The 57,671-nt window shown below is 35.0% G+C and carries 53 protein-coding genes and 2 tRNA genes (2 of these 55 only partly in view); 33 read left to right on the forward strand and 22 right to left on the reverse strand.

What is annotated here, in order from left to right:
* The 6 genes from nuoH to uvrC form a co-directional block, all read left to right on the forward strand.
* Positions 1-281: the 3' end of an NADH-quinone oxidoreductase subunit NuoH gene (nuoH, locus tag OOL03_RS04085; protein ID WP_015588803.1), read on the forward strand. 745 nt of this gene lie to the left of the window's left edge; only the last 281 of its 1,026 coding nucleotides appear in the window; its start codon lies beyond the left edge, outside the window; it ends in the stop codon at positions 279-281.
* The gene (hemB, locus tag OOL03_RS04090; RefSeq protein ID WP_250295305.1) at positions 274-1,269 is read left to right on the forward strand and encodes a porphobilinogen synthase; all 996 of its coding nucleotides are present in this window, start codon (positions 274-276) and stop codon (positions 1,267-1,269) included. Before nuoH ends, hemB begins: the two co-directional genes overlap by 8 nt.
* 146 nt (positions 1,270-1,415) lie before the next feature.
* The gene (locus OOL03_RS04095; protein ID WP_182364786.1) at positions 1,416-2,174 is read left to right on the forward strand and encodes a phosphatidylglycerophosphatase; all 759 of its coding nucleotides are present in this window, start codon (positions 1,416-1,418) and stop codon (positions 2,172-2,174) included.
* A 44-nt stretch (positions 2,175-2,218) separates the two neighbouring features.
* Positions 2,219-3,058, forward strand: a complete 840-nt coding sequence (locus OOL03_RS04100) for a glycine--tRNA ligase subunit alpha (protein ID WP_264707059.1) — start codon at positions 2,219-2,221, stop codon at positions 3,056-3,058.
* A 3-nt stretch (positions 3,059-3,061) separates the two neighbouring features.
* Entirely contained in the window at positions 3,062-5,179 is a 2,118-nt protein-coding gene (gene glyS, locus OOL03_RS04105; protein WP_319803569.1) for a glycine--tRNA ligase subunit beta, read from the forward strand.
* The gene (gene uvrC, locus OOL03_RS04110; RefSeq protein WP_264705548.1) at positions 5,163-6,980 is read left to right on the forward strand and encodes an excinuclease ABC subunit UvrC; all 1,818 of its coding nucleotides are present in this window, start codon (positions 5,163-5,165) and stop codon (positions 6,978-6,980) included. Before glyS ends, uvrC begins: the two co-directional genes overlap by 17 nt.
* A 101-nt stretch (positions 6,981-7,081) precedes the next feature.
* On the opposite strand, the gene OOL03_RS04115 is transcribed toward uvrC, so the two are convergent.
* Positions 7,082-7,158, reverse strand: a tRNA-Arg gene (locus OOL03_RS04115).
* Between the two features lie 148 nt (positions 7,159-7,306).
* Between OOL03_RS04115 and OOL03_RS04120 the strand changes: the two genes are divergently transcribed.
* The 6 genes from OOL03_RS04120 (at position 7,307) to OOL03_RS06845 (ending at position 11,738) form a co-directional block, all read left to right on the forward strand.
* Positions 7,307-8,080 (forward strand): ABC transporter ATP-binding protein, encoded by a 774-nt coding sequence (locus OOL03_RS04120; RefSeq protein WP_006280146.1) that lies wholly within the window; start codon positions 7,307-7,309, stop codon positions 8,078-8,080.
* A 128-nt stretch (positions 8,081-8,208) separates the two neighbouring features.
* Entirely contained in the window at positions 8,209-8,376 is a 168-nt protein-coding gene (gene tatA, locus OOL03_RS04125; RefSeq protein ID WP_006013840.1) for a twin-arginine translocase TatA, read from the forward strand.
* Positions 8,377-8,542: 166 nt separating this feature from the next.
* Entirely contained in the window at positions 8,543-9,199 is a 657-nt protein-coding gene (locus OOL03_RS04130; RefSeq protein WP_264707060.1) for an exopolysaccharide biosynthesis protein, read from the forward strand.
* Between the two features lie 90 nt (positions 9,200-9,289).
* Complete coding sequence (locus OOL03_RS04135) at positions 9,290-9,946, forward strand: exopolysaccharide biosynthesis protein (RefSeq protein WP_038249253.1); 657 nt, start codon at positions 9,290-9,292, stop codon at positions 9,944-9,946.
* Positions 9,939-11,312: a cysteine--tRNA ligase gene (gene cysS / locus OOL03_RS04140; protein WP_264707061.1), complete on the forward strand. Its 1,374-nt coding sequence runs from the start codon at positions 9,939-9,941 to the stop codon at positions 11,310-11,312. Before OOL03_RS04135 ends, cysS begins: the two co-directional genes overlap by 8 nt.
* A gap of 6 nt (positions 11,313-11,318) precedes the next feature.
* Positions 11,319-11,738, forward strand: coding sequence for a YqaA family protein (locus OOL03_RS06845; protein ID WP_077188498.1), 420 nt, complete (start codon positions 11,319-11,321; stop codon positions 11,736-11,738).
* Positions 11,739-11,770: 32 nt separating this feature from the next.
* Here the strand turns inward: OOL03_RS06845 and OOL03_RS04145 are convergent, their stop codons facing one another.
* Positions 11,771-15,043 (reverse strand): ankyrin repeat domain-containing protein, encoded by a 3,273-nt coding sequence (locus tag OOL03_RS04145; RefSeq protein ID WP_264707062.1) that lies wholly within the window; start codon positions 15,041-15,043, stop codon positions 11,771-11,773.
* A gap of 132 nt (positions 15,044-15,175) precedes the next feature.
* Positions 15,176-16,600, reverse strand: coding sequence for an Asp-tRNA(Asn)/Glu-tRNA(Gln) amidotransferase subunit GatB (gene gatB / locus OOL03_RS04150; protein WP_264707063.1), 1,425 nt, complete (start codon positions 16,598-16,600; stop codon positions 15,176-15,178).
* Between the two features lie 816 nt (positions 16,601-17,416).
* Here gatB and OOL03_RS04155 point away from each other — a divergent pair.
* A complete protein-coding gene (locus OOL03_RS04155; protein ID WP_264707064.1) occupies positions 17,417-17,575 on the forward strand; it encodes a hypothetical protein in 159 nt (52 codons plus the stop codon).
* Complete coding sequence (locus OOL03_RS04160; protein ID WP_253303014.1) at positions 17,560-18,516, forward strand: IS5 family transposase; 957 nt, start codon at positions 17,560-17,562, stop codon at positions 18,514-18,516. Before OOL03_RS04155 ends, OOL03_RS04160 begins: the two co-directional genes overlap by 16 nt.
* A 165-nt stretch (positions 18,517-18,681) precedes the next feature.
* On the opposite strand, the gene hemJ is transcribed toward OOL03_RS04160, so the two are convergent.
* Complete coding sequence (gene hemJ / locus OOL03_RS04165; RefSeq protein ID WP_010082641.1) at positions 18,682-19,110, reverse strand: protoporphyrinogen oxidase HemJ; 429 nt, start codon at positions 19,108-19,110, stop codon at positions 18,682-18,684.
* A gap of 55 nt (positions 19,111-19,165) precedes the next feature.
* Here hemJ and pdhA point away from each other — a divergent pair, with 55 nt between their 5' ends.
* Both pdhA and OOL03_RS04175 read left to right on the forward strand, forming a co-directional pair.
* Positions 19,166-20,146, forward strand: coding sequence for a pyruvate dehydrogenase (acetyl-transferring) E1 component subunit alpha (pdhA, locus tag OOL03_RS04170; protein WP_264707065.1), 981 nt, complete (start codon positions 19,166-19,168; stop codon positions 20,144-20,146).
* Between the two features lie 408 nt (positions 20,147-20,554).
* Positions 20,555-21,478 carry an RluA family pseudouridine synthase gene (locus tag OOL03_RS04175; RefSeq protein ID WP_006279888.1) on the forward strand — a complete coding sequence of 308 codons (924 nt, stop codon included), beginning with the start codon at positions 20,555-20,557 and terminating at the stop codon, positions 21,476-21,478.
* A gap of 7 nt (positions 21,479-21,485) precedes the next feature.
* Here the strand turns inward: OOL03_RS04175 and OOL03_RS04180 are convergent, their stop codons facing one another.
* Together OOL03_RS04180 and aspS are read right to left on the reverse strand one after the other, a co-directional pair.
* Entirely contained in the window at positions 21,486-22,748 is a 1,263-nt protein-coding gene (locus OOL03_RS04180) for an MFS transporter (RefSeq protein WP_006280528.1), read from the reverse strand.
* A 61-nt stretch (positions 22,749-22,809) separates the two neighbouring features.
* Positions 22,810-24,612, reverse strand: coding sequence for an aspartate--tRNA ligase (aspS, locus tag OOL03_RS04185; RefSeq protein WP_264707067.1), 1,803 nt, complete (start codon positions 24,610-24,612; stop codon positions 22,810-22,812).
* A 195-nt stretch (positions 24,613-24,807) separates the two neighbouring features.
* On the opposite strand from aspS, the gene OOL03_RS04190 reads away from it, so the two are divergent.
* The 3 genes from OOL03_RS04190 (at position 24,808) to OOL03_RS04200 (ending at position 28,032) form a co-directional block, all read left to right on the forward strand.
* Positions 24,808-25,239, forward strand: a complete 432-nt coding sequence (locus OOL03_RS04190) for a hypothetical protein (protein WP_174515653.1) — start codon at positions 24,808-24,810, stop codon at positions 25,237-25,239.
* Between the two features lie 3 nt (positions 25,240-25,242).
* Complete coding sequence (gene ccmA, locus OOL03_RS04195) at positions 25,243-25,866, forward strand: heme ABC exporter ATP-binding protein CcmA (RefSeq protein WP_213862934.1); 624 nt, start codon at positions 25,243-25,245, stop codon at positions 25,864-25,866.
* An 870-nt stretch (positions 25,867-26,736) separates the two neighbouring features.
* Positions 26,737-28,032 (forward strand): Na+/H+ antiporter NhaC family protein, encoded by a 1,296-nt coding sequence (locus OOL03_RS04200; protein WP_264707068.1) that lies wholly within the window; start codon positions 26,737-26,739, stop codon positions 28,030-28,032.
* Between the two features lie 1,001 nt (positions 28,033-29,033).
* Here OOL03_RS04200 and OOL03_RS04205 read toward each other — a convergent pair.
* The 5 genes from OOL03_RS04205 to OOL03_RS04225 form a co-directional block, all read right to left on the reverse strand.
* Positions 29,034-29,336, reverse strand: coding sequence for a type II toxin-antitoxin system RelE family toxin (locus OOL03_RS04205; RefSeq protein ID WP_233395579.1), 303 nt, complete (start codon positions 29,334-29,336; stop codon positions 29,034-29,036).
* Entirely contained in the window at positions 29,314-29,538 is a 225-nt protein-coding gene (locus tag OOL03_RS04210; RefSeq protein ID WP_010962565.1) for a hypothetical protein, read from the reverse strand. Before OOL03_RS04210 ends, OOL03_RS04205 begins: the two co-directional genes overlap by 23 nt.
* Positions 29,539-29,632: 94 nt before the next feature.
* The gene (gene argS, locus OOL03_RS04215; RefSeq protein WP_015589069.1) at positions 29,633-31,339 is read right to left on the reverse strand and encodes an arginine--tRNA ligase; all 1,707 of its coding nucleotides are present in this window, start codon (positions 31,337-31,339) and stop codon (positions 29,633-29,635) included.
* Positions 31,340-31,432: 93 nt separating this feature from the next.
* Positions 31,433-31,651: a hypothetical protein gene (locus OOL03_RS04220; protein WP_010962563.1), complete on the reverse strand. Its 219-nt coding sequence runs from the start codon at positions 31,649-31,651 to the stop codon at positions 31,433-31,435.
* Positions 31,652-31,846: 195 nt separating this feature from the next.
* Positions 31,847-33,562, reverse strand: coding sequence for an ABC transporter ATP-binding protein (locus tag OOL03_RS04225; RefSeq protein ID WP_264707069.1), 1,716 nt, complete (start codon positions 33,560-33,562; stop codon positions 31,847-31,849).
* A gap of 817 nt (positions 33,563-34,379) precedes the next feature.
* On the opposite strand from OOL03_RS04225, the gene OOL03_RS04230 reads away from it, so the two are divergent.
* The gene (locus tag OOL03_RS04230) at positions 34,380-35,243 is read left to right on the forward strand and encodes an Rpn family recombination-promoting nuclease/putative transposase (protein WP_182320143.1); all 864 of its coding nucleotides are present in this window, start codon (positions 34,380-34,382) and stop codon (positions 35,241-35,243) included.
* A gap of 370 nt (positions 35,244-35,613) precedes the next feature.
* On the opposite strand, the gene OOL03_RS04235 is transcribed toward OOL03_RS04230, so the two are convergent.
* From OOL03_RS04235 to rpsD, 8 genes are all read right to left on the reverse strand, one after another.
* The gene (locus OOL03_RS04235; protein WP_264707070.1) at positions 35,614-36,729 is read right to left on the reverse strand and encodes an FtsW/RodA/SpoVE family cell cycle protein; all 1,116 of its coding nucleotides are present in this window, start codon (positions 36,727-36,729) and stop codon (positions 35,614-35,616) included.
* Positions 36,726-37,442, reverse strand: a complete 717-nt coding sequence (gene ubiE / locus OOL03_RS04240) for a bifunctional demethylmenaquinone methyltransferase/2-methoxy-6-polyprenyl-1,4-benzoquinol methylase UbiE (protein ID WP_264707071.1) — start codon at positions 37,440-37,442, stop codon at positions 36,726-36,728. Before ubiE ends, OOL03_RS04235 begins: the two co-directional genes overlap by 4 nt.
* A 60-nt stretch (positions 37,443-37,502) precedes the next feature.
* A complete protein-coding gene (gene lipA / locus OOL03_RS04245) occupies positions 37,503-38,366 on the reverse strand; it encodes a lipoyl synthase (RefSeq protein ID WP_264707072.1) in 864 nt (287 codons plus the stop codon).
* Positions 38,359-38,673, reverse strand: coding sequence for a 50S ribosomal protein L28 (rpmB, locus tag OOL03_RS04250; RefSeq protein ID WP_006279619.1), 315 nt, complete (start codon positions 38,671-38,673; stop codon positions 38,359-38,361). Before rpmB ends, lipA begins: the two co-directional genes overlap by 8 nt.
* Before the next feature lie 37 nt (positions 38,674-38,710).
* On the reverse strand, positions 38,711-39,052 hold the full coding sequence (locus OOL03_RS04255) for a DUF721 domain-containing protein (RefSeq protein ID WP_010082513.1): 342 nt from the start codon (positions 39,050-39,052) through the stop codon (positions 38,711-38,713).
* 455 nt (positions 39,053-39,507) lie between these two features.
* Complete coding sequence (gene iscX / locus OOL03_RS04260; protein WP_007552114.1) at positions 39,508-39,708, reverse strand: Fe-S cluster assembly protein IscX; 201 nt, start codon at positions 39,706-39,708, stop codon at positions 39,508-39,510.
* A gap of 30 nt (positions 39,709-39,738) precedes the next feature.
* Positions 39,739-39,825 (reverse strand) — tRNA-Leu (locus OOL03_RS04265).
* Between the two features lie 9 nt (positions 39,826-39,834).
* On the reverse strand, positions 39,835-40,449 hold the full coding sequence (rpsD, locus tag OOL03_RS04270; RefSeq protein ID WP_010962555.1) for a 30S ribosomal protein S4: 615 nt from the start codon (positions 40,447-40,449) through the stop codon (positions 39,835-39,837).
* 113 nt (positions 40,450-40,562) lie between these two features.
* Here rpsD and tkt point away from each other — a divergent pair, with 113 nt between their 5' ends.
* Entirely contained in the window at positions 40,563-42,608 is a 2,046-nt protein-coding gene (gene tkt, locus OOL03_RS04275; protein ID WP_264707073.1) for a transketolase, read from the forward strand.
* Positions 42,609-43,276: 668 nt separating this feature from the next.
* Here the strand turns inward: tkt and OOL03_RS04280 are convergent.
* Positions 43,277-44,233 (reverse strand): IS5 family transposase, encoded by a 957-nt coding sequence (locus OOL03_RS04280; protein WP_253303014.1) that lies wholly within the window; start codon positions 44,231-44,233, stop codon positions 43,277-43,279.
* Between the two features lie 111 nt (positions 44,234-44,344).
* Here OOL03_RS04280 and OOL03_RS04285 point away from each other — a divergent pair.
* Positions 44,345-45,204 (forward strand): IS630 family transposase gene (locus OOL03_RS04285; RefSeq protein WP_264707019.1). Its coding sequence is split into 2 segments (ribosomal slippage): positions 44,345-44,669 and positions 44,669-45,204, totalling 861 coding nucleotides; the frame shifts between segments, so codons are not numbered across the junction.
* Here OOL03_RS04285 and OOL03_RS04290 read toward each other — a convergent pair.
* Positions 45,117-45,506, reverse strand: a complete 390-nt coding sequence (locus tag OOL03_RS04290) for a hypothetical protein (protein ID WP_264707074.1) — start codon at positions 45,504-45,506, stop codon at positions 45,117-45,119. The genes OOL03_RS04285 and OOL03_RS04290 overlap by 88 nt on opposite strands.
* A 242-nt stretch (positions 45,507-45,748) precedes the next feature.
* Between OOL03_RS04290 and nuoE the strand changes: the two genes are divergently transcribed.
* The 11 genes from nuoE to OOL03_RS04345 all read left to right on the forward strand — a co-directional run bounded on the left by nuoE (position 45,749) and on the right by OOL03_RS04345 (position 57,040).
* Positions 45,749-46,249 (forward strand): NADH-quinone oxidoreductase subunit NuoE, encoded by a 501-nt coding sequence (gene nuoE, locus OOL03_RS04295; RefSeq protein ID WP_182320564.1) that lies wholly within the window; start codon positions 45,749-45,751, stop codon positions 46,247-46,249.
* Positions 46,250-47,464 (forward strand): tRNA guanosine(34) transglycosylase Tgt, encoded by a 1,215-nt coding sequence (gene tgt / locus OOL03_RS04300; protein WP_010082445.1) that lies wholly within the window; start codon positions 46,250-46,252, stop codon positions 47,462-47,464. It abuts the gene before it with no gap.
* A gap of 139 nt (positions 47,465-47,603) precedes the next feature.
* Positions 47,604-48,278 (forward strand): JAB domain-containing protein, encoded by a 675-nt coding sequence (locus tag OOL03_RS04305; RefSeq protein ID WP_264707076.1) that lies wholly within the window; start codon positions 47,604-47,606, stop codon positions 48,276-48,278.
* 142 nt (positions 48,279-48,420) lie between these two features.
* On the forward strand, positions 48,421-49,122 hold the full coding sequence (locus OOL03_RS04310) for a J domain-containing protein (protein ID WP_264707077.1): 702 nt from the start codon (positions 48,421-48,423) through the stop codon (positions 49,120-49,122).
* A gap of 47 nt (positions 49,123-49,169) precedes the next feature.
* Positions 49,170-49,466, forward strand: coding sequence for an ankyrin repeat domain-containing protein (locus OOL03_RS04315; RefSeq protein ID WP_264707078.1), 297 nt, complete (start codon positions 49,170-49,172; stop codon positions 49,464-49,466).
* A 247-nt stretch (positions 49,467-49,713) separates the two neighbouring features.
* Complete coding sequence (locus OOL03_RS04320) at positions 49,714-50,652, forward strand: hypothetical protein (protein ID WP_264707079.1); 939 nt, start codon at positions 49,714-49,716, stop codon at positions 50,650-50,652.
* Between the two features lie 249 nt (positions 50,653-50,901).
* Positions 50,902-51,093 (forward strand): hypothetical protein, encoded by a 192-nt coding sequence (locus OOL03_RS04325; RefSeq protein WP_264707081.1) that lies wholly within the window; start codon positions 50,902-50,904, stop codon positions 51,091-51,093.
* Positions 51,090-51,428 (forward strand): hypothetical protein, encoded by a 339-nt coding sequence (locus tag OOL03_RS04330; RefSeq protein WP_264707082.1) that lies wholly within the window; start codon positions 51,090-51,092, stop codon positions 51,426-51,428. The genes OOL03_RS04325 and OOL03_RS04330 overlap by 4 nt, the downstream gene beginning before the upstream one ends.
* A gap of 238 nt (positions 51,429-51,666) precedes the next feature.
* On the forward strand, positions 51,667-51,834 hold the full coding sequence (locus OOL03_RS04335) for a hypothetical protein (RefSeq protein ID WP_264707083.1): 168 nt from the start codon (positions 51,667-51,669) through the stop codon (positions 51,832-51,834).
* Between the two features lie 572 nt (positions 51,835-52,406).
* Positions 52,407-53,651 carry a hypothetical protein gene (locus OOL03_RS04340; RefSeq protein ID WP_264707084.1) on the forward strand — a complete coding sequence of 415 codons (1,245 nt, stop codon included), beginning with the start codon at positions 52,407-52,409 and terminating at the stop codon, positions 53,649-53,651.
* 86 nt (positions 53,652-53,737) lie between these two features.
* Positions 53,738-57,040, forward strand: a complete 3,303-nt coding sequence (locus OOL03_RS04345) for a hypothetical protein (protein ID WP_264707085.1) — start codon at positions 53,738-53,740, stop codon at positions 57,038-57,040.
* Between the two features lie 68 nt (positions 57,041-57,108).
* On the opposite strand, the gene OOL03_RS04350 is transcribed toward OOL03_RS04345, so the two are convergent.
* Positions 57,109-57,671, reverse strand: partial view of a helix-turn-helix domain-containing protein gene (locus OOL03_RS04350; RefSeq protein WP_264707086.1) — the 3' portion only. It continues 181 nt past the right edge of the window; 563 of the gene's 744 nt are visible here — the last part of the coding sequence; the start codon falls outside the window, past its right edge; the stop codon is at positions 57,109-57,111.

The raw sequence follows: 57,671 nt of genomic DNA on the forward strand, positions 1-57,671 counted from the left end.
TTTTAGCAAGTGCTATGATGACGATATTCTTTCTAGGAGGGTGGTATCCTCCGTTAGAACTTGGTTTGCTTTATAAAATTCCAGGTTTAATTTGGTTCGTTTTGAAGATAATTATACTTTTATTCGTATTTATTTGGATTAGAGCAACAATACCTCGTTATCGATATGATCAGCTAATGCGCCTTGGTTGGAAAGTGTTTCTGCCAATATCGGTGCTTTGGGTGATACTCATTTCAGGGGTGTTGCTCTTTACTGGGAATTTACCTGGATCCAATGTTTAATTTTCCAAATACAAGATTAAGGCGCAGGCGCTCGAGCAAATGGGTTCGCAATTTAACAAGTGAAAATAGTTTATCAGTAAATGATCTGGTTCTTCCTCTGTTTGTTCATAACAGAGAAGAAACAACTGAACCAATTTCTGGCTTACCAGGCGTAAAGTGTTATTCAATAGATGGATTAGTGTCTATAGTTAAGGAAGCTAAAGATTTAGGAATTAATGCTGTTGCAATTTTTCCTGTAGTTGATAGTAAACTAAAATCTGAAAACGCTGAGGGAGCATATAATTCTGACAACTTAATCTGCAAAGCAATCCGTGCTGTAAAATTAAAGGTACCTGAAATTGGTATTATTGCAGACGTTGCACTGGATCCATACACTATTCATGGCCATGACGGCATTTTAAAAGATAATCAGATGGATGTAGAAAACGATGAAACTATATCAGTGCTGTGTAAGCAAGCGTTTGCTTTAGCGAAAGCAGGATGTGATATAGTTGCTCCTTCTGATATGATGGATGGTAGAATAGGAAGAATCAGAAAATCATTAGATGATAACAACTTTCAAGACGTATTAATATTATCTTATGCAGTGAAATACTGCTCTAGCTTCTATGCTCCATTCAGGCAAGTCGTTGGTTCATGTGGGCTATCACATTCTATAGACAAAAGTGGTTATCAAATGGATTATAAAAATGCGCGCGAAGCAATGTGCGAAATTGAAATGGATATAAATGAAGGTGCAGATTTTATTATGGTTAAACCGGGTATGCCATATTTGGATATTATCAAAACAGCAAGTGATAAGTTTAATTTTCCGATTTTTGCTTACCAAGTAAGCGGTGAGTACGCAATGATAAAAGCTGCTGCAAATAATGGCTGGCTAGATTATGACAAGGTGATTTATGAATCTTTGATTGGTTTCAAACGTGCGGGTGCAAGTGCAATATTCACTTACGCTGCACTTGATATTGCAAAAAATTTAAGTGCATAAGCCCTATAAAATTATTAAATTTTTGGCGCACGTTCTTCTACTGTTGCTGCATATTACCTAAAATCTTCCAATACATGTTTTAAGCTATTGATAAGTCTATTACAATACAGTATTATAAATAATATAAACCAAGTGTTACTTAGAACATGGGGATTTTTTTTAAATTTTTGGGGAAGATGCTAGGCAAGGTTTTTCCTGCTAAAACAGTAAGCTCTCTTTTAGGAATAGGATATTTACCAAGTTGGCAGAACTATTGGTCTTCTTTTTTAATATTATTTATTGTCGATGTTATATTAATTCTTACATATGGAGGCGAATACTTACTATATAAAATGCCAGACTCAGGAATAGTTGTAGCTGCTGTTTTTACAAAATTGGCAATAGTTATGTTAGTAATGCAATTAATTGGAATATTTATTTTTCATGCTCAAGACCCTTCAGCAAACAGTGGTGAAGAAATAGTAATACAAATAGCGTCAGGGCAAGTACTGACTGTAGCACTTTCAATGCCAGCAATAATGTCAATTTATTATGCTGTAAGTAAACTCTATGGGAATATATGTAAGCAGATGTTTCAATGCCCATTTTGGTTTAATGATTTTATGCACTTTTTCTTTTTTCTTATGATACCTTACGTATTTTTTAATGTCGTAGAAGTGATAAAACCATGGCCAATAAGTTCAATACAGCTCAGCTATAATAATGCAATGTCAATTACATTTGAGGGGATTTTTCACACATTTTATGCGGTGATTTTACTGTATTTAACAGCATTTATATTCTGCGATTTAACTATGCATGATGCAATTGTCCTAAATAAAAGCATAATTCAGTATGTGAGAGAAAGTTCAGCAGTCTTAGGTGATTATTTACATGATACTGTTAAAAAAATAGGTATTGAATAGTACTTATTTATTTATATATTTAGTATAAAAAGTGTGCAATTTGTGTGAACTTACAAAGTATAATAAAAGAGTTACAAGATTTTTGGGCTAGTGAAGGATGTGTTATACTTCACCCATACACATCTGAAGTTGGTGCTGGCACATTACATCCTGCAACAATTATGTCTGCAATTGATACAAAACCGGCAAAAATTGCATATCTACAACCAGTAATTAGGCCAGCAGATGGGCGCTATAGTGATAATCCTAATCGTTTGTATCAACATCACCAATATCAAGTTATAATAAAGCCATCTGGTAATAATTTACAAGACGTCTATTTAGATAGCTTAAAAGTTCTTGGCATATCTACAGAAAAATATGATATTAAGTTTGTTGAAGATGATTGGGAAAATCCGAGCGTTGGAGCATCAGGACTTGGATGGGAAGTTACATGCAATGGAATGGAAGTAACACAGCTTACTTATATACAGCAAGTTGGAGGGATTGACTGCAAGATGATTCCTGGTGAGGTGGCATATGGGTTGGAACGTTTAGCAATGTGCATACAAGGTGTAGATAATGTTTACGATATAATTTGGAACGATAACGGTGTAACTTACGGAAATATTTTTAAACAAAGAGAATATGAATTTTCTTATCTAGCATTAGATTATTATGATACTAAAGTGGTACAGCAGCAATTCGAAGATACGGAAAAATTGTGCAAGTTTCTTATTGAAAAGGAGCTACCAATGGCAGCTTATGACCAATGTATTAAAACTAGTCACCTACTTAATCTGCTTGATGCAAGAGGTGTGCTTGGTGTGAATGAACGTACAGCTTATATTGGTAGAGTTAGAGAGCTGACAAAAAAATGTTGTGAATTGTACATGAGTAAATAGCGTATGTCGTTGCAGTTGTTATTTGAGTGCCTTTCAGAAGAAATACCACCGAGAATGCAGAATTCAGCTACAGTTCAAGTTAAGAGCTGTATTGCCAATGTTTTTAACAAAAATAATGTAAAATTTACATCAATGGAGGTTTTTATAACGGCACGTCGCATTACCCTATTTGTCGACAACATAAATGCTTTGGAGCTAAAGGATTCCAATAACGAAGTTAAGGGACCAAACATTAACGCACCAAAAAGTGCTATCGAAGGTTTTTTAAGAAAATATCAGAAAAATGAAGAAGATTTGCTCGTTCGAAAAGTAAATAATGAGGATTTTTACTTCATTAAAAGAGAAAGCTGCTCATTTAACATTCAAGAGTTTCTTAAAAATCAACTGGAGGAAATGCTCAAAAACTTTTCTTGGTTGAAGAGCATGAGATGGGGCAAAGGAAAAGAAAGGTGGGTTAGGCCAATTAAAAACATTTTATGCATTTTAAATGATGAAATAATACCTGTATCTTTTGCAGGGATTACAGCATCTAACACAACATATGGCCATCGATTTCTCTCAAGTGGTACGGCGCTTACTGTTAAAACACCTAAAGACTATTTTGAATTGCTAGAAAAAAACAGTGTAATTCTCCAAATGGACAAAAGAAAGCAATTTATACTAGATCAGATTAATAAATTCACAAAAGAGCAGAATTTACAACTTGAGAAAAATGATTATTTACTAAATGAATTGACAGGGCTTATAGAGTGGCCAATCGTACTGTTTGGTGAAGTGAATCAAGAAAAGTCATTTGGATTACCGAAGGAAGTAATACTTAGTATAGTTAATACACAACAAAAATACCTTGCTTTAAGTAATGGAAAGAGAATTTCACACTTTGTCACTGTTGTCAACGTCAACAATGGTGAAGTTGTTAAAGGACACGAAAGAATATTAGAAGCACGTCTTGCTGATGCCCAATTTTTAATATCTCAAGATAAAAAGGAAAATCTAGATTATTATGTCAAAAGATTAGGTTCAATATTATTTCATGCTTCACTTGGCAGCGTGGGGGAAAAGGTGAAGCGTATTACGGCTTTGTCAAAGTATATAGCTATATTTATTCCACATGCTTCGCTGATAAAAGTTGAACGTGCTGCATATTTGGCAAAAGCTGATTTGGCAACATCGATAGTAAGAGAGTTTCCAGAATTACAAGGAGTAATGGGTGGATATTATGCTTCTTATTTTCAAGAAGATAGAGAAATAGTGGAAGCTATAACTGAGCATTATAAGCCAATCGGGCCAGAGCAGGAGTGTCCTAAATCTCCTTCTGCAATTGCTGTGTCAATTGCAGACAAAGTGGATAGCTTAGTTGGTTTAATTGCAGCAGGTGAGAAAATCTCTGGTTCGTATGATCAATTTGGTTTGCGGAGAATGACAATTGGTATAATTAGGACAATACTTGAAAATAATTTGCATGTTCCAATTAGGCTAATGATAGACAAGTCAGTATCTTTATATTCAAGGCTTCTATTTAATAAAAATACAGCGTCAGTTGATAAGCCGAATAGAAAACAAATTTCAGAACTAGTATTTAGATTTTGCTTAGAAAGATTCAAGGTTATTTTAAAAAATAGAGATATAAGGCAAGATGTTGTAGATTCAATACTATATAAAATCGATATTAATGATCTGCTGACAGCAGAAAAGCAAACTGTTATATTGGATCGTTATCTTAGTACTCCAGAAGGTGAACAAATTCTAAGCACTTACAAAAGAGTCAGTAACATGATGAGCAAAGCAAGGAAAAGTGATGGCACTACTTATAGTGCATCTTACGGTAAGAGGTTTTTGATTGAAAGTGAAGAAATTGCGCTATCAAATTGTGCTATAACTGCTTGTAAAAACATAAAACAAGCGATAAAAAATAACCACTTTAATGTAGCACTTGATGAACTTGCTGGTTTTGCTCCGTTTATCAATCAGTTTATGGACAGTATAAAGATTAACTGTGATTCTGATAAGCTGAGAAGAAACAGATTATCTTTGCTTGAAAATGTAGTTTCCATCTTTCATTTAGTAGCAGATTTTAACCTCATACAGGTTAAACAATGGATAAATGCTCAGGCAATATAAAGAACAAATCAAATCATCTCCACAATCCTGTGGCGTGTATAAGATGGTTGGAGATAAGAATAAAGTTTTATATGTTGGAAAAGCAAAAAACTTAAAGTCAAGGTTATCCGACTACCTTCAATTCGAAAACCTTTCTGAACGAATTAGAGTTATGCTCTTACAGGTTATTAAGGTTGAAATATTCATCACTGAGAATGAAATCGAAGCACTGCTTCTTGAAGCACAGCTAATAAAATCATTGAAACCACTTTATAATATTGTGCTCAAGGATGGAAAATTTTATCCTTATATAACAATTTCCAAGCACGATTATCCAAGAATAGCAAAATATAGAGGCAAATTTAAGAAAAATGAGTTTCATTATTATGGTCCCTTTACATCTGCCGCTGCTGTTAAGCAAACTATATTGTCATTGCAAAAAGCTTTTCTCCTAAGAGTATGTTCAGATCAATACTTTTCCTCAACAAAAAGACCATGTATTGAATATCAAATTAAGCGCTGCTCAGCACCATGCATAAACAAAATCACAAAAGACAACTACTGCCAATCAGTAAAACAGGCACGAAATACATTGCTTGGAAGAAATAAGGAAGTGAAAGAACAGTTACTTTTCACAATGAGAAAGTGCAGCAGTGAAGAAAACTATGAGCTTGCTGCTATATATAGAGATCGGGTAAAGTTTCTTGAGCAAATTCAAATACAGCACACGGATTTTTCTTTTGAAAAAGATGCAGATTTCTTCAGTATTGTACGTGAAGAGGATCTAGCATGTATTAGTGTGTTATCGTTCAGAAATAAAGACAACTACGGCAGCACTCCTTACTTTGCCGAGAACTGTGGTGATCACTCAAATGATGAAATTTTATCCACCTTTTTGGTCAATTTTTATAATTCAGCTAACATACCTCCAATACAAATTTACGTTCCAGATTCTATTGTGGATAAGGAAATTATAGAACAAGCACTATATAAGGTTGCTCAAAAGCCAGTAAAAGTTCTGCATGCAAAGAATAAAAAAGAGCGTGATTTATTGAAATTTGTTTATGATAACTCTCAGCATAGCTTAGAGCAGAAGCTTATCGATTATAGAAATAACCTAGAAAAGCTTGAGGAGCTTAGCAAAATCTTCTTGTTACCAAATATTCCAAAGCGTATTGAAGTTTATGACAATAGCCATATATTTGGAAATCAACAAATTGGTGTAATGGTTGTTGCAGGGCAGGAGGGTTTTTTAAAGAGTGAGTACAGAAAATTTACTATAAAGGAAAAATTTTCAGGCGATGACTATAAAATGATGAGGGAAGTGCTAACCAGACGTTTCTCCGGCAATATAAAAGGCATAATACCTGATTTTTTACTGATTGATGGTGGACCAGGACATGTTTCCATAGTACAGAATGTACTGGAAGTATTGAATATAAACGTTCCTTTTGCTTGTATGGCAAAAGGTCCTGATCGTAACGCAGGAAATGAAAGATTTTATATGCTGGGCAGGGAAGAATTCAGTCTGGCAAATGACAGCAAAGTCATGCTTTACTTACAATCGCTGCGTAATGAAGCCCACCGTTTTGCGATAACTTCACATAGAAAAAAACGCGATAAACAGTTTATAGTTTCACAATTAAGCAAAATACCCGGCATTGGCAACAAAAGAAAAAAAGCGTTGATGTCTTATTTTGGTTCAGTGAAAAATATAAGCAAAGCTTCTCTGGCTGAAATTCAAAACGTACCTGGAATTAGTAAAGGTTTAGCAGAAGTCATTCTTAAATACGTGAATTATAAGAGAGGAGTACTGGAATGACACAAAACCCGTTTTATTATTAGGGAATTTATATCTTAAAACCGCAAAAAAAGGTGTGCGTATTTGTGAAAAAAAATCTCCATAAAATTTGTGAAGCAATGTGGTGGGACTAGTGCGATTCGAACGCACGACCTTCGGATTAGGAGTCCAACGCTCTATCCTGCTGAGCTATAGTCCCGTGTTTCCTACCATTTATGTAAAGTTATAGCAAAAAATCCTTCTCTTTTCTAGATTTCTTGCATAACCAATTTATGACGACAAAAAACATTTCTGTACTTCTTGAGTATAATGCTATTATATTTAATAACATGGTTTAAGTAAGATTAATGCTAGTTAACAATATTGGTTATTTCTATAACAATCAAAACGACTTTGCTTTAAGCAATATAAACATTAAAGTAAAGAAAGGAAATGTTGCATGTTTATTGGGGCATTCTGGCTGTGGCAAGTCAACAATTTTGAAATTAATTGCGGGGATAGAAAATCCAAAATCTGGAACTATTTTTATAAATGATAGGTTAGTTGCGAGCAATAAGGCATCAGTCGCTATAGAGCATAGAAATATCGGATTGATTTTTCAGCATTCTGCATTATTTCCTCACAAAACAGTAGTAGAAAATATAACCTTTGCTATCCGCAGCTCTTCCAAGAGAGAAAAGCACCTAATTGCATTGGAAATCTTGAAGTTACTCAATATAGAAAAATATGAAAATATGTACCCTAACGCCTTATCTGGAGGACAACAACAATTAGTTGCAATAGCAAGAGTGATGGCACAAAACCCTGATGTTGTGTTGTTAGATGAACCATTTTCTAATTTGGATATACTGCTCAAGTGCCGAATAAGACAACATATATTGTCCCTTTTTAGAAGTAAAAATATCCCTGTGCTAATGGTAACTCATGACCCGCAAGAAGCATTGAAAGTTGCAGATTTTATCTACGTAATGAAAAATGGTAAAATTATTCAATCAGGAGTTTCTAGCGATATATACCATAAGCCTAAAGACGATACGCTAGCAAAGTTTTTTAGTGAGCTCTCTTCTACTCTACAGTTAAGCGAAAAGTTTCCACTTATTCGCTGCAAGAAAATAATCTAGTTTGGGATTGTTATAAAATAATTAAAAAACCTTGATTTATAATTAAATAAAGGTGATATAATCTATGTGTTACTTGACTTCAGTCAAGTTTTAATATTTAAAGGTCAATATTTTAAATGGAGGTGAAAATGAGTTTAGGACCATGGCAATTGTTTCTAGTCTTAATAATAATTTTAGTTCTGTTTGGTGCAGGCAGATTACCGCAAGTTATGGGTGATTTAGGAAAAGGCATCAAAAACCTTAAACAGGAGCTTAAGGACTCAGAAAAATTATCGTCTAACGAACCAGATCGTTAGCGTCCTCATACTTCGTGACATGCACCTTAGTGCATGTCATCTGTTTAAAAACTTAGTCAGGTTAAAGAATGAAAGAGATGAAGTGTTGGTATGAAATAAATAACAAATATTGAAATACAGCAACAACTATGTTAGCTTAAGAGGAATATTTTATTAAAGGATAATTGTGCAAAAAAGTGAGAAACTAACTAAAGATAAAAAACTAGCTTCTGATATTCTAAAAGAGGTTGCAGATACCAATAACAATGATAGCAATAAAGTAACTTTGTTTGACATTAAAACAACTTTGCATGAGCGCGGTTTTGGTATTTTAATAATCATCTTCTCCTTGCCGCTATCGGTGCCTATACCGGTTCCACCTGGTTATACAACTATTCTTTCTATACCTTTAATCTTATTCTCACTGCAGCTTCTATTTGGATTTGATTCTCCTTGGATGCCCAGTTGGCTAGAAAGAAGATCTTTTCAGTGTTCAACACTAGCTCTTGTGGTAGAGAAAACTTCCCCTGTATTAGAAAAAATAGAAAAATTCATGAAGCCAAGACTGTCTTTCATTTTCTATGGGCCTGGTGAGAAGATTCTGGCTTTTATGATGTTGCTTTGTGCAATAATAATAGCTCTTCCATTACCTTTTACTCACTTCCTTCCTGCAATTGGCACAACTCTTATTTCACTTAGCATTATGAGTAAAGACGGGTTTCTATCCATATTGGGAGTTTTAGTGTCATTGTGTGCGTTGTTGCTTACTCTTGTTGTAATAGTCAAAGGACCACAACTTATAACCGGAGCACTTTCTCTTCTTAAAAGCTTTACAACACTTTAACAAAAGAACGAATTACTAGCGCAAAATGAATAATGCATATTGAAATAAAACAATAATTGTGTTAAGAATTATTTTTATCAAAGGTTTTTCGTGTCAAAAAATGATAAGTTGACTAAAAGTGATAAATTAGCTTCTGATATTCTAAAAGAAGTTGCAGATACCAATAACAATGATAGCGATAAAGTAACTTTGTTTGACATTAAAACAGCTTTGCATGAGCGTGGTTTTGGTATTTTAATAATCATCTTCTCCTTGCCGCTATCGGTGCCTATACCGGTTCCACCTGGTTATACAACTATTCTTTCTATACCTTTAATCTTATTCTCATTGCAGCTTTTATTTGGATTTGATTCTCCTTGGATGCCCAGTTGGCTAGAAAGAAGATCTTTTCAGCGTTCAACACTAGCTCTTGTGGTGGAAAAAACTTCTCCAGCATTAAAAAAAATAGAAAAGTTCATGAGACCAAGAATGTCTTTTATTTTCTATGGGCCCGGTGAAAAAATTTTAGCTTTTATAATGCTGCTTTGTGCGTTATCAATAGCTCTTCCACTACCTCTTACTAACTTCATTCCTGCAATTGGTACGACTCTTATTTCACTTGGTATTATGAGTAAAGATGGGTTTCTATCTATATTGGGAATTTTAATATCATTGTGTGGGCTATTGCTTACTCTTGTTGTAGTAGTCAAAGGGCCACAACTTATCATTGGGGCATTTTCTTTTCTCAAAAGCTTCGTATATGGTTAGGCTTTACAACACTTTAACAAAAAAAAAAGAGCTCTTGACACCGATCGACAAAGATCATGTAAAGATGTATGTTTGTGGACCAACAGTATATGATACGGCACACATAGGCAATGCACGTTCTGTTGTTGTTTACGACGTATTATTTCAACTGCTCAAGTTTTGTTATGGCAAAGTTACTTATGTGCGCAACATAACTGATATTGATGACAAGATAATCAACGTGGCAAGTGAGAAAAATAGTAGTATAGAAAGCATCAGCACATACTACACTAGGGCTTTTCATGAAGACATGAAAAGCCTAAACTGTGCAGAACCAACATACGAACCAAAAGCAACAGAAAATATAGATTGTATCATCAAATTAATTGAACATTTGCTGCTATCTGGTCATGCCTATGAATCCAATAAGCATGTATATTTTAGCGTAGAATCTTACTCTGAGTATGGTGCTTTATCAGGAAAAAAAACTGATGAATTGGTTCCAGGTAGCAGAGTTGAAGTTAATGAAAATAAAAAGCACCCTGGAGATTTTGTACTGTGGAAGCCTGCAAGTGATATTGACTACAAACTTTCAAGTTATTGGGATAGCCCATGGGAAGAGGGCAGGCCTGGATGGCATATAGAATGCTCAGCAATGTCATATGCTTATCTTGGCAAAGATTTTGATATTCATGGTGGCGGCATAGATTTACAATTTCCTCACCATGAAAATGAAATTGCACAGAGTAAGTCTGCATTTGCTGGATCAATGTTTGCAAAATACTGGATACATAACGGCTTTCTTACAGTAAATGAAGAAAAAATGAGCAAGTCCTTATTTAATATAGTCAAAGTAAGAGATTTGCTAGATAGTGGAATAAAGGGTGAAGTAATACGCTATGCACTGCTCAAAACTCACTACAGAAAACCACTTGATTGGACAGAAAACGTTATTTCTGATGCACAGGAAACCTTAAACAAATTTTATCGGTTATTACGTGGTTTAGATATAACGAATATTGATGAAAGTAACGCAGAGATTTCTAAAGATTTTATGGACGCTTTAAAAAACGACTTAAACATTCCTGAAGCTCTAGCTATATTACATGAAATGGCTACAAAAATTAATAAAACGAGTAATGAAAATGAGAAGCTTAAATTAACTGAGAGTTTTGTTAAAAGTGCCAGATTTATTGGTCTTCTTGAGTCAAGTTATGAAAAGTGGTTTGCTGTGGATGTAAATCATCAAGAAATAGAAAGGTTGATAGACTTAAGAAAAATTGCAAAAAAAAATAAAAATTACGATACTGCAGACAAAATAAGAAATCAGTTGAAACAAATGGGGATTACAATTTCTGACAATGAAGATGGTACAACAACCTGGTAAACTCATATGGAAAATTACTTTCTGTTATTCACAGATAGTCTAGTATCATCATTAGTCTTACCCATACATCAAGGTTTTGTGTTCAATACCATGCTTTATTTCAGGTCGTATCACACTCCACTACTTATGTTATTTTTTGGAGTACTAGGATCAAGCCTTGGTGGAATAGTTAACTGGTACTTAGGTAGAATAACAATCTCTATACGAAAATCATACCACAAACTAGAGAACGAGCATAAAACACCAAAAATCGTAAGAAATCTACTGATTTGTGCAGTTGCATTACTTTCATGGGTGCCAGCACTTGGAAGTGTGATTCAAATTTTATCAGGTTATTTTAAGTTAAACCTTTATATCCTTGCCCCTTTAATCATTCTATCTAATTTCTTCTATTTATTATATCTAATACTTACTTTTGGAGTATAACAGCTATAGTACTACAGCTATTAAAGCCCAAGTCATAGGATGGATGCACCATGAGCTAAAAGCAATTCCACAAGCTCTTGGTCAGCGGCATAACCTAATACTGTCATTCCCCAATTATTTCTAGCATTAACATTTGCATTGTGTTTTAGTAATATTTTTGCTATATCAACTTTTCCCATCAGAACAGCATGATGTAGTGGAGTATCACTATTTCTATTTCTGGCATTAACATCTGCACCCTTTTCAATAAGGTATTCTGTTATTTCTAAGTTTCCATGAAAAACAGCATAGTGTAGTGGAGTTTCATAATATCCACCCTCAGCACTAGCAGCCTTCTTAAAAAAATATCCTACTATATCCAGCCCACGTAAACTAGATAGATGTAATGGAAGGAACTTGCTCTTAGCATTAATGTCAACCCCTCTACTCACGAGATACTTTGCTACATCCAGTTCTCCACTACAAACAGCCAAATGCAATAGAGTATCATTATATTTATTATTAATATCAGTTTTATCAACTAGATATTTTACTATTTCCAATTTTCTATTCCGAATAGCAAAGTATAGAGGGATGTTAGCATATTCATCTTCAGCGTTAATATCAGCTCCTTTCCTTATAAGATATTTTATTACACTCAAGTTTCCATTATCAGCAGCAAAGTGCAATGGAGTTCTACAATCTATGTTCTTAGCGTTAACGTTAGCACCTTTAAAGACCAGGCACTTTACTATGTCCAATTCTCCACTATCAGCAGCAAAGTGCAATGAAGTACTGCAAAGTCTGCTCTTGGCATTAATGTCAGCACCTATATCAATTAGGTACCTTACTGTATTCAATTCTCCACCATAAACAGCTGACATCAAAGGAGTCCAGTCAGCTTCATCTCTGGAGTTAATATCAATACCTTTACTAATTAGGTATTTTACTACATACAATTTCCCATTTTTAGCAGCAACGTGTAGTGCTGTCTTACCATAATTTTTCCTAGCATTAATAACGTTATTAAAACTACTTGAATGTTCTTTTTCTATATGTGTTAATAGAGCCTTAATTGCTTTATAGTTACCATTCTCAGCAAGTAAATGCAAAGGGGTACTTATCTCCGTATAAGAAATTTCCTGGTAGGTATAAACCGAGTCAAAATAAAAATCATCAATTAACCCACTGTGTTTACTTGCATATCCCCAAACAGATGTAACATGACTCATACTATCTTGTACTAAATTACCACTATTTACCAATTCTAGAGCCTTTCTAAGAACTTTTTCTCTTCTGCCTTTCTCTTGCAATTTTAATCTTGTTACTTCCTGTACTAACCTATGGACATTTAATACACTTTGGTTTTGTTCACCGCCCACCATGGAATATCTCACAAGTAAACGGATGGCTAGCTTTAACTGCTTTTTCTTATAATCACTTACCGAATTTAAGAATATTTCTCTAGCGATTTTATCAGGTGCAAAATAAGCCAAAACATCTAAAATCTCTGAAGCTAATGGTCCATATTGTTCATCACTTCTTACTTTATCCATCGTAACTTCCCAAGCTGTAAAAGTTGTTTTAGTATAGTTATTATCAATTCCTTGAAATATTTTAGACTTAAGCAACTTCTTAGCTTTCTTTTCATACTCTTTTAGGTAATCACTAATTTTAAACTTCTCTATTATTCTCTGATCTTCGATATATGATATTGCTTGTTGTATAGCTAAAAGAAAGCATTGCAACCTTCTTACCAAATTTTCTATCTCCCGATCTTGCGATTTATCTTTTTTTAGTATATTAAATCCTTTTTTAACAAACTCTATAGCGTCTCTTTGTTCCAATTCTCCTAGCTTTATAACGTCTATTCCCTTTTCCAGTTCCTGATCATGCGAGGTAATCAAAATATGAGGCTTGTTAAGATCAGGAGATAAAGAAAATGGCAAAAATTTACTTATCTTTTTGTACTCTTGAACGTTATCGAAAATGAACAGGCTCCTCCTTCTTGCGAAGAAAGCATATACTTCTCTAACAATAGTTTCTATCGTTTTGTCGTTTCCATACTTATCTTTAGGAGAAATACCTAATCTATTTCTAGCTAACCTTAAGAAAGAATCTTTCATAGCTTCAAAGTTTTCAGCGTCTATCCATATAACATTGTCGTCATAATATCTTCTATATTTACAAGCATATTTTCTAGCTAACTGGCTTTTTCCCATCCCCCCAGGACCACTAATAGACGTTATGTATGAAATTACAGCACCTTTGGGATTGCGTTGTAGCGAATCATGTAGCATTCCCAAATCCTCATCTCTTCCTGTAAATAGTCTGACTGGACCTCTTACATCAAACCATACCGCTCCTAAAATTTCCTCTCTTATTTTTTCAAAAAACTCATTTATTTCTTCATGTGATAGAAACTTTCCCTCTCTTGCTTTCATCCAATCCAGAACTTCTACCAGAAAGCGACCATAAACGTTCTTTTTATCGATATTATTAAATTCTTTGCCTAACTCATTCTCAATGATTTCCGCTAGTTTTATCTCGTTAGGTTGATTTACTGCAAATACTAATTTATCAAAAAATTCCCTTATATTCTCTTCTAACCTGCCTTCATTTGTCATTCGCTCAAACTCACGTTGCCATACCTGATTTCTTTCCAATTTTCTTTTTGAGTTTTGATCTGATTTACCTTGAAGTTCTTTTATCTCCTTTTCCAATTCTTCTATTGCTTCTTTTACAGCACTCTTAAATGCCGGTTGCACTATTGAAATCATGTTATCGTGAGTACAAGAGAACTTGTATCTCGTACCGCCGTATTTAAAAAAAATATCACTAGTGCTTATTACTTCAACTGCAATTTCTATTCCCTTGTTTGGTCCCGAAGTTTTTGCTTTCAACTTTTTTATTGTATTTTGTGTTGTACTTTGAGCTAGATCGAAACCGATATTAGTACAGATAGTAAAGTCCTTTAGGTCACCATCTGCAAAATCTGGATTAATTTTAATCTTTAGATAGGAAACAAAATATTTTGGAACGCTAAATTCACCACTTTTATTTTTTGAAAGCAATTTACCTACACCGATTTTTTCGCATTCATTTTGCTTGTGTTTGTTTTGTATAAACCTATGTACTATTTTTTCATTTTTCCTATCCTGAAAAACAATATCATCAAAACCCGTAGCTGATTCCATTTCTGTGGCTAAGCGGAAAGAATATTCTCTATCTACTGCACGTTTGAGAAACAGCATTAGCCACTTCAATTGGTAAATATCACCATGAAAAGAGCGTTTTCTCCCTCCAGCAGGATAAGTTTCAGGCATCCTCAGCCTCACGTAATTTTAAAAATAGTACCAACAAATGGTAAAAAAGTTATATGTCATGATATACAGATATCGTAGCGTAAATCTGAGAATATCTACGAGATGTGCTGTTATGTAAATAAAAAAATGTGACTAATTACTTAATCTCTCACTCAAAATTGAATTCACCACATCAGGGCTGGCTTTTCCTTTGGTAAGTTTCATAACTTCGCCGACAAAGAATCCGTATAACTTTGTTTTACCGCTTTTGTATTCTTGAACTTTATCTTGGTTGTTATTGACGATTGTGTCGATAACTCCTGATATTTGACCTCTATCGGTTATTTGTTTTAGGTCTTGCTCTTCTATAATTAAAGATGCAGGTTTGCCAGTTTCAAACATACTATCGAATACCTGCTTGCCAAGTTTAGCAGAGATTGTTCCATCAACGATAAAATCTAAGAGTTCGGACAAAGCATTTGCTTTGATTGGGGAGCTCACAATATCAATACCTGCTTTATTTAAACGACCAAAAAGCTCTACGGTTAACCAGGTAACCGCGAGCTTTGAATCATGTTTTTTTATCAATTCCTCAAAATAATCAGCAATTGCCTTATCGGAAGTAATGACGTTTGCATCGTATTCGTTGATACCCAATTCTTCAATGTATCGCAGCTTTTTTTGATCTGGTAGCTCGGGCAAAGATGATTTAATAGAATCGATTTTATCCTGGCTTACCTCAATTGGCAACAAGTCAGGCTCAGGGAAGTATCTATAGTCGCTTGCATCCTCTTTGTTTCGCATCACTTTTGTTTTTCCCGAAGCAACGTCAAACAATAAGGTATCTTGACTTATTTCTTCTCCACTTTCTAAAATTTCAATTTGTCTTTGTATTTCATAGTCTATAGCTTGCACAATATAACGTATCGAGTTCAGATTTTTTATCTCACAACGAGTGCCAAATGTGCTACTGCCTTTTAGGCGGACAGAAACATTTGCATCACAACGAAGTGATCCCTTTTCCATATCACCATCACACGAACCAATATAACGCAAAATCTGCCTCAATTTTTTCATGCATTCTGCAGCTTCTGCAGATGAACGGAGATCTGGTTCTGAAACAATTTCCATTAAAGCAACCCCTGCACGATTTAAATCTACATAAGTTTTGCTTTCCTCATGAACGCTCTTTCCTGCATCTTGCTCTAAATGAATTCTCGCGATTCTTATTTCTTTTTCATTATCGTTGATAAATACTCTACCATTTTTAACTATTGGCTCAAAAAACTGGGTTATCTGGTACCCTTGCGGTAAATCAGGATAAAAATAATTTTTCCGATCAAAGTAAGAATACTTATTAATTTCTGCAGAAAGTGCAAGACCGGTGCGTATTGCTTGCTCTATGCAGTAATAATTTAGTATTGGCAGCGTACCTGGCATTGCCGCATCAACTAGAGAAACTTGAGTGTTATGCTCAGCACCAAACTCCGTTGATGAGCTAGAAAATAGCTTCGTATTAGAAGAAACTTGAGCGTGCACCTCAAGCCCAATTACTGCTTCCCAATCCTCTTTCGTCATGTATTTTATTTAAATGATAATCTTAATATTCTGCAAAATTAGCACAAAAAGTCAAAACAAAACTCATGTTAGCTAAGTGGTATGCAGATTGTTTTACCCATAGAAACGGGTTAAATGCAAAAGATTACTTGACAAGCTTCGCCAGCCCTCTTATCATAAAATTGAAGCTATTTATTTATCTTCTCTGTACAGATTAAATGACAAAAAAACTCACGTATCTGGCGTCTCATGTTTAATTTTTTGCACTATGTGCACCTTATGTCTTTATAAAACTTCTACCTACATAAGCTGAAACGCGCTTATAAAGCGTTTAAAACATAAAAAAACGCCAACTTAAAAAATGGATAGTGAATAACTAGCTACCCTAGGGTTTCTTTTGCCTTTTTTTCTGTTTAGTAAATTTCTTAACGTTTATAATTTAGATTAGTTGCGGTTTAAAAGCAACTGAATCGCGGTTATTAAGTGTTTAGAATAAAAAAACGCCATACTTGAAAGTATAATGTAAGTAATTAGCCAACCACGGGGCTTCTTTTGCCTTTTTTTTCGTTTGGTAAATTTCTTAATGTTTGTAGCTAAACGATAACCGTCATCCCGCTACTTGTTAGCGGCCGAGATACCGCGAATGAATCGCGGTATGACGTAGGATTGCTGTCATTCCAGTGCCAAGCACTGGGATCCAGCCTTTATTATTTGGTTGAAATTAAGTCTTCTGGATCCCAGTGTCAGCTACTTGGATGACACCATTCTTTTTCCTGGATTCCAGTGTCTGGGCACTGGAATGACATCCTCCCTTGTGGAGATTGCTCTCAAATCACAATGTTCGTACAGCTATGCAAACACAAAGGTGTCATTCCAGCGCGTGACGCTGGAATGGCTTTGTTGCATCGCTCAAGTGAAAAGAACTGGCAGTTACTGACAAAATTCATTATAAATAGCCATTTAACTGTTGAAGAAAAAATATGCCACAAAAAATGAGAGTCAGTAACTGCCATGAATATAACAAATTTCTCCAAGAAAGAGGAAGCATTTTTTGTTATATCAATGACGCCATAGAAAATTGGTACGAGAATTGTCCAAAAATGCAGGGCGGCAACTATATTTATAGTGATAAAGTTGTGATTTTGGTGCATATAATCGTCAGTTTCTTTAGAATTGGTTTAAGACAAACAGTCGGGTTTATAAAAGGGTATTTGCAACAAATAGGAAGAGATTTGGCAGTTATCAGCTATTCACAAGCATCAAGAAGGTTTAAGAAACTTAATATTAAGATAAATGATTGCAGAATTGATAAAAATAATATGGAAGATATCGAAATTGCTATAGACAGTACAGGAATTAGTATATACAACAACACTCCTGGTCACAGCAAGGAAAATAGCACTGACAGAAAATATCGTGGCTATGAGCAAACGAGAAAATTGCACGTAATGTTGAATATAAACAACAAAAAAGCCATAGCTGTAAAATACAGTAACGGTGTCTACTCTGATCACTATGGAGCTTGTGATTTGCTAAAAGAAGTTGATTTTCAGCATGCCATAAAAGCACTATATGCAGATAGAGCATGTGATAGGCACAAGTTTTATAAGTTGTGTAACAAATATGATATAAAGACAAAAATTCCACCAATAAACAATGCGGCAGAACATCCAGAAATAGATTATATGTCTGACAGGAATGCTGCTATTAGGTTAATAAAATTATACGGTGAAGATGGCATGAAAGAATGGAAAAAAGAAGTAAATTATGGGAAAAGATCTTATATTGAAGGGTTTTTCTCAAGATTAAAGCAAATATTCGGATTTAGTTTTAGGAATAAATCTGAGATAAATCGAGAAAAAGAACTGCTAATCAAATGCTATTTGCTTAATAAATTCACTGATATTGGTATGGCTAAATTTGAGATAGTTACATGAATTTACCATAAATCACCATCTCATAAAGTGTGATGCAACAAAGCCATCCCAGTGTCACGCACTGGCATGACAAGAAAGGGAGCACTGGAATTTTTATTTCAGTATTGTACATTAGCCATGCATCTGAACAGATACGAGCTTTCTGCTTTTTTTGGGTAAGGTCAGTCAAAAAGGTTTTACAACAACCATAATAACTATAACTATTATCAATACTGTAACTGCTTCATTTAAAACGCGAAAATAAATATGTGACTTCTTATTCGAACCCATTGCAAAATTTTTCCTATATTTTGCAAGTAGCATATGAATAATTAACATCAAAAGTATTGCAAATGCTTTTACATGAAACCATCCTTCACGATATGCTTCCCTAATAACCATTAGTGTAATTCCAAGACCAAGTGAGAAAAGCATTGCAGGGTTTATGATATATCTAAGTAGCCTCTTTTCCATTGTTTGAAGCAAGCTATCATTTTCCGATCCCGGTTTTACAGTTGCATGGTAGACATAAAGCCTGGGTAAATAAAGCATACCTGCCATCCACATGATAACAGAGATAACATGAAAAGCCTCAAGCCAGTGGTAATAGTTCATTAGCAAAAATTTAAAATTCCTGGTATTGTGTTAGTTTAATGAAAAAGAAATCGATATGAAAGCAGAAAATTTCACTAAAGAACAGATAATTGGATTCTACAGGAAAATGCTACTCATACGCAGATTTGAGGAAAAAGCAGGACAATTATATGGGATGGGATTAATAGGCGGGTTCTGTCACCTATCAATAGGACAAGAAGCAGTTGCAGTTGGAACTCAAGCTGCATCAAAATTAGGTGACGCTTTTATCACAAGTTATAGAGACCATGGCTTAATGCTCGCATGTGATTCTGATCCAAATGTTGTAATGGCAGAGCTTACCGGCAAAGAAACAGGATGCTCGAAAGGTAAAGGTGGTTCGATGCACGTATTTGACGTTGAAAAAAAATTCTTCGGCGGGCATGGAATAGTGGGAGCACAAGTTCCAATTGGCACAGGAATAGCATTTGCTAATAAATATAAGAAAAAAGATAATGTGGTATTTACATATTTTGGCGACGGTGCTGCAAATCAAGGACAAGTATATGAATCGTTTAATATGGCATCTTTGTGGGAGTTGCCTGTGGTTTACATCATAGAAAATAATGAATACGCAATGGGAACCTCCGTGCAAAGATCAACTTTAGTAACAGAGTTATATGAAAGAGGAGAAAGTTTTGGTATTCCTGGAAAACAAGTTGATGGAATGGATTTTTTCTCTGTTTATGAGGCTACAAGCGAAGCAGCGGAACACACACGCAGCGGAAAAGGGCCTATCCTGCTTGAAATGAAGACATATCGATATCGCGGTCACTCAATGTCAGATCCTGCTACTTATCGCTTAAAAGAAGAAGTTGAAGATATGAAGCAAAATCATGACCCTATAAGCACTTTAAAGAAATACATGACAGATAATAAAATGGCTTCAGAAGAAGAGTGCAAAGTAATTGATAAGGAAATACGTGATTTAGTAAAAAAGTCGGAAGATTTTGCCAAAAATAGTAAAGAACCAAGCGTTGATGAGCTGTATACTGATGTTTATAAATTTGTTAGCTAATTTTTTTATCCAGAACTGTACAAACATTGTATAGTAAACGATGTCATCCAAATAGCTCCTTCTCCCGTCATCCAAGTGCCCTCCTTTTTTTGTCATCCCAGTGCTCTGACTACTTAGATCCAGCTGAGTTGGTGAGTATAAAAGTATAGCTAACGCAAGCTCTACGTCATGCCGCCGCGAACCGTCATACCGCGATTCATTCGCGGTATCTCTAGATCCCGCTAACAAGCAACGGGATGACGGTTGTCAGGCTAGCTGTCATCTCAGTAGTCTCCTTCTCCTGTCATCCGAGTAGCTGACACTGGTTCCTTTATGACGGCATTAGCCCCTTCGGTGTCATTCCAGTGCTTGACACTGGAATGACACCAATAATTGACATTTCACTAGATATTCATTATAAATAATGGAATGCTACAAAGTATAAAAACCATATTAATAGAAGACGATAACGTTAGGCTGGATAGGTACATCAGAAGAATCTTTCCTGATCTAAAGCAATCTGTAATTGAAAAATCTTTAAGGAAAGGATTAATCAAAGTTGATGATTGCAAAGCAAAGTCCAGTGATAGAGTAAATTCTGGGCAAACTATAACGCTGAAGCACTTGAATTATATTGAAAACGCTAATTCTGATCGCAAATATAATGAAAAGTTAGTGAATCTACTAAGAGAGAACATATTATATGAAGACGAATATATACTAGCTATAAACAAACCCGCAGGGGTCATCGTTCAAGGTGGCGTAAAAGTAAAGATTAGCATGAGTGATTTGCTTGACCAAATAAGAGAGGGAGAAACATTTAAAATTGTCCATAGGCTAGATAGAGATACGAGTGGAGTGATAATATTCGCACGCAACGCTAATGTTGCCAGATACCTTATGGAAGAATTTAAAGGACGAAGAGTAAAAAAAACTTATTTAGCATTAACTTCTGGCATACCGAGCAAGGATAGTGGAACAATAGACTATCCATTGGTGAAAAAATATGTTTCAGGTCAAGAAAAAGTGGTCGTTGATGAAAATTCACCTCAGAATGCCACTACGCATTTTTCAATTATAGCAAAATCCAAACACAATGTTGCTTATTTAAAATTACAACCAATTACCGGCAGAACCCATCAGTTACGTGCACATTTAGCTCATATAAATTGCCCTATTCTTGGTGACGGTAAATATGGTGGTAAAAAAGCTTTTATTGATGGGATAGCAAATAAAATTCACCTTCATTCGCATTCTTTATCTTTAAAACTGCCAAACAATAAAGAAATCACTATCACCGCTCCTATCACTAAACACATCGAAAAATCCATTGAAGCGCTATTTTTCGACTGAAACGATTTCACCAATCAACTTTTCTGTCTTTGGCTTTAATTTGAAGCACAGATATTAGGCTAATTAATGCGCAGGCAGTAAGATAAATGCCTGCTGCAAGTTTTGTTTCGGTTTTTTCTATAAGCCACATGCATATGTATGGAGAAAGGCCACCAAAAATTCCTGCAGATATATTATTTGCTAAGCTTACGCCAGTGCATCTTACTTTTGTTGGAAACAGTTCACAAATAACAGAGCCATATATTCCAAAAGATGCACCTACTGGTATAGTAATCAATAAGTAAGTTATTATTACGACATAGTGGTTAACGGAAGATAATAATGGTAATACACATGTACCAATCAGAGATAGCATAATCAGTACAGGAATCATTACGCGTTTTCTTCCAACTTTATCAGATAAAATTGCAAAAAGTACCGCAGATGCTGCAAATACAACCTGTATTACTATCCTCATTAAATCTTTAACACTAATAGATAAAATAACTAGCTCTTTTATTGATATATTATAAAACATTATTGCTGCGTAGACAATTGCATTCTGAGCAATTCCCAGATTGATTGAAATAATAAGCGGTCTTTTATAGTTTCTTACTAGTTCTAACAATGGTGAATGTGCTAAATTATTAGCGTACTTATTAGTTTTATATGCTAAGCTTTCTTTTAATATGTACCTAGTTAAAAAACCTATTGTCCCCAAAAAAAAGCAAAAATAAAAAAGCAACTTCCATCCCCATATTTCATAGTTCTCACCTGTAACTCTTTTGCAGATAAATATCATTGTTATGCATAAGAGCGTTCCAAGGGCTCCGCTAAAGGGCTTCATACTTCCTAAGAAACCTAGATTTTTTTTATCTTTTGAATGCTCTATCGTAAATGCTGTATTAATGCTTGTTTCACCTCCTGCAGTTATTCCTTGCACTATTCTACAAAACACAAGCAATACAGGTGAAAGCAACCCTATTTCTTTATACCCAGGTATAATTCCCATAATTGTGGATGATATTGAAATTAATATTACTGAAGTAAGTAAAGTCTTTCTTCTGCCATACTTATCTCCCATATAACCAAAAATTACTGCACCAATTGGTCTAAACGCAAAACCAATTGCAAAAACACCAAGGAATTTGAGTGTACTCAAATAATGATCTTCTGATGGGAAAAAAACGTTGATGATTGTATCTGTTAATACTCCAAAAAGAGTGAGTTCATACCACACAATCATGTTACAGATCATGCCCGATAGTATTGCTTTTTGGATATTATTCATGGTCTTTCAATTTAACATAACCTAATATATCATTAACCGGTGCTCCTTGCTATAAAATTTTTCATTCAATAACCTTCAAGGATAATTCACGTAAATGCTTATCCTCCACCTTGGAAGGAGCACCCATTAGAACATCTTCACCTTGCTGGTTCATAGGAAAACAGATTACTTCACGAATATTTGGCTCATCAGCAAGCAGCATAACTATTCTATCAACTCCTGGTGCTATTCCACCATGAGGAGGAACACCAAATCTGAATGCACGTACAAGTGCACCGAATCTTGTATCAACTTCTCCCCGGCTATAACCTGCAATGGCAAAAGCTTTATACATGATATCCAGTTTGTTATTACGAATCGCCCCACTTGACAGTTCTATTCCATTGCAAACAAGATCATATTGGTAAGCAAGGATATCCAGTGGATTTTTGTCCTCTAAATCTTTCAGACCACCGTGTGGCATGGAGAATGGGTTATGAAAGAAATCTATTTTTTTACTTTTATCGTCATATACAAAATATGGAAAATCAATGATCCAACAAAACTTGAAGATATTATCATCTATAAGACTGAGTTCTGACCCTAAAAGAGTGCGTACTTTTCCTGCAATGTTTGCCGCCTCATTCTCTTTGTCAGAAGCAAAAAATACACTATCTCCTGGCTCTATGTTTGTTGCTTCTCTTATGTGGTTTAGCCTATTTTCATCAAGAAATTTAGCAATTGGGCCTTTCGCAGTTCCATCTTTATCAAACGTTATATATCCGAGACCCTTAGCACCGAATTCTTTTTGCGCATGTTCTATCTTTTTATCAAAGAAGCTGCGTGGTTCCTCTGCTGTTTTAGGTGCAGGGATGGCTCTCACTACCATACCACGCTCAATATTGCTTTTGAAAATATTGAACCCTGAATCACGAAAAATTTCTGTAACATCGCTGATTAATAGTGGATTACGCAAATCTGGCTTGTCAGAACCATACTTAAGCATTGCCTCTTTGTATGTAATGCGTGGAAAATCTTTATCGACAGACTTGCGAGAAAATTTGGCGAACACTTTATATAAAGCAGATTCAATAACGTCAAATATGTCCTCTTGAGTCACAAAAGACATTTCAAGGTCTAGCTGGTAAAATTCCCCAGGAGAGCGGTCAGCCCTTGCATCTTCATCACGAAAACACGGTGCGATTTGGAAATATTTATCAAACCCTGAGACCATGAGCAACTGTTTGAAAATCTGCGGAGCTTGTGGCAATGCATAGAACTTGCCAGGATTTAGCCTGCTTGGCACTAGGTAGTCGCGTGCTCCTTCAGGAGAGGAAGCAGTGAGTATTGGAGTTTGAATCTCTAAAAATCCTCGCTCTATCATGAGCTTGCGGAGCTCTGCAATAATTTGTGAGCGCAAAATAATATTGTTGCGGACTTTTTCACGTCTTAAGTCAAGAAATCGATATTTAAATCTCATGTTTTCTGGGTATTCTTGCTCGCCGGTAATGCTTGCCAATATACTTCTTTCTTCTTTTGCTATTTCTTCATCAAAGTGGAACTCAACTTCCGACTCAACGCGCAAATTGTTGACTATCACCTCGATTTCTCCGGTAGAAATAGAGCTGTTTACCGTATCTTCAGTTCTAGCTTCAACTATTCCTGTAACAGTAATTACACTCTCCAATTTTAAATTTGATATCTCATCAAAAAAGTCTTTGTCATTATTCAATACTAGTTGAGTGATTCCATAGAAGTCTCTTAAATCAACAAAGATTAGGTTACCGTGATCGCGCTTACGGTATAACCATCCAGAGAGGGTAACTTCCTTTCCTACATCATTCTTCCTTAATTCATTGCACGTGTGAGTCTTGTAGCAGTTCATATTTGTTTCACTTCTAAATTCTTTAAAAAGTATAGAAATAAACCTTACTACATACAAGCCCATTCTCAGATATTTGCGCAATTTTCGAAATAGAGCAGTACTGCTTTTATATTGTCTTTACCCGCAAAAAAATTGCACAATTTCTATAATTATGGTATAATAGTAAGGGTATTTTTAATGAATTAGATACAGGAAATGCCACTTACACAGATCATATTATATAGCGTAACATTACTTGCTGTAGCTGCAGTATTTCTCTTTTTGAGAAAAATATACAAAAATCGCATTAGAAAAATCATATTTCCTAGAAAAGTTTTTAAAGAAGAGTGGGAAGAAGACAGAAAATTCAATGAATTATATCAAAAAAATAAGCAAAAAGAGTTGATGAAACAACAAGAAACGCTACGCGAGAAACAAAAAGATGTGCAAGTTTATAAAGAAGATCCAGAAATAGTTGACATAGCAAAACCGGTAGGTAAATGGACAAAGATGGTTATGATGGGTAATGGTTTAATGCAGCGTTTTGCACAATTGATACATAGAGAAGGCGGACAGAAAGGATTTTGGGAGCTGTTTGTAAAAGCTCAGGCTTCAACTCAAGGTAAACATAAGGGAAAGGGCAGATAATCCATGCTTGAATGTGAAAATTTATCCTGCGCTCGTAATAATAAGGTACTATTTAAGAATCTCAGTTTTAAAGCTGAGCTAAAATCAAAGATTCTAATCACTGGTCCAAATGGTAGTGGTAAAACCAGCTTAATTAGAAGTTTATCTGGACTTTTACCGCCGGTATCAGGCAATATAAGGCACTGCGGAAAAGATATATATGATGATCCAAAATCCTATATACCTTCTATGGTCTATATAGGCCATAAGAATGCCTGTAAAGATAGCTTAACTGTTGCTCAAAACGTAGAATTCTGGGCAGGAATACGAAATACTAGAGAATTGATTGTGGCAGCTATTTGTTGCTTGCAGTTGCAACCTGTACTTAATATTAGATATGGCGAACTTTCTGCAGGCTGGAAAAGGAGAGTTGCGCTTGCTCGCCTCTTGATTTCTAATGCAAACGTTTGGCTGATAGATGAACCATTTTGTAATCTTGATAGTGCAACGTGTGAATTAGTGCTGAACTTAATCTCAATACGCTCTGAGCAAAATGGTATAGTAATTATTACAGGGCATAGCTCTACAGAGCAATTGTGTGATTTTACAACGATTGATATACGCGATTTCAATAGACTTCTTGCATAGTTTTTGGCAGCACGTTAACAACCATTAGAAACGAAAAGACTTCCTTGACACCCTTCGCCAGTCCCCTTATCATGAAACTGAAGCTATTTATTTATCTTCAGTCTGTGCAGATAAAACGACAAAAAAACTTAGTATATCTGGTGTGTCATGTTTAATTTTTTGCACTATGTGCACCTTATGTCTTTATAAAACTTCTAGCTATACAAGCTGAAACGCGCTGTTCAAGACATCACCCAACGTCAAATTTTAAAATAGAGAGTGAATAACTAGCACGGGTTTTCTTTGCCTTTTTTTCATTTGGTAAATTTCTTAAATATTTATGGCTAAACGACAACCGTCATCCCGCTGCTTGTTAGCGGCTAAGGGATACCGCGAAGGGATACTGCGAATGAATCGCGGTATGACGGTTAATTATTCTGCGGCGGTATGACGTAGAGCTCGCGTTAGCTATACTTTTATACTCACCAACTCAGTATCCAATCTGGATCCAAGTAGTCAGCTACTTGGATGACAACCTGTTGAGGCTGCGCTTACACATTCCACTTTCTATGCTCACCAAACAAATTTGCTTACTCGCAGCAAAATTTTCTGGATCCAAGTAGTCAGCTACTCGGATGACATCTTTGTGTTTGAGGCAAAACCAGCTATAACATTTCTTCGCAAACAAATGTTCGTACAGTTGTGCGCGTGATGCTGGAATCTAGACAACAATTAGATCCTATTGTCAAGCAATAAGCTACATGTGCTATTTATTTAGTAGATTAAATATGAAGTTTAAAACTCTGCTATTGACTTCCTGTAGAACTAGTGAAAACCAAACTTGCTTAAAACCACTTAATTAGTTATAGTTATAAGTTTAGGTACAGTAAAATGACAGCTTTTGTCCCCTTGATTATTTTTTTAATCTTGTATCTTGGAAGTGGTGCTTATTTTTCTTTTATCGGAACTGATAATCCACTTCATCAGGTTTCACCAGTAATCTGCTTATTACCAGCACTATTTTTTGCTGTCTCACGTGGTACAAATAAAATTCAGCATAACATCGATACTGTTATCAAGGGCATGGGTGACAAAAACACCCTTACTATGTGTTTAATTTTTTTATTTTCTGGAGCATTTTCTGCGGTGACTCAATCAATCGGTAGCGCAGACACTGTTGCTAATTTAATTCTTAATTTCCTTCCAGCAAGATTACTGCTGCCTGGAGTATTTTTGGCTTCTGCTTTTATTTCAACTGCAATTGGCACATCTATGGGAGTTGTTGCGCTGATGGTACCTATAGCTGTTAATCTGGCAAAAAGTGGAGCTTTTGGTCTCGAAATAGGAACTGCAACTGTAGTAGGTGGTGCCGTGTTTGGCGATAACCTTTCGATGATATCTGATACCACCATTGCATCTGTTTCTTCACAGGAAGCTTCAGCAAAAGATAAACTTAAAATGAACTCTAAAGTTGCACTTATTGCCAGCATTATAACACTCATCTACCTAGCAGTTGCCTCAAATAGTACAAAAATTATTTCTATATCAAATTTAGATTATTATTCTATAATAAAAATTATTCCTTACATTTCTTTAATAATCATGGGGCTGTTTGAAGTCGCCACTTTAGTAACAATAACTATAAACATAATTATTGCTGGTGTGCTAGGAATAACTTTTTTTGACTATGCTATCATTCAATTTCCTCATGACGTATATGACGGTTTCAAAAAAGTAAACGAAATAGTGATATTTGCTCTATTTATCGGTGGATTGAGCCATATAATGTACAAGCAAGGTCAAAAAGCGTTGCATAAACTCATCGATGAAAGCAATATCACAAAAACTAAAGCTGAATTTGTGATAGCAGGAATTGCGTCTATGTTTACTACCTTAGTTGCCAATAATACCATTGCTATTTTACTAAGTGGTGGCATTGCAAAAAGGCTTGCACAAAAACACAGTATTGCGCCACATCGCAGCGCATACTTATTAGATGTTTTTGCTTGTGCTACAAAAGGTATCTTACCTTATGGTTCCCAACTATTGCTAGCAGGTAGCATCGCCTCTGTATCACCTATTTCTTTATTAACACAGGTATATTATTGCTTTATTCTAGCGGCAGTTACAATAGGCGAAATAATCATCAACAGCAGAAAAGAGAAACATTGTGCGGCTGCAACTTAGAGTTTCTCTTTTTTTACCCATAAGGAACGGAATTACTTGACACCCTTCGCCAACCCCCTTATCATGAAACTGAAGCTATTTATTTATCTTCGCAATCTGTGCAGGTTAATGACAAAAAACTTAGGGTATTTGGCGTCTCATGTTTAATTTTTCGCACTACGTGCATCGCATGTCTTTAAAAATTTCTGGGTTTTTACCTATATAAGCCGAAACGCGCTTACAAAGCGTTTAAGACAGCAAAAAACGTCAAATTGACAAGGGAGAATTTGAATGCTAGCTACTACGGGGTTTCTTTGCCTTTTTTCCTGCTTAGTAAATTTCTTAAACACTTGCGGTGTAGGTTAGTTGCAAGTTAAAAGCAGCTAAATCGCTCTTAATCAAGCGTTTTAGAATAAAAAAAACGCCGATATTTTAGTACATAGTAAATAGCCAACCACCATGGTGCTTCTTTTGCCTTTTTTTTCATTTGGTAAATTTCTTAAACATTTATAGTTGCAATTTAAGAGCCCGTAAAGGGTGTCATTCCAGTGCCCCTGTGATGTATTCCAGTGCTTGACACTGGAATACAGTTTTCCATATAATCTCATCGAAAATGTTGTAACCACTTTCCATGCTAGTTTGCTTGTTCACAAGCAAACTTTTCTGGATCCCAGTGTCTAGGCACTGGGATGACAAGAGAAGGTACTAGCCTGACACCCTGACAACCGTCATCCCGCTGCTTGTTAGCGGGATCTATGCTAATGCCCTTTTATTCTTTCAATTATGTTATTTCCATTTAAATCTGTCTGTTCCGCAACTTCAGTGAATACAGTTGAATACTCCCTAAAACTGATCGTCATAACTTTACCCTACTTTGAATAATATTTTGATCATTACATATTGTAACAAAAAAAAATCAACTCATTTCTTCTAACGGCTCTATATTAAAGATAGAAAGTCCAGAAGCAATGACGTGTGCTAAGGCTTGGACAAGTTGCAGCGGTGAGATCTTTCTTATATTTTTAATTGTGTAATCTTCTGTGTTTGTAAATGTTTTTTCTATACCCCACTGCAGTAATAAGTACTTTACGTTCTGAATGATTTATGATGTAAATTATACGGTAGTTGCTAACCCTTATCCTATATTGCCCTCTAAAGCTATGACATAAAGGCTTTCCTAGATTAAAAGGATCAACTGTAAGGCGTTTCTTTATGGCCTCCTGAACCATTAATTTAATCTTTGCCGGAAGAGCTGGAATTTCTTTTTCAATAACATTTTTTAAGAATTTTATAGTGTAAGTTTTATTTCCAGATGTTTTCATCATCCTCTACTTCTTCTTCACCTTCAGAGAGGCGATCGTCAGCTATTTTGGATAGCTCTACATCTTCTTCGAACTCTTCTTCCACTAAATCTACTAAAACTTCAGGAATAGTTTTATTTTGAGTCTCTGCCATTTCTGTAAGATACTGAGCCAATTTACTGTCAAAACTTACATTAACATTGAGCTTTTTTTGACTGTGAGCCATATATTAACCAGAAAATACTACTATAAACTATAACATTTTTACTTAATTTTGTCAACTTCTCTATTCGTTGAAAAAACAATCTTGCATAAAAAAATCAACTCATCTCTTCCAAAGGCTCTATATTGAAGATAGAAAGTCCAGAAGCGATGACGTGTGCTAAGGCCTGCACGAGAAACATTCTTGCAGCGGTGAGGTTTAAGTTGTCTTCCAGTATGAAACGCATGTTTAAATCACTCTTGCCATACCCCCATAAAACGTGAAACGCTTCTGCAACTTCAAGTAAGTAGAAAGTAATTCTGTGTGGCTCACAAAGCCTTGCTGCAATTTCTACCACATCTGGCCACTTTGCTAAGGTTTTTATGAGGAAGAGCTCTCCACCTGTCCTTAAAAGTGAAGGATCTGCTGTTGGGAGCTCTTTTGGAGCATTACGCATTAACGAATGAGCACGAGCATGCGCATATTGCACGTAAAAAATAGGGTTGTCTTTTGACTGTTCTTTAACTTTAGCAAAATCAAAGTCCAAGACCATATCATTCTTGCGTGTTAGCATTATAAAACGAGTTATGTCCCTGCCAACTTCTTCCACTACATCTCTTGCTGTTAGGAAGTTTCCTGATCTTTTGGACATCTTAACAGGTTTGCCGTTCTCGAAAAAATTCACAATATTATGCAGTTTTACCTCTATTTTTGCTTGATCATCACTGAGCGCAGAGACGACTGCTTTGAGTCTTTTGACATAACCGCCGTGGTCACTACCAAGCTCTACGATCATATTGTTAAAACCACGCGATATCTTATCAAAATGGTAAGCGATATCCGAGGCAAAATAAGTCCAACTGCCGTCCTCTTTCTTCAATGCACGGTCAACGTCATCACCAAATTTTGTAGAGCGAAATAGCATCTCTTTTCTGGAAGTCCAATTTTCGCTTTCTTTGCCTTTTGGTTTCTCCAGGTACCCTTCATACACTAGACCCTTGTCAGACAATATCTTTATACTCTCTTCAATTTTGCCACTTTTTTGTAGCTCATACTCTGAAGTAAAAACATCATGATTTACTCCAAGTAAGTTCATGTCTTCCTTTATAATTTCTAAGATAGAACTTAAAGTATAGTCTCTAATCACTTGATTATCTTGCTTTTCTAGAAGCTCTGCGCCATATTTTTTGGCCAGCCCCTCCCCTATCGGTTTTAAATATTCACCTGGGTATAAACCTTTTTCAACACTAATTTTTTCTCCCAGAGCTTCTTTATATCGCAAATACACTGACCGAATTAGCGTATCTATCTGTGCTCCAGCATCATTAATATAGTATTCCTTAGTAACTTTATAACCAACTTTTTTCAATAAATTTGCCAGAACGTCACCAAATACTGCCCCTCTTGCATGACCAATATGCAGTGGACCAGTTGGATTTGCAGATACAAATTCAACATTGATGGCCTGATTGTTCCCTATATCTAGGGTGCCAAACTCTGTTTTTAGCTCATTTATTTGTTTTAAAATTCCATGCCACACTTCTATTTTTAAGTGCATGTTGATGAAACCAGAGCCTGCTATTTCCACTTTTGCAACTTCATCAAAAAGTTCAAATTCTTTGGCTAAAACCTCTGCAATTTCAATGGGATTCTTCTTTTCATGCTTTGCAAGCACCATAGCAACATTTGTGTAAATGTCTCCATGGACTCTATTGCTTGGAGGCTCTATGATAAAGTTTGCTGCACTTGTGCTTATAACACCCCTTTGTTTCAACTCATTCAATTTACTAAAGATTAGAGAGGAAATCTGCTTAAAAATGTTCATTCACTATATTGCTATAAAATCTATAGCAGTATAGTGAATAAGTGGGACTAGTTGAAGGTTTATCTTAACTATTTTATCTTCCTGGATCAGAGTTTATATTAAGTCGTTGCCGTAACCATGGTAAGAGAAAGCCATACCTTCGCTGTAACCATCATTACCAGCATCAGGCTCTTCAACATCATCAGTTACTACCTGATCTTCAGTTGTGATTTTATCCTTGATCGTCTCGTCTACACCCTCATCACTATAAGAAAATTTGTTAGTATATGAATAGCGATTATTGATTTTATCACTATAGTTATGTTTTAACATAGAGACCTCCTATACAGTCAAAATTGGAATTACATTAAGATAGAACAAGCTATGAATATAACGTGAATGAAAGAAACTACAGATCACGAAATTTCCGGATAACTATGGAACCATTATAAAATAATAAAATTAAAAATTTAATAATTTTAATTATAAATCTAGCATATCAACTAACGGTATGATTTAAATTTTCTTTCAATTCCACTGTATCTTCGCCAGTTTTGCATACAGCCCGTCTTTACTCATTAGAGAGTCATGAGTTCCTACTTCTTCTACTTTTCCATGATTAATTACTATAATCTTGTCAGTCTTGAGTGCGGTTGATAGCCTGTGTGTAATTACGATTGTTGTTCTGTTTTGCATTAACTTGCTCAATGCTTTTTGCACGAGGTTCTCACTTTTGTAATCAAGGGCAGAGGTTGCTTCATCCAGTATTAAAACCTGAGGATTGTTGAGTATGGCCCTTGCTATTACAATACGTTGTTTTTGTCCTTCAGAAAGTTTTAATCCTCTTTTTCCTACAAATGTATCAAATTTATCAGGCAGCTTATCAATAAATTCCATCGCATAAGCGCTGATGGCTGCTTGCTTCACTTCCTCATATTCGGCACCTGGTTTGCCATATAGTATATTTTCCATTATTGAGCAAGAAAATATCATGTGATCTTGTGGCACTAAGCCAAACAACGATCTGAGGTCATTTAGCGCAATTGACTTAATATTGTGCCCATCGATAGTAATGCTACCTTTGTTTGGATCATGAAAACGGAGCAGAAGCTTTAAAATGGTGCTTTTACCACTGCCAGATGGTCCAACAATTGATACTGCTTGACCTGCCTCTATAGAAAATGATACGTTATTTAACGCTGGCTTATCAGACTGAGATTCATAAAAAAATGTTACGCCATTAAACGAAATTCCCTTTTGAACACTACAAATTTTTATAGGATCATCGGGATCTGCTATAGAGCTTTTCATATTTTTAAATTCAAATAAACGCTCTACTATTCCAAGACCTCGTTGTAAATCACTGATATTATCGCTCAAATTATTTATAGCTCCTGCTGCGAGCGCTGAATAAAACACAAATGAGGAGAGTTCTCCAATAGTTATATTATTGCTTAAGATTTCTTTAATACCAAAAAAGAGCAAAACAACTAGTGAACCTATCACACACGTGATAACTAGAGTTACTAAAATAGCACGCAAGAGTACTAATTTTACGTATGATTTTGATACTGAGTTTAAATACTCCTTAAAACGGGTTTTTTCATTTTCTTCGAGTACAAACGATTTGATAGTCACTATAGATCTAAAATTTTCCTCACTAAATGACGCAAGCTCACTTAATTTATCCTGGGCAAAGCGTGCATAGCTACGCACTTTTTTTCCAAGTGAGGTCATGATAATGAGTAGTATAGGTATTATTGCGGCTGCATACGCAGTTAGTTGTATATTTGTATATAATAACATAGCAACACTGCCAATCAGAATCACAAAATTTCGTAATATGGTTAGTAAGCTGCTGTTTATTATTGATTGCAGCACAGAGGTATCAGTAATTAACGCTGAGATAACATCTTGTACGCCTGTGTTCTCAAAGAAACTTGGTTGCAAGTTAGTGATACTGCTATATAAGTCATATCTGATTCTTGCGATAACTTTCTCGCTGCCAATGCCAATGAAATATAACCGAGTAAATGCAGTGAGAGAAATGGCTAAAACTATAAGTATTGCAACTAATAGTTTGGTAGTAAAATCGTGCTCTGTGCCAGAATCAATTACATTGCTTAAGCCTCTGCCAAAGAGGAGGATCGTTAAGGCTGAAAATAAAACTGCAATAAAAGCTATGACAAAATAGGATAGATTAGGCTTTATATAGTAAAATAACTGCCTAATATTAGATCGCATCTTATTTTAAAGTTTCTAAAGTTAAGTATATAGATTTTAGTTTCAGGGGAAAGGGGAAAGGTGTAGTATGAAGCAATTTAGGTTCTGCAGCTGTTGTGATTTTAGTCCACCAAGAAAGGGTAGTAGCCCGCAGAAACGAAAAACTTGCTTGACAAACTCCGCCAGTCCTCTTATCATGGTATTGAAGGTATTCAGTTATCTTCATCTGTGCAGATTAAACAGCAAGAAAACAACGTAGTTGGCGTCTTATTTTTAATTTTTTGCACTATGTGCACCTTATGTCTTCACAACATTTCTAGGTTTTTACCTATATAAGCTGAAACGCGCTTATAAGTCGTTTAAGACAGTATAGTACGCCAATTTGCAGGATTAGAGAGTGACAACTAGCTAACACGGGGTTTCTTTTGCCTTTTTTTCTGCTTAGTAAATTTCTTAAACATTTAAACTAAGGTGTGTTGCATTTAAAAGCAGCTAAATTGCAGTGTTTAAGACTTAAAAAACGCCAATACTGAAAATAGACAATGACTAGGGCTTCTTTTGCCTTTTTTTTCGTTTGGTAAATTTCTTAAGTATTTATGGCTAAACGACAATCGTCATCCCGCTACGTGTTAGCGGGATCTATGTTAAGGTATGACGGTTAAGTAAGGGATCTATGTTAAGAGATACCGCGGCGGTATGACGGTTCGTGGCGGCGTGACGATAAGCTCGTCATCCCGCTACGTGTTAGCGCCGCGGCGGTATAGCTATACTTAAAAATATGGTTGAATAGTTGTTAATAATAGTGTATAATTATTAATCTTTTCTCAGTATTTTTACTATGGCTCTTTCTAAATTTCTCGATCCAAAGTTAGATTTAACATTTAAGAAAATCTTTGGCACTGAAAAAAATAAGAATATTCTTATCCATTTTTTAAACGATATTTTAGGATGTACTGAAGTCAACACTATACAAGAAGTAGAATTCTTAAGCACCATTATGGACCCTGAAATTGCTTCTGATAAACAAAGCATTGTTGATGTTCTTTGCAGGGATTCTAGTGGGAACAGGTATATAATTGAGATGCAGCTCACTCGTGATAAAGGCTTTGAAAAACGCGCACAACTTTATGCTGCTAAGGCTTACTCAAGACAAGCTGATAAATCTGGTAAATACGTTGATTTAAAGAAGATTTTCTTTATCGCGATTTCAAATTGTACCTTATTCCCTGATAAGCTTGACTATATATCTAGCCATACCATAAGAGATGAAAAAACCAATGAGCATGACTTAAAAGATTTTCAATTTATCTTCATAGAGCTGCCAAAATTTCCTAAGAGTAGAGAAGAACAACTAGAAAGTGTAGTAGACCGTTGGCTATTTTTTTTCAAATATGCAGATGAAACAACGGACGAAGATCTCAGAAAAATTGCGGAAAAATCACCAATAATAAAGCTAGCATATGATGAATTAGATAAGTTTCACTGGAATGAAAAAGATCTAGTAGCTTATGAAGAAAGAATAATGGATCTGCGCAAAGAAGAAGCCATTCTTGAATACAGACTTGATCTTGCTAAAGAGGAAGGTAGAAAAGAGAGGGAAATTGAAGTCGCAAAGAATCTACTTAAAGCAGGTGTTTCTTTTAATATTATAGCTCAAACTACTGGTCTTTCTATGAGTGAGATCAAAGAATTGCAGAATTAAGTGTGAATGGTTACGAAAAATATAAGTTTTTGCGATAAATGACATAGTGATGTATTTGTTGTTCAGCATGTCAGTGGAATATTTTCTGGTATCTGTTCAGATGCATGGCTAATGCTGAAACAAAAATTCCAGTGCTCCTTTTTTTGTCATCCCAGTCTGGGATCCAGATTGGGCACTAAGTTGGTAAACACGAAAGCGCTTTACAACGTTTTTGATGGAACTGTGCAAAAGGACTGGATACCAGTGTCAGCTACTTGCATGACACCCATTTGTTCCTATAGTTGCTTTTCTCGTCTACCTTATTTTGCCACTCATCTGAACAGATACCCATTTTGGAGGGATACCAATAATAGTTGTGAGCGGTACAAGTTTAGTCCATATACCTTCCAAGCATAACACGCTCACGAAACTTTAATGCGATAGCTTGGTTTCTACTGAAAGACAGCATTATGCCAAGTGCGATGCTCGAAGATAAAAGAGAAGAACCACCATAGCTAAGTAACGGCAGGGTTATGCCGGTGGTAGGAAAAACACTCAATGTTACCCCTATGTTTATTATGAATTGTGTGATGAATTGCATTGAGATACCGAGAATCACTAACAGATTAAATAATTCATTTTCCCTATATGCAACGTAAAGCAAGCGGGCGGAAATGATACCAAATAACATCAATGTGGCTAAGCACGTAATCAAACCAAATTCTTCTGCTAAAACAGAAAACACAAAATCTGTATGACAATCAGGAAGAGAGGCTTTTACGCTACCTTCACCAGGTCCAACTCCAGTTAATTGACCTCTTTTGAATGCTTCTAATGATTTTGTGACTTGAAAGTTATCGCGTTGCGTAAAAAAGACAAAATTGTAAATCCTTTGCTTTATATGTGGGAGGCATAAGTAAGCTATTGTAGTTCCAGTTGTGGCCATTCCTATTATGCATAAAAAGTATAAAAGTGGTATACATGCAATAAACATTTGACCAATAAAAGAATATGTTAAAAGCATAGACATACTGAAATCAGGTTGCAAAAGTAACAACACAAAAACTAACAGAAATATTATGATTGATATGTGTATTTTAAACTTCATTTCGCTGGCCAAGATACTAGCTATAACAACAGAAAAAAATGGCCTTACGAACTCAGATGGTTGAACTGAAATTTTGACAACATGTAACCATCGTTTCGCACCTTTTACCTCTATACCAAGTATTATCGCAGTTGCTACTAGAATAGTAAATAAAGCGAAACCTGCGAATGAGAGGTTAAGTATAGTTCTTGTGTTGAGAAAAGAAAATGTCACCAAGGTAATTAGTGACAGGACTATATAAATTGTGTGACGCCGTATAAAATAATCTTGTGGTAAAGAAAGACGCTGCGCAATTACAGGGCTTGCTGAATAAACAAGAATGAAGCTTATAGTGAGCAAAAAAAACACTGGAAGGATGAGATAATAATCCAGCGTTCTATACCAGAGTTTAATATTCATTTTGTTCCAATGTGTAATGCCACTATTCCATAGCTCATATTATGAAACTCAACATTCTTAAAGCCTACCTCTTCAATTTCCATTTTAAAATCAGCCTGAGTTGGAAATTCTCTGATGCTCTTCACTAAATATTCATAAGAACTCTTGTCTTTAGCAACTATGCTGCCAATTTTAGGAATTACTTTAAATGAATATAAGTCATAAAGTTTGGTAAATATCTCATTTTGATAGTGCATAGGGGCAAATTCTAAGCAGATAAATTTCCCATGTGGTTTTAATACCCTGTGCGCCTCATTTAAAGCCTTCTTGCGGTCAGAAACATTTCGAATGCCAAAAGCTATTGTGCAATAACCAAATTCGGAGTCTTCAAATGGTAAACTTTCTGCACTTGCACATACCCAATCAAAATTAATTTGGTTTGAATTTATAGCTTTATCACGTCCTCTGTTTAGCATGTTTTGATTTATATCGCATACTGTAACCTTAGCACTTGGCTCTTTTCTTACTATTCTTATTGCTATATCTCCAGTTCCTCCAGCAACATCTAAAACCTTAGAGTTTTTTGTAAAATGCACACTATTTACCATCTTATCTTTCCATAATCTGTGCATTCCGAGGCTCATTATATCATTCATGGTGTCGTAGCGACTTGCCACGGAATCGAATACCTCTTTAACTAATTGTGATTTCTTCTTGATTTTTATAGTAGACATTACGTAAAGTCGCTCAACTCCTTTATAATTAGTAAAAATTAATTTGAATTAACACAAATGTCAACGACAGGCCTTGAGCCTGTTAAAATCTTCTTCAGCGTGGTATGATGACCTAGTCAGTGGGCTTGATGCAACCACTAAGAAACCTTTGGAGTAAGCAATATATTTATAATGCTCAAACTCTTCTGGGGTAACATACCTATCAAGTTTTGCATGTTTTGGAGTTGGTTGTAGATATTGACCAATTGTAATAAAATCAACCTCAGCACTGCGCAAATCGTCCATAACCTGAAGTATTTCCTCTTTTGTTTCTCCAAGACCAACCATAAGCCCTGACTTTGTGAAAACTTTAGGATTAATCTGCTTTACCATCTTCAGCAAATATAGTGAATGAAAATAGCGAGCTCGTGGTCTTATTTTTGCATACAATCTCGGCACTGTTTCAATATTGTGGTTATAGACATCAGGTGATGCAACAGCAATTGCTTCAAATGCTCCTTTCTTATTTAAAAAATCAGGAGTTAAAATCTCTATTGTTGTTTCTGAAGTTATCTTTCTAATTTCTTCTATGCACTGTATAAACTGATTTGCGCCACCATCTGGTAAATCATCACGATCAACAGAAGTAATGACAACATGTTTTAAGTTTAACTTTTTTATTGCTTTTGCTAAATTTTCTGGTTCATGAGGGTCTAACTTATCAGGAATGCCAGTTGCAACGTTGCAAAATGCACAAGCACGAGTGCAAACAGAACCGAGAATCATCACAGTAGCGTGACGTTTATTCCAACATTCACCAATATTTGGACATGCAGCTTCTTCACATACCGTATGTAAGTTATGCAGTTTAACGATGCTTAAGGTTTCATTGAATACTTCACCGGTCGGAGCTTTTGCTCTGAGCCATTGAGGTTTGTTATGCATCTGAAACGGCTAACTCTACCTCTTGCTTTACTAAAACTTTTTTCAACCTTCTTTTTATCTTCTGCGCTTTCTCACTTAGTTTAATCGTTCTTGTGTTGAGCAAAAAAGCATCTAAATCACCTTTGTAATCTATAGTTCTCAAAGTTCTTGTTGCCACACGAAATCTAAACTTTTTATTCAATATATCACTTGTCAACGTAACCTTATGTAAATTTAAAAGAAAGGTACGCTTTGTTTTACGATTCGAATGTGATACCTTATTACCAAAAGATTTTTTTCTATTTGTTAATTCACAAACTCTACTCACTTCAATATACCAAATTATTCTATGTACTTAGATTACCTTATATAGTCAAATAGTCAATACTCTCTTGCTTAATTTTTATACCATATACTGCTTTATAACCAAAAAATATCGTAATTTTTTCTATTATAAGAGAAATCATATGCTGAATTTCCAATGCTTTGCTGCCATTTGTTACTACCAGATGCAACACACCCGAATTTATATTCTGTGCATATGAGATCTTTTTCGGTTTTGTACACTCTGCTATTTCTTTCCCTACTATATTTCGCCAGTTTAAAATAAGACGTATTTCATTTTTACTAATCTTATTTTTCATGCATTTTAATGCATAGTTTTCAATTATAGACTTTAATTTTTTTGGACCGCTACGTTTGAGCATTTTTCTGTTTTTTTAGTAGGTAGATAATATAAAAGTATACATATAACTTGAGATTTTGTCATTACTGCTACATGTTTGTGAGATACCGTGACGGTATGACCATAATCGTCACTCCGCAACGCATATTGCATAGTCGTCATTCCGCGGCGTGTTCGCGGAATCTAGCTTTGGTCACGCTACTTAGATGACAACCTTCTAACTGCTTTACAAAGGCTCTACCCTCTGGCCTCACACCGTAAAAGCAGTATTTTTATGCAAAACTTATCTCAACGTAGCACTTGCCAAGATCGTTCCATTTACCAAATTTTGTGCTGTCATCTTTGCCTCATAATTAACCTTATAGCTGTTTTAATTGTAATTAGTTAAATTATTATTAACTTGCCAGGCTAGATCCAAAAAATAGCATAATCAATATGCAAATTGTAATAGAAATCACGTTTGCGTATGGTTTATTGCTATGCGGTTAATCTTTCCTCAATCCAAGCTGCTTGAATAGCTTCGAGTATTTTTTCGTTACAGCGTTTTTCATCATCATCAAATTCCTCTAAACTCAAGACCTTTTTTTTAAGCTCAGTGAATCTGATACTAATTATATTCTCATTTGGAAATTTTTCCTCCAGAGCTTCCACAATATCTTCTATATCAAGCCATTTCATACTTTTTTGTATTTATCTGCTAAGTTAAATTGGTGCCCATGGGGAGACTTGAACTCCCAAGGTCGCAAAACCCACGGATTTTAAGTCCGCTGCGTCTACCGATTCCGCCACACGGGCTTTTTTTATCTATCTAGAGTAAAACTCTACTACTAAATTGACTTCCATGTCTGCTGAATAAGGAACCTCAGAATATTGAGGCGACCTCAAATATTTCACTGAATGCTCTTTACTATCTGCTTCTAAATAATCCGGAGCCTTGCGCTCTTGTTTTTGTTCAGCTTCTACTACTACAGGGATTTTTGCTGCCCTTTCTCTTATTTTTATTATATCACCTGGCTTCACTCGATAACTCGATATGTTAACCACCTTATCATTAACTGTAACGTGCTTATGAGATATGAGCTGCTTTGCTGAGTAAATTGTTGGAACAAGACCAGAGTGGTATAAAACAGAACTTAATCTCGATTCTAAGATACCGATAAAATTATCAGCCGTATAACCCTTTCTGTTATAAGCATCTAAAAATGTACGTCTAAGCTGCTTACTTGAAATCGCGTAGTAAAACTTAAATTTCTTATGTGCAGCAAACTGCTTACCAAAGTCAGATAACTTCTTGAATCCAAGAATACCATGTTGACCTGGAGGGTATTTCCTTTTGTTTACTGGGTCTTTAGCTCTACCCCATAAATTTACACCAAGTCTACGGCTAATCCTATACTTTCTAGTGATAACAGTTGTCATATAAAAACTCTCACGATTTAACTTTAGATTATTAAGGATTTTAGCACTCAGTGTCAACTTGTTTTTGCTGATATAATCTTTTATACTTCATTTTTAAGTTTTTCTATTAACACATGAATCATTCACATTTAAAATCTATGGCAAACGCCATCCGTTTTTTATCAATTGATGCAGTACAAAAAGCAAACTCTGGACACCCAGGTATGCCACTTGGCATGGCAGATGTTGCAACTGTTTTGTTTGCTAAATATCTGAATCATAATCCTGATGATTCTAAATGGTTCAATAGAGATCGCTTTGTTTTATCAAACGGTCATGGGTCAATGTTACTATACTCAATATTATATTTGACAGGTTATATTAGCATAGATGAGCTAAAAAACTTCAGACAAATGGGATCCAAGACCCCAGGTCATCCAGAGTTCGGCTTGACTTCCGGGGTAGAGGCAACAACAGGCCCGCTCGGTCAGGGGTTTGCCGCTGCTGTTGGCATGGCACTTGCTGAATCAATCCTTAAAAAGCAATTCAGAATCAATCACTACACTTACGTGATGCTAGGGGATGGCTGTCTTATGGAAGGAATAAGCCATGAGGTAGCATCACTTGCTGGGCATCTTAAATTGAATAAGCTCATAGCTCTTTTTGATGATAATGATATCTCTATAGATGGCGCTACTTGCCTTTCCTGCTCTGATGATGTAGAGAAACGCTTCTTAGCGTATGGATGGAATGTTGACAAAATTGATGGCCATGATTTTGATGCCATATCCCTTGCAATAGAGCAAGCAAAAAAGTCTGATAAACCTACAATGATCTGCTGCAAAACTATTATCGGAAAATTTTCAAGCCGTGCTGGCACATCCTCTGCTCACAGTGGTGCTTTTTCGGAGGAAGACATAAAACAGATGAGAGAGAAATTAAACTGGAATTATGAACCATTCCATGTACCAGAAGATGTGAAAAATGCCTGGAAGAAAACTGTTGAGAGAGCAAAACAAAACTACAATTTGGTGTCATTCCAGCGCGTGACCAGGAAAGAAGAAAAAGAATGGATCCCAGTGTCAAGCACTGGGATGACAAAAAGTGGAGCTGGGGTAACAGGATATCATGTAGAACTTCAAAGACGGTTAGATAAACATCTACCAGATAATATCGCTGGTGTTTTAGCTGACCTGAAGAAACAAATATGTGAGCTAATGCCAAACGAAGCTACTCGATCTTCTTTTGGTAGGGTAATGGAACTTTTAACTGAGTCTATGCCGGAATTAATCGGCGGTTCTGCTGATCTTACTGGGTCAAATTGCACTAAATATAAGCACATGCAGGTAATAAATAGCAATAATTATAGTGGCTCTTATGTCCACTATGGAGTGAGAGAGCACGCTATGGCAGCATGTATGAATGGTATGGCACTTCACGGCGCGATTCTTCCTTATGGCGGCACTTTTTTGGTATTTTCCGACTATTGTCGTCCTGCTATACGTCTTTCAGCTCTGATGAAGCAGCAGGTTATGTATGTCATGACTCACGACTCAATTGGAGTGGGAGAAGATGGCCCAACTCATCAGCCAATAGAGCATTTAGCCTCTTTGCGTGCTATACCAAATCTATATGTTTTTAGGCCAGCCGATGCAGTTGAAACTCTGGAGTGTGTTAGCATTGCACTCGAAAAGAAAGAATCTCCAGCACTGTTTGCGCTCTCAAGGCAAAACGTAAGTTACATGCGCAAGTTCTACTCTGATATCGATCAATCTGCTAATTTATCGAAGTTTGGTGCATATATTTTGTGTGAATGTTCAAAAGAATTAAAAGTGACGATATTTGCTACGGGGTCCGAGGTTGAAATTGCAGTTGAAGCAAGGGAGAAATTGCAGGAAAAGGGTATAGGTACAAGGATTGTTTCTATGCCATGCTGGAGGCTTTTTGACGAGCAAAGCGATGAATATAAAGCGGCAATATTAAATAATGACAGCATTAAAGTTGCAATTGAAGCCGGAAGTGAAATGGGTTGGCATAAGTATATAGGTTCAAACGGTATATTTATTGGCATGAAAAGCTTCGGAGAATCAGCACCTTATAAAACACTTTATGAGCATCTTAATATCAGCGCCGATCATGTGGTAAAATGTGTGTGTGAGAAACTGGTTTACATTCAGTAGACTTCTTGCATAACCATATGAAAGCCCACTCTTCTTTGTCATTCCAGTACGTGACGTTATTTCCATCCAAGATGGTGTCATTCCAGTGCTCCTTTTTTTGTCATCCCAGTGCGTGACACTGGGATCTAGCCTTTATTATTTGGTTGAAATTAAGTCTTCTGGATCCCAATGTCAGCTACTTTCATGACATCATCATAAAGTAAAATGAGATCCCAGTGGGCTTTGTTGCATCGCTACTTATGAAAGGCTAACTATAGTTAGGATTATAAGTAACCTATTGAAAATCTTGTTTTTTTGCAATCAATCTGATCAAATTTAAGAATAGTAATTTGTTATTTATATTAATAAATTTAATTCTATTGAAAATAGCTAAAGCATTGAAATTCTTGAATTTTAGCCAGATTAGTGAGTGGTAGTGAAATTTCTTTTACTCAAATTTAGGTATTCACTGACCGTTCTTGTTATAAATACCAGAATAATAAGCTACTGATATTCCCTATCTTTTTTATCTTTAATCCATCATAGCTAGCGATGCAACAAAGCCATCCCAGTGTCACGCACTGAGATAACAGGAGAAGGAGGCTACTTAGAGAGGATGTCATTCCAGCACTTGACACTGGAATGGCTTTGTTGCATCACACTTTATGAGATGGTGATTTATGGTAAATTCATGTAACTATCTCAAATTTAGCCATACCAATATCAGTGAATTTATTAAGCAAATAGCATTTGATTAGCAGTTCTTTTTCTCGATTTATCTCAGATTTATTCCTAAAACTAAATCCGAATATTTGCTTTAATCTTGAGAAAAACCCTTCAATATAAGATCTTTTCCCATAATTTACTTCTTTTTTCCATTCTTTCATGCCATCTTCACCGTATAATTTTATTAACCTAATAGCAGCATTCCTGTCAGACATATAATCTATTTCTGGATGTTCTGCCGCATTGTTTATTGGTGGAATTTTTGTCTTTATATCATATTTGTTACACAACTTATAAAACTTGTGCCTATCACATGCTCTATCTGCATATAGTGCTTTTATGGCATGCTGAAAATCAACTTCTTTTAGCAAATCACAAGCTCCATAGTGATCAGAGTAGACACCGTTACTGTATTTTACAGCTATGGCTTTTTTGTTGTTTATATTCAACATTACGTGCAATTTTCTCGTTTGCTCATAGCCACGATATTTTCTGTCAGTGCTATTTTCCTTGCTGTGACCAGGAGTGTTGTTGTATATACTAATTCCTGTACTGTCTATAGCAATTTCGATATCTTCCATATTATTTTTATCAATTCTGCAATCATTTATCTTAATATTAAGTTTCTTAAACCTTCTTGATGCTTGTGAATAGCTGATAACTGCCAAATCTCTTCCTATTTGTTGCAAATACCCTTTTATAAACCCGACTGTTTGTCTTAAACCAATTCTAAAGAAACTGACGATTATATGCACCAAAATCACAACTTTATCACTATAAATATAGTTGCCGCCCTGCATTTTTGGACAATTCTCGTACCAATTTTCTATGGCGTCATTGATATAACAAAAAATGCTTCCTCTTTCTTGGAGAAATTTGTTATATTCATGGCAGTTACTGACTCTCATTTTTTGTGGCATATTTTTTCTTCAACAGTTAAATGGCTATTTATAATGAATTTTGTCAGTATAGCTCTTTCGATAAAAGTCCGGATGTGATAGGATAAGGATAGATGATGATAAGGAGGTTGAATGCCAGCAGCATATAGTTATGATTTAAGAAAAAAAGCAATGGAAGCGCTAGACGAAGGAGAAAGCAGAGAAACAGTGGCAGCAAGATTTAAGATTGGACGAACTACTTTATGGGAGTGGCAGCAAAGAAGAAAAGAAACAGGAGACTTTCAATCAAAAAAACTTGGAAATGGGGGTTACAATCACAAAATTACCGACTGGGATACCTTTGCCAAATTTGCCAGAGAACACGGAGGAAAGACTCTATCGGAAATGGCTAAACTTTGGAACAACGTTAGTATCCAAACGATCTATCGAGCCCTTAAAAAAATTGGATTTACGCGCAAAAAAAGACATATGGATACAAGGAAAGAAACGAAGAAAAACGTGCTGAATTTTTGAAAATTATAGCGACAAAAGAACCTAAAAACTTAGTGTATATAGATGAGTCTGGCATTGATAACACCGAAGACTACCCCTACGGATATTGCCAGAAAGGACGGCGGTTTTATGCCTTAAAATCTGGAAAGAAAACTCAACGAATCAGTATGGTTGCAGCCTTAAGTGGAAGAAAGATAGTTGTTCCGTTAACCTTTGAAGGCCACTGTAATATGGATGTTTTTAATGGATGGTTTGAGCAATTTTTGACACCGATCTTGGAACCTGGACAGACTGTCATTCTTGACAATGCTACTTTTCATAAGTCTGATAAGATTATCGAGCTTGCTAAAGGGGTTGGTGCAGAAATTTTGTATCTGCCGCCTTATTCTCCAGATTTCAACAAAATTGAGCATCATTGGTTTGCTATAAAAAACAGAGCCAGGAAAAACATTCCTCTATTCGAATCCTTTCTTCGTGCTGTTGATTCTGCCTTCCTATGACCTGTTTGGACTATTATGAGAAATGCTATAACTCCAACTTTATCTATTTTAGCTGAATCTTCTATTAATGTGAGAGATAATTGATCTTTGAATTCATTTGCTACGCTGATATTTGTACCACATTCGTATGTTTTTGATTGATATAATGGACTAATAAGTAATTTTACTTTACTGCTCCCATTACCATTATCTTGATAGCTGAGTCCGTAAGCAACTCCATTCCCCTCAATTAATTCTACGTTTGTTGGATTAAAACCTATCGCTTCTTTAATTTCCGGTGTATTTGAGTTGATCCCGAGCAATCTTCTTAATATAGAGATAATTTTATTTAAAATATTAATAAAATGCTATTATGATTACTCCTGTGTGTTAATGTCAATGAAAATTTTAACTAAAATTAAAAAATTAATATAATATTTTATACTAAAAGGTAAATATAAGCTTGAAGAGGGCTAAGAAACTTTATGCTATTTCTCAAAAAACCAACAATTGCAATCATTGGTTCTACAGGTATAATCTGTTAAAGTTTACACGAGTCTCATGAATGATAGAAAAAGAAGAGCAGTTTAGTTTTACATCAGAAAACCTCAAGAAAGCGGGAAAGTTTATAGAGAAGTATCCCAAAGGTAGAGAAGGTAGTGCTGTTATGCCTTTACTATATCTGGTTCAAGAGCAATGCGGATGGGTTTCTGAATCTGCTATGCGTTATGTTGCTGATATGCTGCATATTCCACATATTCGTGTATATGAAGTGGCAAATTTTTACACCATGTATAATTTAAAACCAGTAGGCAAATATCTAATACAAATTTGTAGAACAACTCCTTGCTGGTTGTGCAATAGTGAAGAAGTTTTAAATACCTTTAAAAAAAAACTTGGAATCAATATCGGTGAGACTACTAAAGATAATTTGTTCACTTTAAAAGAAGTTGAATGCCTAGGTGCATGCGTTAATGCTCCCGTTGTGCAGATCAATAATGACTTCTATGAAAATCTTACTCCTGAGAAAGTAGAAAACATCATAACAGAACTTTCAGGCAAATAGATGAAAGAAGAATTTTCATTCAAGAGAATCAAGCAATCAGGTTCTGCAAGAGTTGGAACAATTAAAACTCCAAATGGAAGCGTAGAAACCCCCGCTTTTATATTCTGCGCAACAAAAGCTGCAATTAAAGCTGCAGATATTGAAAGAATAAGTGAAGCTGGTACCCAAATCATACTTTCCAACACCTATCACCTAATGCTTCAACCAGGAGAGAATACTGTTGCAAAACTTGGTGGTTTGCGCAAGATGATAGGATGGAATGGGCCAATGCTAACTGACTCAGGTGGATATCAGATATTTAGCTTAGGCCACGGATCAGTTTCGGAAGAGATAAAAGGAATAAGAAAAAAACAAAAAACTTTGATCAAAATTAATGAGGATGGGGCAATTTTCCGTTCTTACATTAATGGTAAAATTTATTGCTTAACTCCTGAAAAATCTGTACAAATTCAACAGAAATTAGGTGCAGATTTAATCCTAGTTTTAGATGAATGCACTCCATTTCACGTAAGCAAAGAATACACAGCAAAATCAATGCTCATGAGCCACAGATGGGCTGAACGTTCTTTAAATGAATTTGAAAAAAACAATAATGGCAAGCAGGCACTGTATGGAATTAGTCAAGGCGGAGTGTATCAAGATTTACGTAGAGAAAGTTGTGATTTTATCAACGATTTGCCATTTTTTGGTCAAGCAATAGGTGGATCACTTGGTCAAAGTAAAGAGCAGATGCATGATGTAGTTTCTTTCACTATGGACCACCTGAAAAAAGACAGGCCTACTCATTTGCTTGGTATTGGTGGAATTGTGGACATCTTTCGCGGAGTAGAGCTTGGAATTGACACGTTTGATTGCGTGCATCCAACCCGCTTAGCAAGGCATGGTGGCGCACTTGTTAAAGTAAAAAACAGAAATTCTATTTCTTCAAAGTGCAAAGAGCATATTAATTTGCGGAATCAACGATTTGAGCTGGACAACAACCCAATTGAAAGTGACTGTTTATGTTTTACCTGCAGAAAACATTCAAGAGCTTATATACACCATTTACTGAAAGCTAAAGAGCTCCTGGCTTACACGCTCGTTACCATTCATAATATTTTCTTTATGAATAAGTTAATGGCATCAATAAGGCAGGCTATATTAGATGATAGGCTAGATCGGGAGAAAAATAATTGGATTAGTGAGACACCACTACACTGTGAATTATACACCTAGTTCATATTTTTCTACGCTTATTTTATAAGCAACACGGACAACATTGCAAATTTGGAGTTCAAAAGGGTAATACCTCGAGAACTACTGCGTCAGAAAGCTGGCGCTGAATTTGTATATAATGTTGACCTTGGAGGTTTTTATGAGTAATAGTGAGAATAAAAGAAAAGAAAAATTAGAAGCTAGAATTTTATCAAGCAAAGACAGAACTCTGCTTGATCATGAGTTGCTGGAACTTTTGCTATATTCTGTATGCGAAAAAGGAGAAAGCAGAAATGTTGCAGAGAAACTAATGGCTCTATTCAATAGTGTGGGAAAAGTAATTAGTGCTGATCTTTACGAGCTAAAAATCGTTGCAGGAATGAATGACTCAGCAGTCGTAAGTATTCAATGCGTGAAAGAAATTATACAAAGAATGTTGAAAGGTAAGTTAGAAAAATTATCGATTATGGATAATAAAACAAAGCTAATAGAGTACTTGAAGGCAACAATAGGACAGTTCAGAAAAGAAAGCTTACGAGTAATATACTTGGATCCAGGTAACCGTTTGGTGCATGAGTATATTCAAGATACCGGAACTGTGAACAAAGCACCTTTTTACATAAGGGAAATAGTCAAAATGGGATTGCTGGTAGAATCGACGTATGCTATAGTAGCACATAATCATCCAAGCGGAGATCCAGAACCAACGGAGGAAGATGAAAAAAATACACGGAAATTAGAATTGGCGTGTGATAATGTAGGAATCAAGTTAATAGATCACATAATAATAACAGGAAAAAGTCACTTTAGTTTTTTTGATAATGGCTTAATGTAATATGTGAAACAAGTGAATGAAATGGCTAGAGAAGTTCAGATTTGGAGTTCCTAGCCGTATGGAAGTTGTAAAAAATTTTTTGCTCTTGCTTACATTTTCTTTATATCTAAATTCTTATTAATTAAGATAAACGGAGGTTTATATGAGTAAAAAAACTATGTTAGCAAACTGCTATGATCTACTAAAGGTGAAACAAAGTGCTACTCTTGGAGAAATAAAAGAAGCATATAAAAAGCTATCCAAAGAATACGATGCTTATGTATCATTAGAAGGTGATGAATTGATAGAACGTACTTCAGAGTGGATAAGAATCCAAGAAGCATACAATGTTTTATCTGACTTAGTCAAAGAAAGAGAAATTATTAGTCATCCAACTTTTGTGGTTCAGTCAATGACAATTGATTCAATAAAGAAAAATAAAGAATGCGGGAAATTAGCATTAGAGATTCTTAATGTCATGGCCTACTTTAATTCATATGATCTACCTGAAGCAATATTGTTAGGATTAATATATCGTGATAGTTCTTTAGCTGTTTTATTAGCATCTTCTGTTGATTTGTTAGTAGAGTATGGAATGATTTATCAAACGGAATATATGTTAAGTATTGATAAGCAAACGCAAAGCAATGTAAGACTCATGTTAAAAAGACAAGGTGAGCATAAAGCAGTTCTGTGTAGAGCACTAAAATTATTAGAAGAAGTTATAAAAGATGGAATTCTGGATATGAAATTGTTCAGTCTGCATGCAGAGCATGTTTTCGACTATGCAAATGAATATCCAGAATTAGAAGAGAAGTGTGAAAGAATTTTGAATTTTTTATCGGATAACAATAACAGGATGTAAACATGACATGAAAAAAGACATTAAATCAATGGGTATCAAGGAGTATCTTGATAAAGACTTATGAAGAGAAGATTGCCAAAAGGGGCAGTACACCTTTACATATTGCTGTTCAAATGGGTGATTTGGTCATAGTAAAATATCTTATAGAAGGATCTAATGTCAATGCAGAAGATAATAATGGTTATACTCCTTTATTTTATGCTGGTGATCTTGAAACAACAAAATATTTACTAGAAAAAGGAGCTGATTTAGTAGAAAATGGTGCAAATATGAATGATAAAGATAATGAAGGATATACGCCTTTACACTATGCTATTCAAATTCCACGAAATATCAATCAATAAAAGGATATTTATATGTCTTTATATACAAGGAATCAAGTTAATAGACACATAGTAATAACAGGAAAAAGCCATTTTAGTTTTTTTGATAATGGCTTAATGTGATACTAGAATTGAAATGGGTGATTTGGAGTTTACCCTTTTTCACAACCTTGTAAAAAATTTAGGGATTCAGCTCTCTGTGAGAAAGAAAATTGTTTCAGTTTTTATGATAATGGGTTACTGTAAATGATAAAATGAGGATAGAGAAATGAAATTTCTGTCATATAGTTTTGAGCAGTTGAAACAATTCTTTAAAATACTAAGTAGTGAAGAAAAAGTAGCTCACTATCGAAGAATACTAAAAGAAGCAAAAATTTTACTTGAAAAAGAAAGTAGTGATATAGATCAGCTTAAAAAGCTAAGTAAAGCAGCCGTTGCTATAGAAGAAACCACTGAGAAAGAACTGCTGAAGGAGTTTAATGGTGATCACCCTTTAAGAGAAGTAAATATTGTGGTCTATCCTAAAGAAGATGGTAGTGAAGTAAACTATTTATTCAGCTTGAGTTATTCATCAGAATTGTACAACGTGAGAGAAGATAGAGAAAAAGCACTTTATAATGCAATAAAATCAAATGATGTTGAAATAATTAAACATTTACTAATAATCCTATTACCTGAAGATCCTAAGAAAATAGATCAAAAACACCTAACGGAACTGGAAGAGTCATTATCCAAGTCATATGAAGCACTAAAGCTAAATCTTTCAAGGGACATGAAAAATTACCTTGAAAAGAAGATAAGATTTGTCAGCTTTTTATGCGATTTCAAATGTCAAGAAAATCTGATAGAGTCATTCACAGCCCAAGCAAATGTTGATTATCAAATAGATAAATTTTTACTTTCTCTGATTGCAAAAAATATAAAAGAAGAAAAGATGTTAAATGAAATAAACGGAATGATAGAATTTTTAGAAAAGCATGAAAGATTTGATGAGTTAGAATATAAAATAAGAAGACTAAAGTCAGAGCTTGAAAACGGCAAAAGCAAATGTCAAGAAGAAGTTATTAAAGTAATCATCAAAGAACGAGAAAGGGAAAAGAAGAAGATTGAGGAAGAATATGTCAAAGTAAAGAATTTATCTGAAGAAAGGGAAAAATTATTGAGACAGCTAAAGAGGTTAAGTGTTGGTTTTAATGAAGTATGGTAGAAAAATGCACGAATATTAAGGAAGTGCATAACTTCAAAATTAAAAATGTAAATATGTAACCCAAGTAAGTTTACTATATTTTAAATAGTATCATATACTTATACTAATTTTGGGATAGTAAATGGGTATAGGACAAGAAAAAAGCATAGTAGAGGTAGGTTTCAGTATAACAGAGATAGACGAAGATACTCTCAAGTATCTTCTGTAAAACGGGAACCAGAGAGAGTAGAAAATGGTGTAGAGGCAATATTGGCTAACAAAGTAGAGCAATCCAAAACAACAGAGCAAAACAGAAATTACAAATTGCCAATAAAGTTACTAGAAGATGAAAAAGCAACTGCATCTCAGGAAGAACTTTTCAGTCAAAGCGATATACAAAAAGCTATAGCAGTAGAGCAAGCTAAGAAAAGAGAAGTGCAATCTACACAATCAGATAATTGATAATTGAAAAGTTTTCAAATAAAAAAGCTGCTGTGCAGAAAACAGAGACTAAAGGTAACCTTGTTTCAAATGAGAAAGTGTGGGTTACAATAGGATTGGCTTTGTTGGCAAGTGCTACTATATACCTGCAATACGGAGGCATAACTGCTCTATTGTTTGCATGTGCTTTGGTATGTCTAGGAATAGTTATGTCTAAAAAGTTTTGGCCTGAAGTTGAAGAAATGAGTACACCAGCCACGTTATTTCACGAACTCATCTATACCAAATTTAACATAGCCTTAAAACCCGCGCCATTGACCTACTTTTCCCCAATATACTTTAGCCACATAGGGTGATTTTCCTTCCGTAATCTTTTAATAGTGCTTTCATAATGCATACTTTATGTAAAATGCTCTCAGCGTATTGCATCTTTTTTGCCCTTTTTTGAGAAAATTAAAAGTAAATAAGTAAATAAAAGAATTTAAGATAGCGCTAAAAAAAATGTTTCTTTTAAAAAATATTTAGTTCAAAAAAACGTTGCTTTGTAAATAAATTTGAAAATACTAAATTGAGCATATCTTATAATTAAATACAGTGGTCTTACGTGATGATGAATTGCTCCGTGCTATAAAAAAAGTTAGAAAGTTTATTAGTAAAGGTAATATTGCAAATAATGACATGACTCTTCTACCCTTAGCCGATGAATATGGTCATCTAGATATAGTAAGGTATATTATGGATAAAGGTGTATCTATATTGTGAAAAGCTCAGACTTGGACTGATGGATGGCTGCTAATGAGACTTCAAAAGCTTCATCTGTTCTATATTTCTCCTTTTTTCAAAACTTCATTTTTAGTAATAAGACTCTTTGGGGTGACCTTTCAATTAAAACTAGTTCTCACGAGCATTATGTAAAATGACTAAAATAGGCTATATTCCTTAAGTTTTTGATAAAATCTATTTACATAAAAATACCTACCTACTTGAGAACTGAGATCAAAAAATAAAGTGAACCTATAATAAAACCAAAATTACAGATAAAATAGTAAATATGATATTTTCAGCTGACTCTAATCTTACAGCCTTTATCAAGGTAAATCATTGACATTATCATCTCCTAATCCATATCTACTACACGAAAAACATTTAAATATGGCATCTAATAATCTTCATCAGTAATGCGTTTATACCCTCTACGTTACTCGTCACTATCTAGTTTGTGCTTTTAATTATCAAATTATTAGGCGATACAAAAATGATGGTTGAAACTTCTATATTTCTATATTATACATAGCATATACAAATAATGTTAGTTGGTGTCAATTGGAGGAGTTATGGATTACAAAAATGTAGAGAGGGTATTGTTAACCGCTGTGAAAGAAGATGATCTTCATAAGGCATCTAAAGAACTGGAGATTAAAAGGTGGTGTATTACATATCAAACGTTATTGCGTGAATGGGACAGAACAATAATACCGCCTTTTCTTAAGAAGGTTTTAGAGGATGAAACTTGTTGGCAAATACCAATAGGAGATACTTCGGATCAGGTTAGGCTCAACAGGTATACTGTGGGGAGAAAATTGTTAACTTTGAAGTTTGAGGGTGGGCAAAAAAACCTCCTTGATAGTTCTGATCGCTATAGAATTGCTTGCTGGTGTTGTTTTGAAGAAGAGATAAGATCTATTTTTGAAGAGTTTAAATCAACATTAGGTAATAAACCAGTAGAAAATTTGATAAAAGGGTGTGATAAAGGGGCTTTAATGATTTACTGGTCACATGCTATAAATAATCAGGAACATCAGTTAGAATTAAATAATGAGCATCCATACGTTTATGCTTTTAGGTGTTCAATAATAGAAAAGCACGTGGAAGCCTTGGAGTTCTTTTGGAATAAGTTACAATCAATTGATTCTCTATCCTTAGAAAGAAAGGAAGACTTATTAATGCAAGTAGCATATACTAAAGGACATTTTTCTACTGATGATGTTGGGATGGTTGACTTTTGTCTACGTTACCTTCATGAAGGTAAGTATCATGAGTTATTGAAAAGAGATTTTAAGCAAAATAGATGCCACTATACTTTAAGCATATTGAGAAGAAATTACTCTTTTGAAAGTGCTAAAAAGCTATTTGAATGTTTAAAGCCAAAAGATTTATCTCCTGAAGACTATGATACATCAATATTTAGTGCATTAAGGTCAATTGTTTCTGCACCAGATGATAATTTTGTTAAATCTGGTAGTGATATGCTTACCTCTATGTGGCATATTTCTGGCTTTGAAACTCATAGGCAACACTACTTACATGAATTAAGCTCACAGCTTTCACCAACCAGTGATTTAGTTGCTTCTCTTATTAAGGAAAATAAAGCTGTTAAAATCTTATCAGAAATTGTTAACTCTCTTAGCCAAGAGCAAATGCAATTTATTATGGAAGAAAATAAATCAATACATGAGATATTCATTAGAATTAGAGATAGGCAATTAGGTAGTGTAGCAGGTGATAGTCAGTTACCAAGTTCATCATTAGATGTAAAATCTGTAAAACAGAAAGTTACTGATATTAGAAGTAAAGTGTAGTGTTTCTATTTTGGGAAATTCAGTTACTTAGACTTAAGCAAAAGTAGGCAACGAGTTTAGGTAAGAGTAAAAGGTTAAAATAAGTTATGGTTAATAGTGATCAACAACAAGAAAAACCGCAGGATTTTGAGTTAATAGGGTTGCTTTTCCAGAGGGTGGACTCTACAGGTTCTAATGCAGCAGACCTACTAGATAAATCGTTCAAAGCAAGATTTCAATCACTGGTTGATCAAATACAATCTTATCTGCACTCTAGTGAAAAGCCTGGCTTTTTCCCTCATCGGTTTTTAGGTTGTTTTTCCAGTGTGTTAGATACTAAGCTTAATGACAAATTAGGAATAAAGAAGTTACATTTTCGTTTTGAGGGAGCAAGAACTTTAAAGGTTGTAGCAGAAACAGAATCCAAAACACATGTTTTTATTTTTACTGAAGATATAGAAGCTCAACACACTAAACCTTCAGATGCTCATACTAGAAGCTTTGAATTCACCAAAGGCGAGTTTAAGAGTGTGATTGGTAAAGATCATACTGAGTTAGATGCACGTAAGCTTCAAATTGATGTAATAAAAATTCTAAAAGATAAATATGAGCTAGTGAAGGGCAGGCCGAAACCAATAACTAAGCCTGCATCAAAAAAATTATACTTATACCTTAAGGGGGATGGTGTGTTAGAGTATGTAGCTAAGGACGTGCATGGACACACTCGAACAATACAAATTAGTCGTGATGAAGTAAAAGGTAGTTATGCGTTTCAAAGTACGTTTTTTAATGAAATTAAGCAGTTTCTGGATCGATCAGGTAAAGATCTTAGTGATAATGTTAGAAAGGAATTATTAAGAATTACATCAGCAAAGGGATATACTTTAAAGAGTGATGAAGAAGATGAAAAAATAAATATTGAAGTAGAAAATAACAAGAAAATCAAAGATTCACATATCACTCCTCCAACAGAGTTTCCATTTTTAGAAGTGACAAAAAAGCTAAATACAAAAAATTCTGAAGGTAACCCTATCTGTCTAGAGGATTATATAGAAAAGCTTGCTCATCCAGATCTACGTATAGATCAAGTTGAGAAAAACCTTAAAGCTATTCTAAATTATATTAAAAAAGTTCATACTAATTTAAACTTACAAGGTAATGTTTATGGCATTAAAGCTCGTGAAGCTGATCAACATGGTTTTACAGCAGGAATATTTGATAACTTTCGATATCGTTATAATACTAAGATCTACCTGGAACAATTTGCTGGTGGAGGTTATGCTGATATCGTTTTGCTTGTTCGTGGGCTTAATCGTGCTGTTGATTCAGTTCCAATTCTTATTGAACTTAAGGCTGGAACTGAAGGACAAGTTGATCCAAGTGACGCGCTGAGGCAAGCTGAAGATTATATAAAAGGTTTTAGACCAAATAAGATGAGGATTTTAACCAATGCAGATAATGCTATTGCTGTTGGGTTAAATTTAGATAATGCGGAACCGTTTAAAACTGAAGTAAAACCTATTAAACAACCACCAGTTCCTTTGATGGAGGATTTTATAAAATTAGCTCACAGATGGAATAATCAACAAATTTCTGAAGAAGGTTTTAAGCAAGAAATAGCAGGTTTATTATCAAGTGAATACCATACTTTTCCAGCAAATAAAGAAACAAAAGATCATTACTATTTCAGTCGAGACATATTAGGTCAATCAATTTTAATCAACAAGATTGGTCAAGATCAGGGTAACGTAAAAAAATATATATATTCATACAATGAATATCCGCTAAATTGGCCTCAGGGAACGGAGTACACTTTGTCCAAAAGCCCGGTTATGACATTAATACTTGTTCAAGGTAATGAAGGACAAGAAAAAACAGCATTCATTTTTCACATACAAGAATCCAATACGAGAGAATTCTATGCTGATAAAAGAATTCCAGTGCTGAACATACCTGAAATAGGAAGAGTAGGAAATGTCATAGAAATTAAAATGAGTCTAAAAAAATATGAAACGGGGTTATCTTTTGAAGACCTTTTTGAAATAAAGCAGATAAGTAAGTATAAACCAAGTGGTGTTGATCAGCAATTCACAGGTAGTTTTCTCAAGATACCTAATTCTGATGAATTAAAGGGAAAACTTGATCAAGCAATTACTTCTCAACATGCTACTTCTTCTGACGTTGAGGCTTTACTGCAAGCCTATAAAGTGTTGCTTACTGAAGTAAAAGTGTTGCTTACTGAAGTAGCAGATAAGATTTACCCTATTAAAGATTTGATTACTAATGAAGCAAGATTACAAGCTATTCTTAATGGCTTATTTAGTAGTTACAGTGATTTAAAATTACAAGAGACTTCTAGTTCACCATCTAATTCTGCAAAAGTTGTAATTATACCTGAATTTCAAGTAGGAGCAGGTGGTCGTGTTGATATGGTAATACAAGGTATTGGTCCTTCACTTCAGGGTACTAAAGAATACACTCCTATAGCGCTGGAATTTAAGCTTATAGATAAAAATTTAAATCAAGATCAGCTAGAACAGGAAGTTGATAAATTAACAAAAGAACAAAATATTAGATATGCTAAAGGGGCAGCACTGAAAGCAATTACAGATAGTGATAAAATGTTTTTCATGGGTGTAGTTGTTAATGTGAAGGCTAAAGATAAAAATTCTTTAATATTAACGAGTGATGAATTTGTTCCTGCTAAAGTGAGTCATAGTTCTATTCACGTATTCATGGAAGAACACTTAGAAAAGCTAAAGGATCTATCACAAAGACTCAAGAATATGGCTATAAAAGAAGAATTTCCTACTTTAGAGTCTGCAACAGCGGAAAATGATTATCATTACTGGCTTCAACAACATGATATAGCTGATGTTGCAAGGGTACAATATGATTATAGAACTGGTGCGTTGTTTGAAGTTGTAGGATCACCAGAACATATAGTTAGTCAATTGGAACAATTTCAGAGTAGAGTAACAACAGGTGATGAAAGAAGGCCATTAACTTTAATCGTTAATTTAAATAATAATCATGGGGTTACGTTAGTTGTCTCCCATCAAGATGGGCAGTACAATGGTTACTATGCAGACTCGTTGGGTAATAATATTCCAGGTAATATTATTCAAGTTTTACAACGTGCTCAAATTAATGTTTATGATGTTTCTATTACTCAACAGAGAGACGGTTATAACTGCGGTTTATGGGCATTAGAAAATGCTAGAGATATTAATGCTGCATTGCAAAGAAGTGGAAATAATGTTCTTGATCAAATAAGTGACGAATTGCAAGTCGAAGGAAGGGATGAAAATTATTTTATAGATACAAGAAAAGATATTTCAGAAAAATTAAGTATAGATGAACAACGTATAGCTAATCTAGAATATATATTTGCTAGAGATATTAGCTAAGCATAAAAGCTATGCGTAAAGTTTGTGTTAAGAATATTATATATAAATATCTATAAAAGTATATCTTTTTATCTTAGGTTTTCCTCGCTGATTTTTACTATCTCAGACACAAATGTGCACAATGAATCCTTTAATCTTTGATCACCAATTTTTTGATATTCTTGCATTATACTCAATATCTTGTTTTCTCCTTGACCATCCTCATCTTCACAATAGATTTCCTCTTTTGATGTAGGTAGTAGAGCTCTATGAGGTAATGATAATCCGTCTGCCAGTTGAGGTGCCTTTTTGAACGATACCTCTCCTTGCTCATATCTGCCTATGTGCTTATAGGGTAATCCGGTTTTATCCGCTAATTCCATCTGTGTAGACCCTCTTGCAACCCGCCAATCTTTTGCCTTATGCGCCATTTGGTAGCTTATAGGTCTTATCTCTGTTGTAACCTTTCTAATTTGAATCCCCTCTGACACACATCTGGTTAATGCGCACACCGCATCACGAACTTTTTGGTCCTTAATTCTTTTTAGGTTTTGCACTAAATCAAAAGCCTTCTTGTCTTCGCTACTAATACAATTTGTTGATTCAGGGAAGAAATTTTCAATATCTTTCGATAATTTTTTTGCCATCCTCT

Source organism: Wolbachia endosymbiont (group A) of Acrocera orbiculus (assembly GCF_947250015.1).
In the GTDB taxonomy this organism is placed as follows: domain Bacteria; phylum Pseudomonadota; class Alphaproteobacteria; order Rickettsiales; family Anaplasmataceae; genus Wolbachia; species Wolbachia pipientis.

What these genes read in the sequence shown, in the direction of transcription:
- hemB (WP_250295305.1), top strand. Translation starts at nt 274, where the DNA reads ATGTTTAATTTTCCAAATACAAGATTAAGGCGCAGGCGCTCGAGCAAA.
- OOL03_RS04095 (WP_182364786.1), top strand. Translation starts at nt 1,416, where the DNA reads ATGGGGATTTTTTTTAAATTTTTGGGGAAGATGCTAGGCAAGGTTTTT.
- glyS (WP_319803569.1), top strand. Translation starts at nt 3,062, where the DNA reads ATGTCGTTGCAGTTGTTATTTGAGTGCCTTTCAGAAGAAATACCACCG.
- uvrC (WP_264705548.1), top strand. Translation starts at nt 5,163, where the DNA reads ATGCTCAGGCAATATAAAGAACAAATCAAATCATCTCCACAATCCTGT.
- OOL03_RS04120 (WP_006280146.1), top strand. Translation starts at nt 7,307, where the DNA reads ATGCTAGTTAACAATATTGGTTATTTCTATAACAATCAAAACGACTTT.
- tatA (WP_006013840.1), top strand. Translation starts at nt 8,209, where the DNA reads ATGAGTTTAGGACCATGGCAATTGTTTCTAGTCTTAATAATAATTTTA.
- cysS (WP_264707061.1), top strand. Translation starts at nt 9,939, where the DNA reads ATGGTTAGGCTTTACAACACTTTAACAAAAAAAAAAGAGCTCTTGACA.
- OOL03_RS06845 (WP_077188498.1), top strand. Translation starts at nt 11,319, where the DNA reads ATGGAAAATTACTTTCTGTTATTCACAGATAGTCTAGTATCATCATTA.
- OOL03_RS04145 (WP_264707062.1), bottom strand. Translation starts at nt 15,043, where the DNA reads ATGCCTGAAACTTATCCTGCTGGAGGGAGAAAACGCTCTTTTCATGGT.
- gatB (WP_264707063.1), bottom strand. Translation starts at nt 16,600, where the DNA reads ATGACGAAAGAGGATTGGGAAGCAGTAATTGGGCTTGAGGTGCACGCT.
- OOL03_RS04155 (WP_264707064.1), top strand. Translation starts at nt 17,417, where the DNA reads ATGTTCGTACAGCTATGCAAACACAAAGGTGTCATTCCAGCGCGTGAC.
- OOL03_RS04160 (WP_253303014.1), top strand. Translation starts at nt 17,560, where the DNA reads ATGCCACAAAAAATGAGAGTCAGTAACTGCCATGAATATAACAAATTT.
- hemJ (WP_010082641.1), bottom strand. Translation starts at nt 19,110, where the DNA reads ATGAACTATTACCACTGGCTTGAGGCTTTTCATGTTATCTCTGTTATC.
- pdhA (WP_264707065.1), top strand. Translation starts at nt 19,166, where the DNA reads ATGAAAGCAGAAAATTTCACTAAAGAACAGATAATTGGATTCTACAGG.
- OOL03_RS04175 (WP_006279888.1), top strand. Translation starts at nt 20,555, where the DNA reads ATGCTACAAAGTATAAAAACCATATTAATAGAAGACGATAACGTTAGG.
- OOL03_RS04180 (WP_006280528.1), bottom strand. Translation starts at nt 22,748, where the DNA reads ATGAATAATATCCAAAAAGCAATACTATCGGGCATGATCTGTAACATG.
- aspS (WP_264707067.1), bottom strand. Translation starts at nt 24,612, where the DNA reads ATGAACTGCTACAAGACTCACACGTGCAATGAATTAAGGAAGAATGAT.
- OOL03_RS04190 (WP_174515653.1), top strand. Translation starts at nt 24,808, where the DNA reads ATGCCACTTACACAGATCATATTATATAGCGTAACATTACTTGCTGTA.
- ccmA (WP_213862934.1), top strand. Translation starts at nt 25,243, where the DNA reads ATGCTTGAATGTGAAAATTTATCCTGCGCTCGTAATAATAAGGTACTA.
- OOL03_RS04200 (WP_264707068.1), top strand. Translation starts at nt 26,737, where the DNA reads ATGACAGCTTTTGTCCCCTTGATTATTTTTTTAATCTTGTATCTTGGA.
- OOL03_RS04205 (WP_233395579.1), bottom strand. Translation starts at nt 29,336, where the DNA reads ATGATGAAAACATCTGGAAATAAAACTTACACTATAAAATTCTTAAAA.
- OOL03_RS04210 (WP_010962565.1), bottom strand. Translation starts at nt 29,538, where the DNA reads ATGGCTCACAGTCAAAAAAAGCTCAATGTTAATGTAAGTTTTGACAGT.
- argS (WP_015589069.1), bottom strand. Translation starts at nt 31,339, where the DNA reads ATGAACATTTTTAAGCAGATTTCCTCTCTAATCTTTAGTAAATTGAAT.
- OOL03_RS04220 (WP_010962563.1), bottom strand. Translation starts at nt 31,651, where the DNA reads ATGTTAAAACATAACTATAGTGATAAAATCAATAATCGCTATTCATAT.
- OOL03_RS04225 (WP_264707069.1), bottom strand. Translation starts at nt 33,562, where the DNA reads ATGCGATCTAATATTAGGCAGTTATTTTACTATATAAAGCCTAATCTA.
- OOL03_RS04230 (WP_182320143.1), top strand. Translation starts at nt 34,380, where the DNA reads ATGGCTCTTTCTAAATTTCTCGATCCAAAGTTAGATTTAACATTTAAG.
- OOL03_RS04235 (WP_264707070.1), bottom strand. Translation starts at nt 36,729, where the DNA reads ATGAATATTAAACTCTGGTATAGAACGCTGGATTATTATCTCATCCTT.
- ubiE (WP_264707071.1), bottom strand. Translation starts at nt 37,442, where the DNA reads ATGTCTACTATAAAAATCAAGAAGAAATCACAATTAGTTAAAGAGGTA.
- lipA (WP_264707072.1), bottom strand. Translation starts at nt 38,366, where the DNA reads ATGCATAACAAACCTCAATGGCTCAGAGCAAAAGCTCCGACCGGTGAA.
- OOL03_RS04255 (WP_010082513.1), bottom strand. Translation starts at nt 39,052, where the DNA reads ATGCTCAAACGTAGCGGTCCAAAAAAATTAAAGTCTATAATTGAAAAC.
- iscX (WP_007552114.1), bottom strand. Translation starts at nt 39,708, where the DNA reads ATGAAATGGCTTGATATAGAAGATATTGTGGAAGCTCTGGAGGAAAAA.
- rpsD (WP_010962555.1), bottom strand. Translation starts at nt 40,449, where the DNA reads ATGACAACTGTTATCACTAGAAAGTATAGGATTAGCCGTAGACTTGGT.
- tkt (WP_264707073.1), top strand. Translation starts at nt 40,563, where the DNA reads ATGAATCATTCACATTTAAAATCTATGGCAAACGCCATCCGTTTTTTA.
- OOL03_RS04280 (WP_253303014.1), bottom strand. Translation starts at nt 44,233, where the DNA reads ATGCCACAAAAAATGAGAGTCAGTAACTGCCATGAATATAACAAATTT.
- nuoE (WP_182320564.1), top strand. Translation starts at nt 45,749, where the DNA reads ATGATAGAAAAAGAAGAGCAGTTTAGTTTTACATCAGAAAACCTCAAG.
- tgt (WP_010082445.1), top strand. Translation starts at nt 46,250, where the DNA reads ATGAAAGAAGAATTTTCATTCAAGAGAATCAAGCAATCAGGTTCTGCA.
- OOL03_RS04305 (WP_264707076.1), top strand. Translation starts at nt 47,604, where the DNA reads ATGAGTAATAGTGAGAATAAAAGAAAAGAAAAATTAGAAGCTAGAATT.
- OOL03_RS04310 (WP_264707077.1), top strand. Translation starts at nt 48,421, where the DNA reads ATGAGTAAAAAAACTATGTTAGCAAACTGCTATGATCTACTAAAGGTG.
- OOL03_RS04320 (WP_264707079.1), top strand. Translation starts at nt 49,714, where the DNA reads ATGAAATTTCTGTCATATAGTTTTGAGCAGTTGAAACAATTCTTTAAA.
- OOL03_RS04340 (WP_264707084.1), top strand. Translation starts at nt 52,407, where the DNA reads ATGGATTACAAAAATGTAGAGAGGGTATTGTTAACCGCTGTGAAAGAA.
- OOL03_RS04345 (WP_264707085.1), top strand. Translation starts at nt 53,738, where the DNA reads ATGGTTAATAGTGATCAACAACAAGAAAAACCGCAGGATTTTGAGTTA.